This is a genomic window from Stenotrophomonas sp. SKA14 (assembly GCF_000158575.1).
GTDB classification, from domain to species: Bacteria; Pseudomonadota; Gammaproteobacteria; order Xanthomonadales; family Xanthomonadaceae; genus Stenotrophomonas; species Stenotrophomonas forensis.
In genome coordinates, this window is sequence record NZ_DS999412.1 from 3,834,499 (window position 1) to 3,891,615 (window position 57,117).

The 57,117-nt window shown below is 67.5% G+C and carries 49 protein-coding genes and 2 pseudogenes (2 of these 51 cut by a window edge); 30 read left to right on the forward strand and 21 right to left on the reverse strand.

The window, feature by feature from the left end; genetic code table 11:
* The 15 genes and pseudogenes from pyrH to SSKA14_RS17410 form a co-directional block, all read left to right on the forward strand.
* Positions 1-126 carry the final stretch of a UMP kinase gene (gene pyrH, locus SSKA14_RS17340; RefSeq protein WP_005408745.1) on the forward strand. 603 nt of this gene lie to the left of the window's left edge, so only the last 126 of its 729 coding nucleotides appear in the window; its start codon lies beyond the left edge, outside the window; its stop codon occupies positions 124-126.
* A gap of 96 nt (positions 127-222) precedes the next feature.
* Positions 223-777 carry a ribosome recycling factor gene (gene frr, locus SSKA14_RS17345; RefSeq protein WP_008265041.1) on the forward strand — a complete coding sequence of 185 codons (555 nt, stop codon included), beginning with the start codon at positions 223-225 and terminating at the stop codon, positions 775-777.
* 5 nt (positions 778-782) lie between these two features.
* On the forward strand, positions 783-1,550 hold the full coding sequence (gene uppS / locus SSKA14_RS17350) for a polyprenyl diphosphate synthase (RefSeq protein ID WP_040008295.1): 768 nt from the start codon (positions 783-785) through the stop codon (positions 1,548-1,550).
* The gene (locus tag SSKA14_RS17355; protein WP_008268577.1) at positions 1,547-2,383 is read left to right on the forward strand and encodes a phosphatidate cytidylyltransferase; all 837 of its coding nucleotides are present in this window, start codon (positions 1,547-1,549) and stop codon (positions 2,381-2,383) included. The genes uppS and SSKA14_RS17355 overlap by 4 nt, the downstream gene beginning before the upstream one ends.
* A 2-nt stretch (positions 2,384-2,385) precedes the next feature.
* Positions 2,386-3,576, forward strand: coding sequence for a 1-deoxy-D-xylulose-5-phosphate reductoisomerase (locus SSKA14_RS17360; RefSeq protein ID WP_008267210.1), 1,191 nt, complete (start codon positions 2,386-2,388; stop codon positions 3,574-3,576).
* A 55-nt stretch (positions 3,577-3,631) separates the two neighbouring features.
* Positions 3,632-4,990: an RIP metalloprotease RseP gene (rseP, locus tag SSKA14_RS17365; protein WP_008264625.1), complete on the forward strand. Its 1,359-nt coding sequence runs from the start codon at positions 3,632-3,634 to the stop codon at positions 4,988-4,990.
* A gap of 74 nt (positions 4,991-5,064) precedes the next feature.
* Positions 5,065-7,428, forward strand: a complete 2,364-nt coding sequence (gene bamA / locus SSKA14_RS17370; RefSeq protein WP_040008298.1) for an outer membrane protein assembly factor BamA — start codon at positions 5,065-5,067, stop codon at positions 7,426-7,428.
* 385 nt (positions 7,429-7,813) lie between these two features.
* The gene (gene lpxD / locus SSKA14_RS17375) at positions 7,814-8,836 is read left to right on the forward strand and encodes a UDP-3-O-(3-hydroxymyristoyl)glucosamine N-acyltransferase (RefSeq protein WP_008268628.1); all 1,023 of its coding nucleotides are present in this window, start codon (positions 7,814-7,816) and stop codon (positions 8,834-8,836) included.
* The gene (gene fabZ / locus SSKA14_RS17380; RefSeq protein ID WP_008265823.1) at positions 8,833-9,291 is read left to right on the forward strand and encodes a 3-hydroxyacyl-ACP dehydratase FabZ; all 459 of its coding nucleotides are present in this window, start codon (positions 8,833-8,835) and stop codon (positions 9,289-9,291) included. Before lpxD ends, fabZ begins: the two co-directional genes overlap by 4 nt.
* Positions 9,292-9,306: 15 nt before the next feature.
* Positions 9,307-10,098, forward strand: a complete 792-nt coding sequence (gene lpxA, locus SSKA14_RS17385) for an acyl-ACP--UDP-N-acetylglucosamine O-acyltransferase (protein ID WP_008267838.1) — start codon at positions 9,307-9,309, stop codon at positions 10,096-10,098.
* Between the two features lie 92 nt (positions 10,099-10,190).
* Positions 10,191-11,354: pseudogene (gene lpxB, locus SSKA14_RS17390) on the forward strand (lipid-A-disaccharide synthase); the annotation flags it as partial.
* On the forward strand, positions 11,351-12,016 hold the full coding sequence (locus tag SSKA14_RS17395) for a ribonuclease HII (RefSeq protein ID WP_008266745.1): 666 nt from the start codon (positions 11,351-11,353) through the stop codon (positions 12,014-12,016). The pseudogene lpxB and the gene SSKA14_RS17395, both read left to right, overlap by 4 nt.
* 270 nt (positions 12,017-12,286) lie before the next feature.
* On the forward strand, positions 12,287-15,877 hold the full coding sequence (gene dnaE / locus SSKA14_RS17400; RefSeq protein ID WP_008267563.1) for a DNA polymerase III subunit alpha: 3,591 nt from the start codon (positions 12,287-12,289) through the stop codon (positions 15,875-15,877).
* A gap of 64 nt (positions 15,878-15,941) precedes the next feature.
* Entirely contained in the window at positions 15,942-16,811 is an 870-nt protein-coding gene (locus SSKA14_RS17405) for a hypothetical protein (protein ID WP_008264758.1), read from the forward strand.
* Between the two features lie 113 nt (positions 16,812-16,924).
* Positions 16,925-17,884: an acetyl-CoA carboxylase carboxyltransferase subunit alpha gene (locus SSKA14_RS17410; protein ID WP_006426759.1), complete on the forward strand. Its 960-nt coding sequence runs from the start codon at positions 16,925-16,927 to the stop codon at positions 17,882-17,884.
* 174 nt (positions 17,885-18,058) lie between these two features.
* On the opposite strand, the gene SSKA14_RS17415 is transcribed toward SSKA14_RS17410, so the two are convergent.
* Complete coding sequence (locus SSKA14_RS17415; RefSeq protein WP_008267516.1) at positions 18,059-18,514, reverse strand: CopD family protein; 456 nt, start codon at positions 18,512-18,514, stop codon at positions 18,059-18,061.
* A 149-nt stretch (positions 18,515-18,663) separates the two neighbouring features.
* Here SSKA14_RS17415 and SSKA14_RS17420 point away from each other — a divergent pair, with 149 nt between their 5' ends.
* On the forward strand, positions 18,664-19,254 hold the full coding sequence (locus SSKA14_RS17420) for a class I SAM-dependent methyltransferase (protein WP_008268407.1): 591 nt from the start codon (positions 18,664-18,666) through the stop codon (positions 19,252-19,254).
* Between the two features lie 93 nt (positions 19,255-19,347).
* Entirely contained in the window at positions 19,348-20,655 is a 1,308-nt protein-coding gene (gene phaZ / locus SSKA14_RS17425; protein ID WP_008264614.1) for a polyhydroxyalkanoate depolymerase, read from the forward strand.
* Positions 20,656-20,791: 136 nt separating this feature from the next.
* On the opposite strand, the gene SSKA14_RS17430 is transcribed toward phaZ, so the two are convergent.
* Together SSKA14_RS17430 and SSKA14_RS17435 are read right to left on the reverse strand one after the other, a co-directional pair.
* Positions 20,792-21,781, reverse strand: a complete 990-nt coding sequence (locus SSKA14_RS17430; RefSeq protein ID WP_008264608.1) for a sensor domain-containing protein — start codon at positions 21,779-21,781, stop codon at positions 20,792-20,794.
* Entirely contained in the window at positions 21,778-22,143 is a 366-nt protein-coding gene (locus SSKA14_RS17435) for a PadR family transcriptional regulator (protein ID WP_008264579.1), read from the reverse strand. The genes SSKA14_RS17430 and SSKA14_RS17435 overlap by 4 nt, the downstream gene beginning before the upstream one ends.
* Positions 22,144-22,279: 136 nt before the next feature.
* On the opposite strand from SSKA14_RS17435, the gene SSKA14_RS17440 reads away from it, so the two are divergent.
* Entirely contained in the window at positions 22,280-23,182 is a 903-nt protein-coding gene (locus SSKA14_RS17440) for a peptidylprolyl isomerase (protein ID WP_008267870.1), read from the forward strand.
* 581 nt (positions 23,183-23,763) lie between these two features.
* Here SSKA14_RS17440 and SSKA14_RS17445 read toward each other — a convergent pair.
* Positions 23,764-24,636 carry a DMT family transporter gene (locus tag SSKA14_RS17445; protein WP_008266584.1) on the reverse strand — a complete coding sequence of 291 codons (873 nt, stop codon included), beginning with the start codon at positions 24,634-24,636 and terminating at the stop codon, positions 23,764-23,766.
* Between the two features lie 115 nt (positions 24,637-24,751).
* Here SSKA14_RS17445 and SSKA14_RS17450 point away from each other — a divergent pair, with 115 nt between their 5' ends.
* Together SSKA14_RS17450 and SSKA14_RS17455 are read left to right on the forward strand one after the other, a co-directional pair.
* Complete coding sequence (locus SSKA14_RS17450) at positions 24,752-25,696, forward strand: LysR substrate-binding domain-containing protein (protein WP_008268348.1); 945 nt, start codon at positions 24,752-24,754, stop codon at positions 25,694-25,696.
* Positions 25,697-25,765: 69 nt separating this feature from the next.
* Positions 25,766-26,059: a hypothetical protein gene (locus tag SSKA14_RS17455; RefSeq protein ID WP_008266360.1), complete on the forward strand. Its 294-nt coding sequence runs from the start codon at positions 25,766-25,768 to the stop codon at positions 26,057-26,059.
* A gap of 41 nt (positions 26,060-26,100) precedes the next feature.
* On the opposite strand, the gene SSKA14_RS17460 is transcribed toward SSKA14_RS17455, so the two are convergent.
* Both SSKA14_RS17460 and SSKA14_RS17465 read right to left on the reverse strand, forming a co-directional pair.
* Complete coding sequence (locus SSKA14_RS17460; protein WP_040008303.1) at positions 26,101-26,919, reverse strand: DUF4349 domain-containing protein; 819 nt, start codon at positions 26,917-26,919, stop codon at positions 26,101-26,103.
* Positions 26,916-27,272, reverse strand: coding sequence for a GFA family protein (locus SSKA14_RS17465; RefSeq protein ID WP_008265329.1), 357 nt, complete (start codon positions 27,270-27,272; stop codon positions 26,916-26,918). The genes SSKA14_RS17460 and SSKA14_RS17465 overlap by 4 nt, the downstream gene beginning before the upstream one ends.
* A 112-nt stretch (positions 27,273-27,384) precedes the next feature.
* Between SSKA14_RS17465 and SSKA14_RS17470 the strand changes: the two genes are divergently transcribed.
* Positions 27,385-29,193, forward strand: a complete 1,809-nt coding sequence (locus tag SSKA14_RS17470) for a DUF885 domain-containing protein (protein WP_008264516.1) — start codon at positions 27,385-27,387, stop codon at positions 29,191-29,193.
* Positions 29,194-29,348: 155 nt separating this feature from the next.
* A pseudogene (locus tag SSKA14_RS17475) lies at positions 29,349-30,346 on the forward strand (polysaccharide lyase).
* Positions 30,347-30,355: 9 nt separating this feature from the next.
* Here SSKA14_RS17475 and agp read toward each other — a convergent pair.
* From agp to SSKA14_RS17490, 3 genes are all read right to left on the reverse strand, one after another.
* A complete protein-coding gene (gene agp, locus SSKA14_RS17480; RefSeq protein WP_008268336.1) occupies positions 30,356-31,567 on the reverse strand; it encodes a bifunctional glucose-1-phosphatase/inositol phosphatase in 1,212 nt (403 codons plus the stop codon).
* Complete coding sequence (gene smrA, locus SSKA14_RS17485) at positions 31,564-33,396, reverse strand: multidrug efflux ABC transporter SmrA (protein ID WP_040008305.1); 1,833 nt, start codon at positions 33,394-33,396, stop codon at positions 31,564-31,566. Before smrA ends, agp begins: the two co-directional genes overlap by 4 nt.
* 150 nt (positions 33,397-33,546) lie before the next feature.
* Positions 33,547-35,115, reverse strand: a complete 1,569-nt coding sequence (locus SSKA14_RS17490; RefSeq protein ID WP_008267024.1) for a serine hydrolase — start codon at positions 35,113-35,115, stop codon at positions 33,547-33,549.
* 110 nt (positions 35,116-35,225) lie between these two features.
* Between SSKA14_RS17490 and SSKA14_RS17495 the strand changes: the two genes are divergently transcribed.
* The 3 genes from SSKA14_RS17495 to SSKA14_RS17505 are packed head-to-tail and all read left to right on the forward strand — an operon-like array spanning position 35,226 to position 37,478.
* Positions 35,226-35,669: a VOC family protein gene (locus SSKA14_RS17495; RefSeq protein ID WP_008267254.1), complete on the forward strand. Its 444-nt coding sequence runs from the start codon at positions 35,226-35,228 to the stop codon at positions 35,667-35,669.
* Complete coding sequence (locus SSKA14_RS17500; RefSeq protein WP_008265315.1) at positions 35,666-36,496, forward strand: DUF72 domain-containing protein; 831 nt, start codon at positions 35,666-35,668, stop codon at positions 36,494-36,496. Before SSKA14_RS17495 ends, SSKA14_RS17500 begins: the two co-directional genes overlap by 4 nt.
* A gap of 34 nt (positions 36,497-36,530) precedes the next feature.
* On the forward strand, positions 36,531-37,478 hold the full coding sequence (locus SSKA14_RS17505; protein ID WP_008267960.1) for a DMT family transporter: 948 nt from the start codon (positions 36,531-36,533) through the stop codon (positions 37,476-37,478).
* A 60-nt stretch (positions 37,479-37,538) separates the two neighbouring features.
* On the opposite strand, the gene SSKA14_RS17510 is transcribed toward SSKA14_RS17505, so the two are convergent.
* From SSKA14_RS17510 to SSKA14_RS17535, 6 genes are all read right to left on the reverse strand, one after another.
* Positions 37,539-38,699 carry an AAA family ATPase gene (locus tag SSKA14_RS17510; RefSeq protein ID WP_008267717.1) on the reverse strand — a complete coding sequence of 387 codons (1,161 nt, stop codon included), beginning with the start codon at positions 38,697-38,699 and terminating at the stop codon, positions 37,539-37,541.
* Positions 38,700-38,862: 163 nt separating this feature from the next.
* Entirely contained in the window at positions 38,863-39,933 is a 1,071-nt protein-coding gene (locus tag SSKA14_RS17515; protein ID WP_008265052.1) for a sensor domain-containing diguanylate cyclase, read from the reverse strand.
* A gap of 134 nt (positions 39,934-40,067) precedes the next feature.
* The gene (locus SSKA14_RS17520; RefSeq protein WP_005408708.1) at positions 40,068-40,790 is read right to left on the reverse strand and encodes a pseudouridine synthase; all 723 of its coding nucleotides are present in this window, start codon (positions 40,788-40,790) and stop codon (positions 40,068-40,070) included.
* Between the two features lie 34 nt (positions 40,791-40,824).
* On the reverse strand, positions 40,825-42,489 hold the full coding sequence (locus tag SSKA14_RS17525) for a GGDEF domain-containing protein (RefSeq protein WP_040008309.1): 1,665 nt from the start codon (positions 42,487-42,489) through the stop codon (positions 40,825-40,827).
* Between the two features lie 109 nt (positions 42,490-42,598).
* A complete protein-coding gene (locus SSKA14_RS17530; RefSeq protein ID WP_040008312.1) occupies positions 42,599-45,019 on the reverse strand; it encodes an EAL domain-containing protein in 2,421 nt (806 codons plus the stop codon).
* Between the two features lie 227 nt (positions 45,020-45,246).
* Positions 45,247-47,193: a DEAD/DEAH box helicase gene (locus SSKA14_RS17535; RefSeq protein WP_008265139.1), complete on the reverse strand. Its 1,947-nt coding sequence runs from the start codon at positions 47,191-47,193 to the stop codon at positions 45,247-45,249.
* A gap of 268 nt (positions 47,194-47,461) precedes the next feature.
* Here SSKA14_RS17535 and SSKA14_RS17540 point away from each other — a divergent pair, with 268 nt between their 5' ends.
* On the forward strand, positions 47,462-47,683 hold the full coding sequence (locus SSKA14_RS17540; RefSeq protein ID WP_006426190.1) for an RNA-binding S4 domain-containing protein: 222 nt from the start codon (positions 47,462-47,464) through the stop codon (positions 47,681-47,683).
* 11 nt (positions 47,684-47,694) lie between these two features.
* Here SSKA14_RS17540 and ubiM read toward each other — a convergent pair whose 3' ends face one another.
* From ubiM to SSKA14_RS17560, 4 genes are all read right to left on the reverse strand, one after another.
* Entirely contained in the window at positions 47,695-48,873 is a 1,179-nt protein-coding gene (gene ubiM, locus SSKA14_RS17545) for a 5-demethoxyubiquinol-8 5-hydroxylase UbiM (protein WP_008266997.1), read from the reverse strand.
* Between the two features lie 80 nt (positions 48,874-48,953).
* Positions 48,954-49,343: an MAPEG family protein gene (locus SSKA14_RS17550; protein ID WP_008266126.1), complete on the reverse strand. Its 390-nt coding sequence runs from the start codon at positions 49,341-49,343 to the stop codon at positions 48,954-48,956.
* A gap of 11 nt (positions 49,344-49,354) precedes the next feature.
* A complete protein-coding gene (locus tag SSKA14_RS17555; protein ID WP_008267956.1) occupies positions 49,355-49,900 on the reverse strand; it encodes a DUF4019 domain-containing protein in 546 nt (181 codons plus the stop codon).
* 58 nt (positions 49,901-49,958) lie between these two features.
* Positions 49,959-51,122: a hypothetical protein gene (locus tag SSKA14_RS17560; protein ID WP_040009776.1), complete on the reverse strand. Its 1,164-nt coding sequence runs from the start codon at positions 51,120-51,122 to the stop codon at positions 49,959-49,961.
* 418 nt (positions 51,123-51,540) lie between these two features.
* Here SSKA14_RS17560 and SSKA14_RS17565 point away from each other — a divergent pair, with 418 nt between their 5' ends.
* From SSKA14_RS17565 to SSKA14_RS17575, 3 genes are all read left to right on the forward strand, one after another.
* Positions 51,541-53,019 carry a DNA-3-methyladenine glycosylase 2 gene (locus SSKA14_RS17565; protein ID WP_008266012.1) on the forward strand — a complete coding sequence of 493 codons (1,479 nt, stop codon included), beginning with the start codon at positions 51,541-51,543 and terminating at the stop codon, positions 53,017-53,019.
* Positions 53,016-53,507 (forward strand): methylated-DNA--[protein]-cysteine S-methyltransferase, encoded by a 492-nt coding sequence (locus SSKA14_RS17570; protein WP_008268007.1) that lies wholly within the window; start codon positions 53,016-53,018, stop codon positions 53,505-53,507. Before SSKA14_RS17565 ends, SSKA14_RS17570 begins: the two co-directional genes overlap by 4 nt.
* Positions 53,508-53,668: 161 nt before the next feature.
* Positions 53,669-54,919 carry an ectonucleotide pyrophosphatase/phosphodiesterase gene (locus SSKA14_RS17575; RefSeq protein WP_008267636.1) on the forward strand — a complete coding sequence of 417 codons (1,251 nt, stop codon included), beginning with the start codon at positions 53,669-53,671 and terminating at the stop codon, positions 54,917-54,919.
* 100 nt (positions 54,920-55,019) lie between these two features.
* Here the strand turns inward: SSKA14_RS17575 and SSKA14_RS17580 are convergent, their stop codons facing one another.
* Both SSKA14_RS17580 and SSKA14_RS17585 read right to left on the reverse strand, forming a co-directional pair.
* The gene (locus SSKA14_RS17580; protein ID WP_004150462.1) at positions 55,020-55,199 is read right to left on the reverse strand and encodes a 30S ribosomal protein THX; all 180 of its coding nucleotides are present in this window, start codon (positions 55,197-55,199) and stop codon (positions 55,020-55,022) included.
* A 110-nt stretch (positions 55,200-55,309) separates the two neighbouring features.
* The gene (locus SSKA14_RS17585) at positions 55,310-55,723 is read right to left on the reverse strand and encodes a MerC domain-containing protein (protein ID WP_008264835.1); all 414 of its coding nucleotides are present in this window, start codon (positions 55,721-55,723) and stop codon (positions 55,310-55,312) included.
* A gap of 135 nt (positions 55,724-55,858) precedes the next feature.
* Between SSKA14_RS17585 and SSKA14_RS17590 the strand changes: the two genes are divergently transcribed.
* On the forward strand, positions 55,859-57,117 hold the 5' portion of the coding sequence (locus SSKA14_RS17590) for a TonB-dependent receptor (RefSeq protein WP_008265090.1). 946 nt of this gene lie beyond the right edge of the window; the window shows 1,259 of its 2,205 coding nt (coding positions 1-1,259); it begins with the start codon at positions 55,859-55,861; its stop codon lies off the right edge, out of view.

Genomic DNA, 57,117 nt, shown 5'->3' on the forward strand with positions numbered 1-57,117 from the left:
TTCGCCCTGGCCCGTGACAGCGACCTGCCGATGCGCGTGTTCGACATGGGCCAGCCGGGCGAGCTGCTGAAGATCCTCAACGGCGAGAACATCGGCACCCTGGTCCAGGGCCGCGACCCGGCCTGAGCCTGAGCGCGAGGCGACAACCGGGCCGATCCAGGCCCGGCAGCGTCCCGTATTCGCCTATAATCGCCCGATTCCAGATACATCCAGGACCGGGCGATGCTCAACGACATCAAGAACAACGCGCAGACGCGCATGGCCAAGAGCATCGACGCTCTGAAGCACACCCTCACCTCCATCCGCACCGGGCGTGCCACTCCCGCCCTGCTGGACCGCGTGACGGTCAATGCCTACGGCAATGCCAGCACCCCGCTGAACCAGGTCGCCTCGATCTCCAACGCCGACGCCCACTCGCTGCTGGTCACGCCCTTCGACAAGAGCATGATCAAGGAAATCGAGAAGGGGCTGTACAACCACGAGTTCACCCCGAACACGCTGGGCGCCGCAATCCGCATCAACATGCCGCCGCCGACCGAAGAGCGCCGCAAGGAGCTGGTCAAGCAGGTGCAGAAGGAAGGCGAAGGCGCCAAGATCGCCGTGCGCAACATCCGTCAGGACGCAAACAAGGAAATCGCCAAGCTCGTCAAGGACAAGGCGATCAGCGAGGACGAGAAGAAGCGCGGCGAAGACGACATCCAGAAGCTCACCGACGGCAGCATCAAGGACGTCGACAAGGTTGTCGCCGAGAAGGAAAAAGAACTGCTGTCGGTCTGAAGTCGATGCCTTCAGTCCCGCCTCCGTTGCCGGCTGCCCTGCCCCGCCACGTTGCCATCATCATGGATGGCAACGGTCGTTGGGCGCAGCAGCGCCGCCGGCCGCGCGTGATCGGCCACCGTGCCGGCGCGCGCGCGGTCAACCGCACCATCGAACGCTGCCTTGAACTGGGCATTCCCGCGCTGACCCTGTTCGCGTTCTCCAGCGAGAACTGGGGCCGGCCGCAGGAAGAAGTCGATGCGTTGATGAAGCTGTTCCTCGGCGCGCTCGACCGTGAAGTGGACGAGCTGCACCGGCGTGGCGTGCGCGTGCGCTTCATCGGCGAACGCGAGCGCTTCGGTGCTGGACTGGTCAGCCGCATGCAGCTGGCCGAGCAGCGTACTGCCGACAACACCACCCTGACCCTGTCGATCGCCGCCAGCTATGGTGGCCGCCAGGATATCGCCCGTGCCGCGCGCGCCCTGGCCGTTGAAGTTGCCGCCGGCCGCCTGCTGCCCGAACAGATCGACGAATCGCTGCTGGGCAGCCAGGTGGCCCTGGCCGACCTGCCGACCCCGGACCTGTTCATCCGCACCGGCGGCGATACCCGCATCAGCAACTTCCTGCTGTGGCAGCTGGCGTACACCGAGCTGTGGTTCACCGAGGCCCTGTGGCCGGACTTCGATGCCGAGCTGCTGCAGCAGGCGCTGGACGCCTATGCCAGCCGCGAGCGTCGTTTCGGTTTGACCAGCGCCCAGATCGCCGCACTGGCCACCGAGACCTCCAGCCCATGACCAAGACCCGAGTACTCGCCGCGCTGATCATGGCGCCGGTAGCCATTGCCGCGATCCTGCTGCTGCCGACGCAATGGCTGGCCGCCGCCGCCGCCGCCGTGCTGCTGATCGGCCTGTGGGAGTGGCTGAAGCTGGCCGGCATCGAAGACACCCTGGCGCGCACCGTGCTGCTGGTGCTGAACCTGCTGCTGATGGTGCTGCTGGTGTGGGCCGATGGCAGCACGCTGGTGCTGTTCCAGATCACCACATTGGCCGGTGTCGCCTGGTGGCTGGCCGCACTGGTCTGGCTGCGCTTCTTCAACTTCGGCGCACAGCCGTCGGCGCCTTCGCGGATCGTGAAGATGCTGGCCGGCACCCTGGCCATCGTGCCGGCCTGGGCCGCACTGGTGCTGATCCATGCCGGTGGCGATCCGCCGGGCAAGCAGGGCCACCTGTGGCTGCTGGCCGCACTGGCCCTGGTCTGGGCAGCCGATTCGGGCGCCTATTTCGCCGGCCGACGCTTCGGCAAGCACAAGCTGGCCCCGCGTATCAGCCCCAACAAGACCTGGGAAGGCCTGTTCGGCGGCCTGCTGGCTGGTGTTGCCGTGGCCGCGGGCCTGGGCTGGCTGGCGGGCATCGACGTCGCGCACCTGCCGGGCCTGCTGGTCACCTCGGTGCTGGCGGTGTTCGCGTCGGTGCTGGGCGATCTGTTCGAAAGCCTGATCAAGCGCCACGCCGGTGCCAAGGACTCCGGTCACCTGATTCCGGGCCATGGCGGCGTGCTCGACCGTGTCGACGGCGTCCTCGCCGCCGTTCCGGTGTTCGCGCTGGGCAAGGAAATCTTCGGGTTCTGACCATGAATGCTGCTGCAGACCTGCGCCGGGTCGCCGTTCTCGGCGCCACCGGCTCGATCGGTGCCTCCACGCTGGACGTGATCGCCCGCCACCCGCAGCGCTACCAGGCGACCGTGCTGGCTGCCGGCCGCCAGCTGCAGGCGCTGCTGGCATTGTGCCGCCAGCACAAGCCCGAGCACGCGGTGATCGCCGACGAATCACTGTACGCCGGGCTGCGCGACGGCCTGCGCGAGGTCGGCCTGGCCACCGAGGCCCATGCGGGTGCTGCCGCGCTGGACCAGCTGGCCGCCAGTGATGCCTGCGACACCGTGGTCGCGGCCATCGTCGGCGCCGCCGGACTGTCCTCGACCCTGGCCGCCGCAGCGGCCGGAAAGCGCATCCTGCTGGCCAACAAGGAATCGCTGGTGCTGGCCGGCGAACTGCTGACCCGCACCGCCGAACGGGCCGGCGCCGAAATCATCCCGATCGACAGCGAGCACAGCGCGATCTTCCAGTGCCTGCGCTCGCGCGATGCCAGCATCGAGGGGGCCGGCGTGCGCCGGATCCTGCTGACCGCCTCCGGTGGCCCGTTCCGCGGCCGCAGCCGCGCCGAGCTGGCCCAGGTCACCCCGGCACAGGCGGTGGCCCACCCGAAGTGGTCGATGGGCCCGAAGATCTCGGTCGATTCGGCGACGTTGATGAACAAGGGCCTGGAAGTCATCGAGGCGCATCATCTGTTCGCGGTGCCCGGCGAGCGCATCGAGGTGCTGGTGCACCCGCAGAGCCTGGTGCATTCGCTGGTCGAGTTCGTGGACGGCTCGACCCTGGCGCAGATGGGCCTGCCGGACATGCGCACCACGCTTGCGGTCGGCCTCGGCTGGCCGCAGCGCATCGAGTCGGGTGTGGCCGGGCTGGATCTGCTGGCCCAGGGCCGGCTGGATTTCGAGGCCCCGGACACCGACGCGTTCCCCTGCCTGGCCCTGGCCTGGCAGGCGATGCAGGCTGGCGGAACCGCACCGGCGGTGCTGAATGCCGCCAATGAAGAGGCCGTTTCAGCGTTTCTTCAGGGCCGGATCGGTTTCCTGACCATCCCCGAGCTGGTTGCTAACGCTCTTTCAACACTGCCGACCCAAGCAGCCGATACACTGGAGGTCCTGTTGTCCGCCGACCAGCGGGCACGCCAGTTGACCCTGAACGCCATCGACGCCGCCTGAACGACCGCCTCGCCCAGCATGACGACGCCGCCTCTGCCCACCACTGTGACCCTGCATGACTGACTTCATCGGATCGGTCTGGTGGATGATTGTCAGCCTCGGGCTGCTGGTCACGTTCCACGAATTCGGGCATTACTGGGTAGGCCGCCTGTGCGGGGTCAAGATCCTGCGCTTCTCGGTCGGCTTCGGCCGCCCGCTGTGGTCGCGCCGCGACAGGCACGGCACCGAGTTCGCCATCGCCGCCATTCCGCTGGGCGGCTACGTGAAATTCCTCGACGAGCGCGAGGTCGAAGTCCATCCGCACGAGCGCGGCCAGGCCTTCAACCACAAGACCGTCTGGCAGCGCATTGCGATTGTCGCCGCCGGCCCGATCGCCAACCTGCTGCTGTGCATCCTGCTGCTGTGGGCGATGTTCGTGATCGGCAAGCAGGATTATTCGCCGACCATCGGCCGGGTCAGCGGCATCGCCGCCACGGCCGGACTGGTCAGCGGCGACCGCGTGCTGCGTGTGGATGACCGCCAGGTGGTCACGCTCGGCGACGCCAGCATGGCGCTGACCGCGGCGGCGATGGACCGCCGCGACGTGACGCTGGAAGTGCTCGACCCCGCCGACCAGGTGCGCGTGCGCACCCTGCCGCTGTCGCAGCTGCCGGCTGGCTTCGATGAACGACGGGTGCCGATCCTGGCCGGCCTGTACTGGCAATCCTGGCTGCAGCCGGCGCTGGTCGACTCGTTGACCGCCGATTCGGCGGTCGCCGGGCAGCTGCAGCCGGGCGATCTGATCGTGGCGATCGACGGCCAGCGCATCGACAGCGTCGATCAGGTCATTGGCGAAATCCAGGCCCTGGGCCGCGCCGGTGGCCCGGGCATGATCGAGGTCCTGCGCGGCGGTGAACGCCTTGCGCTGGAAGTGACACCGCGCCAGGGCAAGGATGGCAAGGGCAACCCGGTCTGGCAGATCGGCGTCGGTTTCCCCACCACCTACAGCCCCGCCTACGACACCCTGCTGCGCTATGGGCCGCTCGACGCGGTGACCGTGGCCGTTCGCGAAACCGGCCGCCTGGCCGCCGACTCGCTGGGCATGATGGGCCGCATCGTCACAGGCAAAGCCTCGCTGCAGAACGTTTCCGGGCCGGTCACCATCGCCCGCGTGGCCAATGTCTCGGCCAAGCGCGGCCTCGACTGGTTCCTGCAGTTCCTTGCCCTGCTGTCACTCAGCCTGTGCATCATCAACCTGCTGCCGATCCCGATCTTGGACGGCGGGCACCTGCTGTATTACCTTATCGAGTTGGTCAAGGGCAGCCCGCTGAGCGAGCGTGCCATCGCCGCCGGCCAATACATCGGCCTGGCGTTGCTGGCCGGGCTGATGGGGTTGGCGTTCTACAACGACATCCTCGGCCTGGTCCCGCGATGAACTTTTCCACGTTGTTGCCGTCTACAGCGTCGGCATCCCGCACCAATGAAATCGACCTTCCTACCGGACGTGACATGACGCGACTCCCCAATCGCCGCCTGCTGGCCCTCGCCCTCGCCGCCGTCACCGGCGCTCCCGCCCTGGCCCAGGCAGCCGAGCCCTTCACTGTCAGCGACATCCGCGTCGATGGCCTGCAGCGCATCAGCTCGGGCACGGTGTTCACCTACCTTCCGGTGGAACGTGGCGAGACCATCACCGACAACAAGGTCGGCGAGACCATCCGCGCCCTGTACAAGACCGGCTTCTTCGAAGACGTGCAGCTGGACCGCCAGGGCAACATCCTGGTGGTGACGGTCAAGGAACGCCCGGCGATCAACAAGCTGACCGTCACCGGCAACAAGGACATCAAGTCCGAGCAGCTGCTGAAGGGCCTGTCCGACATCGGCCTGACCGAAGGCGGCACCTTCGACCGCCTCAGCCTGGACCGCGTGACCCAGGAACTGCGTCGTCAGTACAACGACCGTGGCAAGTACACCGTCGAGATCACCCCGACCGTGAGCCCGCTGGACCGCAACCGCGTGGACATCGCGATCGCCATCAAGGAAGGCAAGGCGGCCAAGATCCGTCACGTCAACCTGGTCGGCACCGAGAAGTTCGAGAGCAAGGACATCCTGGAAACCTGGGAGTCCAAGGAGCACAACTGGGCGTCGTGGTACCGCCGTGACGACCAGTACTCCAAGGAAAAGCTGTCCGGCGACCTGGAAAAGCTCAACTCCTGGTACCTGGACCGCGGCTACGTCGACTTCAGCATCGATTCGACCCAGGTCTCGATCAGCCCCGACAAGCGCGACATGTTCCTGACTGCGGGCGTGACCGAGGGCGCGCAGTACAAGATTTCCGAGATCAAGGTCAGCGGCGACACCATCCTCCCGCAGGAGGACGTCGAGCGCATGGTGATCCAGAAGCCGGGCGACACGTTCTCGCGTGCGCTGCTGGAATTCAGCTCGGACACCATCACCAACTCGCTGTCCAACATCGGCTACGCGTTCGCCAAGGTGAACCCGATCCCGACCACCAACCGCCCCGACCAGACCGTGGCGATCAACATGCAGGTCGTGCCGGGCCCGCGCGTGTCGGTGCGCCGCATCCTGTTCCGTGGCAACACCCGCACGTCCGACGAAGTGATGCGTCGCGAAATGCGCCAGTTCGAGAACAGCTGGTACTCGCAGGCCGCGATCGACCGCTCCAAGATCCGCCTGCAGCGCCTGGGCTACTTCGAGTCGGTGGACGTCGAAACCCCGGCCGTCAGCGGCAGCAACGACCAGGTCGACGTCGTCTACAACGTCAAGGAAACCACCTCCGGCAGCTTCGTGTTCGGCCTGGGCTACTCGCAGTCCTACGGCATGACCACCTCGGTGCAGCTGTCGCAGAACAACTTCCTCGGCGGCGGCAACCGCGTGTCGGTCGAAGCCTCGCGCAGCAGCTACCTGCAACGCTATGGCTTCAGCTACACCAACCCGTACTTCACCGATGACGGCGTGTCGCTGGGCTACAACCTGTCCTGGCGCGAGCTGGACTACTCCGACTTCAACACCGCGCAGTACAACAGCACCAATGGTTCTGCGCAGGTGGTATTCGGCGTGCCGATCACCGAGACCGATACCGTCTCGCTGATGTTCGGCATCGACAGCAACCAGATCACCACCTACCCTGGCTCGACCCCGCAGTCGATCATCGATTACATCAACGTGCTGGGCAGCAAGACCTTCCACGCGTGGCGCACCGAGCTGGGTTGGGCGCGCGACTCGCGCAACGACTACTTCATGCCGACCCGCGGTACCTATCAGCGTGTTGGCCTGGAAACCACCCTGCCGGGCTCGACCATCGAGTACTACAAGCTGAATTACCAGATCAGCAAGTACTGGCCGATCATGCCTTCGCTGGTGATCAACACCCGTGCCGAAGTCGGTTACGGCGACAGCTACGGCAAGGACAAGACCGCGATGGTGCCGGACAAGGATGGCAACCTGCGCTCGGTCACGGCCACCGGACTGCCGTTCTATGAGAACTTCTACGCCGGCGGTACCAACTCGGTGCGTGGCTTCGAAGACAACACCCTGGGCCCGCGCGAAGTCACCAATGGCTATCCGGAAGGCCAGCCGCTGGGTGGTTCGCTGAAGACCGTTGGTTCGGTCGAAGCCTACTTCCCGCGCCTGTTCGACAGCCCGTCGGCGCGCGTGTCGGCCTTCGTCGACTTCGGTAACGTCTACAACGGCACCAAGAACTTCAAGGCCAACGAACTGCGCGTCTCCACCGGTGTCGCCCTGCTGTGGCGCGCTCCGGTCGGCCCGATCTCGATCAGCTACGCCTTCCCGCTGAAGAAGGAAGACGATGACAAGATCGAACGTCTGCAATTCACGTTCGGTGGCCAGTTCTGAGGAACGTCGTTCCTCAGAACTGATCCACCTGCGGTGAATTGCCCCCGCATTTCACCTATCCCCCGCGCCGTTGGCACGCCCCCCTTAACAGAAGGGGGGCTCTCCACCAGACGGGGTGCGAAGCGCCGGGCTCTGCCCGGCGTTTTCGTTGATGCAGATGACACTGCACGGGACAGGCTTTTGGCCGCGCTCGCAGGAAACTGTCCAGAGGCGGCGGGTGGCCCTGGACAGGACCGTTGGCGCCATGGATGGCGCCATCGAGCACCATGGAGGGGCTTTTGCGTGTCCTGGCCAGGGCCACCCGCCGCCTCCCGCTCGTACCAGGCAGGCGCCAAGCCCTCGCCCCCCGCATGACCGCAATGGCGTCACACGTTAAACTCCCGCCGTGAATACTCCCACCTACACCGCCCAGCAACTCGCCGAGCAGTTCGGCCTGCAGGTCCATGGCGACCCAGCCACCGCCATCCATGGCGTGGCCACCCTCGCCCATGCCGGTCCTGGCCAGCTGACGTTCCTCTCCAATCCGCGCTACCGCGCCCAGCTGGCCGACAGCCAGGCGTCGCTGGTGGTGCTGCGTGCCGACGACGCCGAGGCTGCCCCCGGCGCCGCGCTCGTCGCCAAGGACCCGTACACGGCCTTCGCCAAGATCGCCGCGCTGTTCGACATCGCGCCGACACGGCCGCCGGGCATCCACCCCAGCGCCGTCATCGATCCCAGCGCCCAGGTTGCAGCCAGCGCGCATATCGGCCCGTTCGTCTCCATCGGCGCGCGCAGCGTGGTCGGCGAGAACTGCATCATCGGCACCGGCAGCGTGATCGGCGAAGACTGCAGCCTCGATACTGGCTGCGAGCTGATCGCCCGGGTCACCCTGGTCACCCGGGTCAGGCTCGGCAAGCGCGTGCGCGTGCATCCCGGTGCCGTGCTCGGCGCCGATGGCTTCGGCCTGGCGATGGACGCCGGCAAGTGGATCAAGGTGCCGCAGCTGGGCGGCGTGCGCATCGGCGACGATTGCGAGATTGGCGCCAATACCTGCGTCGACCGCGGTGCGCTGGAAGACACGGTGCTGGACGACGACGTCCGCCTGGACAACCTGGTGCAGATCGCCCACAACGTGCAGATCGGCGCACACTCGGCCATCGCCGGCTGCACCGGCATCGCCGGCAGCGCCAAGATCGGCCGTTACTGCCTGCTCGGCGGCCATGTCGGCGTGGTCGGCCACCTCGAGATCTGCGACAAGGTCGTGATCACCGGCAAGTCCGTGGTCCGCAATTCCATCCATGAGCCAGGCGAGTACTCGTCCGGCACCCCGTTGACCGACAACCGCACGTGGCGCAAGAACGCCGCGCGCTTCAAGCAGCTGGACGCATTGGCTCGCCGCGTCCTGGCCGCTGGCAAGGAGAAAGAATGAACGACACGCTGCAGCTTCCTATCGACGTCTGCCAGATCCAGGAACTGCTCCCGCACCGTTACCCGTTCCTGCTGGTCGACCGGGTGCTTGAGCTCGACATCGAGGCCAAGCGCATCCTGGCGCAGAAGAACGTGAGCATCAACGAGCCCTTCTTCCAGGGCCACTTCCCGGGCCGCCCGATCATGCCCGGCGTGCTGATCATCGAAGCGCTGGCCCAGGCCGGTGGCGTGATGACCCAGCTCACGCTCGGCCGTGACTCGCAGTCCAAGCTGTTCTACATGGTCAAGGTGGAAAACGCCCGCTTCAACAAGCAGGTCGTCCCCGGCGACGTGCTGATGCTGGATGTGCAGATGAAGCGCCTGATCCGCAACATGGGCTGGTACTACGGCGAAGCCAAGGTCAACGGCGAAGTCGTTGCCTCGGCCGAAGTCATGTGCGCCGGCGCCAAGGGCTGATCACTGGAGGCAGGAATGACTGACAACGTACCCCGGATCCACCCGACCGCCGTCATCGATCCGGCCGCGCGCCTGGCCGATGACGTACAGGTGGGCGCGTTCACCCTGATCGGTGCCGATGTGGACATCGGTGCCGGCACGGTGATCGGCCCCCATTGCAGCATCCATGGCCCGACCCGGATCGGCCGCGACAACCGCTTCATCGGCCACGCCGCCATCGGTGGCGAGCCGCAGGACAAGAAGTTTGCCGGCGAGCGCACCGAGCTGGTGATCGGCGACCGCAACGTGTTCCGTGAGTTCGTCACCGTCAACCGCGGCACCGGCGGCGGCGGCGGCGTCACCACCATCGGCAACGACAACTGGATGCTGGCCTACACGCACGTGGCGCACGACTGCCATGTCGGCAACTTCTGCGTGTTCTCCAACAACACCACCCTGGCCGGCCACGTCACCGTGGGCGACTACGTGATCATCAGCGGCTTCGCCGGTGCCCACCAGTTCTGCCGCATCGGCGCGCATGCCTTCCTCGGCATGGGCGCGCTGACCAATGGCGACGTTCCGCCGTTCACCATGGTCGGCACCGATTCGCTGGGCCGCCCGCGCGGCATCAACAGCGAGGGCCTCAAGCGGCGCGGTTTCGATGCCGAGCGCATCTCGGCCATCAAGCGCGCCTACCGCACCCTGTACGTGGCCGGCCTGCCGCTGGCCGAGGCCAAGGTGCAGCTGACCGAACAGGCGCGCGACAGCGGTGATGTGAAGGCGATGCTGGACTTCATCGAGCATGCCGAGAGGCCTTTGCTGCGATGAGCAGCACGACCGGCCAGGCGCCGGCCGGCGCCGCCGTGATTCCGCTGGCTTCGATGGCTGGCAGCGTTCCTGCGCAGCGGGTGCTCAGCGAGCGACCGTTGCGGATTGCACTGGTGGCCGGCGAAGCCTCCGGCGATCTGCTGGGTGCGGGCCTGGTGCGTGAACTGAAGGCACGGTTCCCGAACGCCGAATTCGCCGGCATTGGTGGCGACGCCATGCGCAGCGCGGGCTGCCAGACCTGGCACGATGCCAGTGAGCTGGCGGTGATGGGCCTGACCGAAGTACTGCGCCACCTGCCACGCCTGCTGAAACTGCGCTCCACGTTCCGTCAGCGTGCACTGGAATGGCAGCCGGACGTTTTCATCGGCATCGACGCACCCGACTTCAACCTTGGCATCGAGCGCTGGCTCAAGCAGCACGGCGTGCAGACCGTGCACTACGTCAGCCCCTCGGTCTGGGCCTGGCGCGAGAAGCGCGCCGAGAAGATCGGCAACAGCGCCGACCTGGTGCTGTGCCTGTTCCCGATGGAGCCGCCGATCTATGCCAGACATGGCATCGATGCGCGTTTCGTCGGGCACCCGATGGCCGACGACATTCCTCTGCAGGTCAACCGCGAGGAAGCCCGTGCCGCGCTTGGCCTGCCGACCTCGGCCAAGGTGCTGGCGGTGCTGCCTGGCAGCCGACTGGGCGAGATCTCGCGCCTGGGCGAACCGTTCTTTGAAGCCGCCTGGCAGGTCTCCGAACGCATCCCGGGCCTGCATGTGGTGGTACCGGCCGCCAACCCGGCGTGCAGGCAGCTGATCGAAGAACAGCTGTCACGCTCGGCGCTGCCGGTGGCCTATTCGCATGTACTCGACGGACAGGCGCGCAACGCGATGATCGCCGCCGACGTCGTCGTGCTGGCCTCGGGCACCGCCACACTGGAGGCGATGCTGGTCAAGCGCCCGATGGTGGTCGGTTACCGCGTCAACGAGCTGACCTACCGCTTGGTCAAGGCGCTGGGCCTGATCAAGGTCGACCGTTTCGCGCTGCCCAACATCCTGGCCGGCCAGGACCTGGCCCCGGAGCTGATGCAGCACGACTGCACGCCGGACAAGCTGGCGGCCGCCATCCAGCAGTGGTTCGACCATCCGCAGCGCGCGGCCGACCTGCAGGGCACCTATGCCCGCCTGCATGAACGCCTGCGCCGCAACGCCTCGGCACGGGCTGCCGACGCCGTTGGCGAGCTGTTGATGCGCGACCGGGCAGCCGCATGAGCCGTCGCAACGCGGCAACGGCCAGCCTGGCCCTGTTCGATGGCGCGGCCGTGGTCGAGCCGGAGCGGTTGATCGCCGGCGTCGATGAGGCCGGCCGGGGACCGCTGGCGGGGCCGGTCGCGGTTGCGGCGGTGGTATTCGATCCCTCGCGGCCGCGCATCAATGGCCTGGACGATTCCAAGCAGCTCACCGCCGCACGCCGCGAGCAGCTGCATGACCGCATCATCGAGCGGGCCCTGGCCTGGCATGTGGTGCTGGTCGACGTGGACACCATCGACCGCCTGAACATCTACCAGGCCACCCTGCAGGGCATGCGTGAGGTGGTCGCCGCCGTGGCCCATGTGGCCGGCTTCGCCCGCATCGACGGCAACGTGGTGCCGAAGGGACTGGTACTGCCCGCACAGGCGCTGATCGGCGGCGATGGCATCGACCGCGCGATCATGGCCGCCTCGATCCTGGCCAAGGTCTCGCGCGACCGCTACATGCAGGACGTGCACGCTCGCCACCCGCAGTACGGTTTCGAGCAGCACAAGGGCTATGGCACCCCGGCCCACCTGGCCGCGCTGCGTGAACACGGCCCCTGCCTGGAACACCGCCGCAGCTTCGCCCCGGTGCGTGAATGCCTGGAATCGACAGCGCTGGCCGCCGCCGAGATCGGCTGAACCGTACCCGCGGCCCGTCTGCAGCACAGTCCCCCTGAGTCAGGGGGACGCGCCCACGGCGTGGGGGTGTGGAAGCAGGGTGAGACGGGGCCCGCGGTTCGCCTGCGAACCGTGGGGGGGCGATGGCGCGAATGCGATATCTCCCACCGTCAAGTCCTTGTCGCCTCCCCCCGCCCTCGCTACCCTGACCGGGCACTCCAGCGCTTCCCGACCCCGGCGACGATTTCCCCCGTCGGCACCCGGGGCCCGCGCGCTCCAACCTGGTCCGGCATGTCCAACTCCCGCTTCGTACATCTCCACGTCCACACCGAGTTCTCGCTGGCGGACTCGACCATCCGTGTGCCGGCCAAGCCGGACCAGGCCGACCCGAAGAAGGCCAAGCAGGCCAACCTGCTGTCGCGCTCGGTCGAGCTCGGCCTGCCCGCGCTGGCGGTGACCGACCTCAACAACCTGTTCGCCCTGGTCAAGTTCTACAAGGCCGCCGAAGGCGTGGGCATCAAGCCGATCGCCGGCGCCGACGTGCTGATCGCCGAGGAAGGCCAGGACCCCTGGCGGATGACCCTGCTGTGCCGCGACCGCGAGGGCTACCTGAGCCTGTCGCGGCTGCTGACCCGCGCCTGGATGGAAGGTCATCGCCCGGAAGGCGGCGTGGCCGTGCACCCGGACTGGCTGAAGGCCGGCAACGCCAACCTGTTCGCGCTGGCCGGGCGGCAGAGCCTGGCCGGGCGGCTGGCGCTGGACGGCAAGCATGAGCTGGCCGAGCAGCAGCTGGCCGACTGGCAGCGCGTGTTCGGCGATGGCCTGCACCTGGAACTGACCCGTACCGGCCGCGAAGGCGAGGAAACGTTCAACCAGTTCGCGCTGATGGCCGCCGGCCAGCGCGGCCTGCCGGTGGTGGCGAGCAACGATGTGCGCTTCCTGTCGCCGTCGAATTTCAGCGCGCACGAAGCGCGCGTGTGCATCTCCACCGGCCGCGTGCTGGACGACCCCAAGCGCCCGCGCGAGTACAGCGACCAGCAGTACCTGAAGTCGGCCGAGGAGATGTGTGCGCTGTTCGCCGACATCCCCGATGCGATCGACAACACGCTGGCGCTGGCCGAGCGCTGCAACATCGAGATGCGGCTGGGTACCTACTTCCTGCCCAACTACCCGGTGCCCGACGACGAGACCCTGGACACCTGGATCCAGAAGATGTCGCGCGATGGCCTGGAAGAACGCCTGGAGAAGAATCCGCTGGCGCCGGGCAAGACCCGCGAGGAGTACTTCGAACGCCTGGAGTTCGAGCTCAACACCATCATCAAGATGGGCTTCCCGGGCTACTTCCTGATCGTGGCCGACTTCATCCAGTGGGGCAAGAACCAGGGCATTCCGATCGGCCCCGGCCGTGGTTCGGGTGCCGGTTCGCTGGTGGCGTGGGCACTGAAGATCACCGATCTGGACCCGCTGCCGTACAACCTGCTGTTCGAGCGCTTCCTCAATCCGGAACGCGTGTCGATGCCCGACTTCGACATCGACTTCTGCATGGACCGCCGCGACGAAGTGATCGACTACGTCGCGCGCAAGTACGGTCGCGAACGCGTCAGCCAGATCATCACTTACGGCACCATGGCCGCCAAGGCGGTGGTGCGCGACTCCGGCCGCGTGCTCGGTTTCCCGTACGGCCTGGTCGACGGCGTTTCCAAACTGATTCCGAACATCCTCGGCATCCACCTGAAGGATGCGCTGGGCAAGGGCAAGGAAGGCCCCGGTTCGGAGATGGCCTCGCCGGAGCTGATCCAGCGCTACGAGACCGAGGACGATGTCCGCGACCTGATCGACCTGGCGCTGCAGCTGGAGGACCTGACCCGCAACGCCGGCAAGCACGCCGGTGGCGTGGTAATCGGGCCGGAGCCGCTGAGCGAGTTCTGCCCGCTGTACGCCGAACATGACGAGAACGGGCTCGGCAAGAACCCGGTCACCCAGTTCGACAAGAACGACGTGGAGGAAGTGGGCCTGGTGAAGTTCGACTTCCTCGGCCTGCGCACGCTGACCATCATCGACTGGGCGGTGAAGGCGATCAACAAGCGCCATGAGCGCGCCGGCATCCCGCCGGTGGACATCGCCGCGATTCCGCTGGACGACACGCCCACCTACAAGGACATCTTCGCCAACGGCAATACCGGCGCGGTGTTCCAGTTCGAATCCTCGGGCATGCGCCGCCTGCTGAAGGATGCGCGCCCCGACCGTTTCGAAGACCTGATCGCACTGGTGTCGTTGTACCGCCCCGGCCCGATGGACCTGATTCCCTCCTTCAACGCGCGTAAGCACGGGCAGGAAGAAATCATCTATCCCGATCCGCGCACCGAAGCGATCCTGAAGGACACCTACGGCATCATGGTGTACCAGGAGCAGGTGATGCAGATGGCGCAGATCGTCGGCGGCTACTCGCTGGGCGGCGCCGACCTGCTGCGCCGCGCGATGGGCAAGAAGGTGCCGGCGGAAATGGCCAAGCACCGCGAGATCTTCCGCGAAGGTGCGGCCAAGGACGGCGTGGACGAGGCCAAGGCCGATGCGATCTTCGACCTGATGGAGAAGTTCGCCGGCTACGGCTTCAACAAGTCGCACGCCGCTGCCTACGCGCTGGTCAGCTACCAGACCGCGTGGCTGAAGCGCCACTACCCGGCCGAGTTCATGGCCGCCACGCTGTCCTCCGACCTGGACAACACCGACAAGGTGGTCGGCTTCCTCGACGAGGTGCGCAACCTCGGCCTGACCGTGCTGCCGCCGAAGGTGAACCAGTCGGCCTTCATGTTCGAAGCGGTGACGCCGGACACCATCCAGTACGGCCTGGGCGCGATCAAGGGCGTCGGCCAGGGTGCCTGCGAAGCGGTGGTGGACGAGCGCCTGAAGGGCGGCGAGTACAAGGACCTGCTCGACTTCTGTACCCGCGTCGGTTCGGCCAAGCTCAACCGGCGCACGCTGGAAGCGATGATCAACTGCGGCGCACTGGACGAACTCGGCCATAACCGCGCCTCGCTGATGCTGCAGCTGCCGGAGGTGATCAAGGCCACCGACCAGATGGCGCGCGAACGTGCCTCGGGCCAGAACTCGCTGTTCGGCGGCCCCGACCCGAGCGCAACCACGATCCAGCTGGACCTGCCCGAAGCCGAGGAATGGCCGCTGCTTCAGCGCCTGAACGGCGAGCGCGACACGCTGGGCTTCTACCTCAGCGGCCACCCGTTCGATCCATGGCGCGACGATGTGCGCGACCTGGTCGGCAACGACCTGGGTTCGGTGGAGAAGATCTGGAGCGCCAACAGCGGCGGTGGCAGTGGCGGCGAAAAACGCTGGCGTCCGGAAGTGCAGACGGTGCTGGCCGGCCAGGTGGTCGGCGTGCGCCGCAAGGGCGAAAGCCAGATCTTCATCCAGCTCGAGGACGGCCGTGGCCGCGTCGAGTGCAGCGCGTTCTCCGACGCGATGGCCGAGTTCGGCCACCTGATGACCAAGGACCGCATCCTGGTGGTCAAGGGCGGCCTGCGCGAGGATGAGTTCAACGGCGGCTTCGCGCTGCGCATCCGCCAGGTCTGGGATTTCGACGAGGTCTGCGCCAACTACGCCACGCGGCTGTCGCTGCGCCTGGACCTGCGCCAGCAGCGCCCGGTCTGGGAACGCATCGATGCCCTGCTCGACCGCCATCGCCCGGGGCGCACCCCGCTGCGCCTGGACCTGCTGCTGAAAGGCCCACAAGGTGGCGTCGCCGGCATGCTTGATGTCTCCGGGCAGAGCGCGGTGCGCATCGATTCCAAGCTGATGGAGGCGCTGCGCGCCGACCCGGCCGTGCGCACGCTGAAGGTGCGCTACAGCCCGCCGTGGGCCAGCTGAGGCGGCCGCTCCGGTTTTCCTTTCACCCCTGTTTTCCCGTTCCAGATATCAAGGACGATTGCCGATGAAGACCCTGCTGTTCCCGTTCGCCGCCGCGCTGGCGCTGGCCGCCTGTTCGCCGTCGAAGATCGAGTTCCAGATCGACAATCCGACCGCCACGCCGCTGGCGCTGAGCATCGACGGCAAGGAGCTGCCGGTGGCCGCGCACGGTTCGCGCCCGATCTCGCTGGCCGTGGGCGAGCACCGCCTGCACAGCGAGAAACTCGGTGACGTGCGCTTCATCGTCTACGTCGACGGTCGTGGTGGCCTGATCAACCCGACCCTGAGCGAGTACGTCATCGCCCGCGAGGTCTATGTCACCGACGAGAGCAAGCTGAAGAACTTCGGCACCGGCAAGGCCGGCATCGAGCTGGGCGGGGTCAGCTTCGAAGGCCCGTTCGAGAAGAGCCACGCGCTGTTCATCGACAAGACCTGGACCTACGGCGTGCGCGAACCGTTCCCGAAGGAAAAGGTGGTGGCCCATGTCGACTCCAGCGGCGGCCAGATCGTGGCCAAGGTGTTCACCGCCCCCGACTTCATCACCTACGTGGAAGAAGGCATGGGCGAACCCGGCGCGTTCAAGCGCGAGCAGCCGGCCGGCTACGTGGCCCCGGTATTCAGCCTGGAACCGGCTCCGGCCAGCCTGCCGGCGCTGGTGCCCGCCTTCGAAGCCCATGCCGCGCCCCTGCGCGAGGTCTATGCGCGCTGGCTGAAGGCCACCACCGCCGATGAACAGAAGGCCCTGCGCAAGCAGGACTTCGCCGCGCAGATGGCCTTCACTTCGGCCACCGCCAGCCTCGGCAGCGGCCTGGGCCGGGAAGCCAACGAGGCCTACAACGACTTCGTCTCGCAGCGCAGCCAGCTGATGGGGCACAGCGCCCTGGTGGTGCCCTGAGCTGACTGGCGCCCCCTGCCCGGCTGCGCTACCGTCGCCTTCCAGACGAGGGCGTACGGGTGGTTTGCACGCATTCGGCTAGAATTCCCCTCTTCTTTACACGACGGCTTCCGATGAATCCGAACTACCTCGACTTCGAGCAACCCATCGCCGACCTGGAAGCCAAGATCCAGGAGCTGCGCAACGCCAGTGCCGGGCCGGCGGTCAATGTCGAGGCCGAAGTGCACGCGCTGCAGGACAAGCTGCGCATGCGCACCGCGCAGATCTTCCGCAACCTGACCTCGTGGCAGGTGCTGCAGCTGGCCCGCCACCCGTCGCGCCCGTACACCGCCGACTACCTGCGCATCATCTGCGATGAGTTCCAGGAGCTGGCCGGTGACCGCGCCTTCGCCGACGACAAGGCCATCATGGGCGGCCTGGCCCGCATCAACGGCCGCGCGGTGATGGTGATCGGCCACCAGAAGGGCCGTGACACCAAGGAGAAGATCAAGCGCAACTTCGGCATGCCCAAGCCGGAGGGCTACCGCAAGGCGCTGCGCCTGATGAAGATGGCCGAACGCTTCGGCCTGCCGGTGCTGACCCTGATCGACACCGCTGGCGCCTGGCCGGGCATCGACGCCGAATCGCGCGGCCAGTCCGAAGCGATCGCGCGCAACCTGATCGAGATGGCTGAACTGAAGGTGCCGATCATCTGCACCGTGATCGGTGAAGGCGGCTCCGGCGGCGCGCTGGCGCTGGGCGTGGGCGACCGCACGGTGATGCTGGAGTACTCGGTGTACTCGACCATCACCCCGGAAGGCTGCGCTTCGATCCTGTGGAAGGACGCCGGCAAGGCCAAGGACGCGGCCGAGCAGCTGGGCCTGACCGCCCCGCGCCTGAAGAGCCTGGGCCTGGTCGACAAGGTCGTGCGCGAGCCGACCGGCGGCGCACACCGCAACCCGATGCAGATGGCCAAGCGCCTGAAGGCCGTGCTGCTGAACGAACTGGACGCGCTGGAAAAGCTGTCCACCGAACAGCTGCTGGAACAGCGCTACACCCGCCTGCGCAGCTACGGCACGTACGAAGCTGCCTGAGGTAGTGCCGGCCGCTGGCCGGCAGCAGACCAACCCGGTAGTGCCGGCCGCTGGCCGGCAACAGGCAGGTAATTGCAGGAACGAAAAGAGCCGGGCAGATGCCCGGCTCTTTTAATTTACGCCCTGGCGGCATCCACGCATGGCGTGGATCTACCGGGTGCAGATGACCCCGCCTCAGAACGGCTTGGCCAGCACCAGCCACACGATCGGAATGAACGCCAGCAGCGGAATCTCGTTGATCCAGCGCAGCGCGCGCGACGACGGCAGCGCCCTGCCCTTGGCCACGCCCTTCAGCAGGCGCCCGATCCAGATGAAATACGCCAGCAGCAGCGCCACCAGCCCCAGCTTGGCATGCAGCCAGCCGGCACCGCCCGGTGCCACCATGGTCGGGAAATCGGGGATGACCTTGTAGCCCAGCCACAGCACCAGGCCCAGCAGGAAGGCCAGGCCGAACATCGAATGGCCGAAGCGGTACAGGCGCAGGCCCATCAGCTGCAGGCGCTCGGTCACGGCCGGCTGGCCTGCGGTCTCGGCCAGGTTGACCAGGATGCGCGGCAGGTAGAACACCGTGGCCATCCACGCCACCACGAACACGATGTGGAAGGTCTTCACCCAGTAGTAGCTCTGCATGCGCTTGCTCCGGCGGCTGGCGTAGATGGGCGGTCATTCTCGCATGCTGTGGCGAAGCCACTGCAGGTACGCACGCCGCGACACATCGACGCATGGCGCGCCGCAACACCGTACGATAGGCGCCGTTTTCCCCGATCGCGCACCGCCCCATGGACAAGACCTACGACGCCGCCTACTTCCAGCGCTGGTACCGCCGCGCCGACATCGGCGGCAGCGCCCGCCTGGCGCGCAAGGTGGCCTTGGCCGTGGCCAGTGCCGAGTACTACCTGGAACGACCGATCCGCAGCGTGCTGGACATCGGCTGCGGCGAAGGCGCCTGGCGCGCACCGCTGCTGAAGCTGCGTCCGAAGGTCGAATACCTCGGCTTCGACAGCAGCGAGTACGCTGTGCGCCGCTACGGCCGCACCCGTAACCTGCATCTGGCCCGCTTCGGTGATTTCGCCTGGTTGCGGCCCTGCGCCCCTGTCGACCTGCTGGTCTGCTCGGACGTGATGCACTACGTGCCCAACCGCGAACTGCGCGCCGGCCTGGCCGGCGTTGCCGAGCTGACCGGCGGCGTGGCCTTCCTGGAAACCTTTGCCGCCGAGGACGCGTTCGAAGGCGATCACGACGGCTTCCAGACCCGCCCGGCGCGCTGGTACCGGCGCGAACTGGCCCGCCACGGCCTGCAGCCGGTAGGGTCGCACTGCTGGCTCGGCCCCGCCCTGGCAGGCGATACGGCCGCGCTGGAACGGATGTGAATCCGGATTCATTATTTTCAGCCAACTTAACCTGCGGGACACCCGGATGGGATATGCTGCGCGGCAACATATGACCATACATATTCGGTCGTCATGCTCTATCAACTGCACGAACTGACCCGCAACCTGCTCGCCCCCTGGGTGCACCAGGCCCAGGCCAACGCCAAGTTCTTCGCCAACCCGGGCCACTGGTGGTCGCAGATGCCGGGTGCCGATCGCCTGGCCGCGGTCAACGAGTTGTTCCATCGCATCGGCAAGGATTACGAGAAGCCCGAGTGGGGCATCAACGAAATCGACGTCGATGGCGAGCGCGTGCCGATTGTCGTGCACGAGGAAGTGAGCAAGCCGTTCTGCAAGCTGCTGCGCTTCAAGCGCCACAGCAATGAAGCCGACCAGCTGCACACCATGCTCAACCAGCCGTTCGTGCTGGTGGTGGCGCCGCTGTCCGGCCACCACGCCACCCTGCTGCGCGATACCGTGCGCACGCTGCTGCGCGACCACCGCGTGTACGTCACCGACTGGGTGGATGCGCGCATGGTGCCGTCCAGCGAAGGCGAGTTCGGCCTGGACGACTACATCGCCTACATCCAGGAATTCATCCGCCACCTCGGCGTTGAGCGCCTGCATGTGGTGAGCGTGTGCCAGCCGACCGTGCCGGTACTGGCTGCGGTTTCGCTGATGGCCAGCCGTGGCGAACCGACGCCGCGCACGCTGGTGATGATGGGCGGCCCGATCGATGCGCGCTGCAGCCCGACCGCAGTGAACAACCTGGCCACGCAGAACCCGCTGTCGTGGTTCGAGAACAACGTCATCCACACCGTGCCGCCGAGCTATCCTGGCGCCGGCCGCCGCGTGTATCCGGGCTTCCTGCAGCATGCAGGCTTCCTGTCGATGAACCCCAGCCGCCATTTCAGCTCGCACTGGGATTTCTACACCGACCTGGTCAAGGGCGACCTGGAAGACGCCGACGCGCACCGTCGTTTCTATGACGAGTACAACGCGGTGCTGGACATGCCGGCCAAGTACTACCTGGACACCATCCGCGTGGTGTTCCAGGACTTCCTGCTGCCGCGTGGCGAGTGGGTGGTCAACGGCGAGAAGGTCGATCCGTCGGCCATCCGCGACACGGCGCTGCTGAGCATCGAGGGCGAGCTGGACGACATCGCCGGCCTCGGCCAGACCGAAGCGGCGCAGGCACTGTGCACCGGCATCAGCGCAGACCGCCGCGAGCATTTCATCGTCGAAGGTGCCGGTCACTACGGCATCTTCAGCGGCCGCCGCTGGCGCGAAGTGGTGTACCCGAAGGTGCGCGACTTCTTCGCCGCGCATGCCGAGGCGCCGGCGGCGAGGGCCACGAAGAAGAAGAGCAACGTGACCCCGCTGCGCCGCAAGGCGGGGTAATTCGCCCATGGTGGGTGCCGACCTTGGTCGGTACGACTTGGTAGTTGCCAACCTTGGTTGGCGCTCTACCGTCAATCCCGGCATCTGATGGATTGTGCCAACCAAGGTTGGCACCTACCCACGCGTGGGCTCCTGCTTACAGCCGCACCAGCAGGTTCTTGGCGATCAATCCGTGCAGCTTGCCGATGCCGCGTGCCAGGTGCATGGTCAGCACCAGCAGCAGCGCACCCACGGCGGCAACCACGATCGCTACCAGCGGCGAGGCCGCCGTCGGCAGCACATTCACGCCGTCCACATAGATTCCCGGAATGTCGCCGCTGAAGATCGCCGCCACCGGTGCCCAGATCATGCCCAGCGACAACGACAGCAGCGTCACCGCGATGGTGAAGTAGATGATGCCCAGCGGCAGCATCAGCACGAAGTACAGCAGGGTCAGCCAGGTGCGGCCGTCGGTGAACATGTCGCCGATGCGCTGCAGCGCGGTGCGGCTGCGGTCGGTGTAGCGCGGACGGCGCGGCATGCGTTCGCCCAGCAGTGCTTCCACCAGCCGCCCCTCCAGCAGTGCCAGCCCGCGCACCGAGCCGAAGAACAGCACCGTCAGCGGAATGCCGATGATCAGGATCAGCAGGCCCAGCGACAGCGACAGGCCGGTCACCACCCAGGTGAAGAAGAAGATGCCGGTGGCCAGCGACAGCAGCATGTAGAACAACGCGCCATAGGTGTGTGGATCGGCTACCACGCCGAAGAAGCGCGCCAGCAGCGAGCGCTGAACCGGCGCCGGCGGCGGTGCGGCCGGCTCGAAGCCGCTGGCCTCGGCTGCCGCACGCAGCATCGGCGCGGTATCCGCACGCGGCGTGCGCAGCGCGCGGTTCACCGTCACTTCGGTCTCGCGGTAGATCTCGGCCACTTCGTCCGGCGCGCCATAGCTGCCGGCGACGTCGGCGATCACCTCGGCCTCGCTGCGGCCGGGCTGCGCAGCCAGCTCCGAACGCAGGTATTCCTCGGCGTCGTACAGGGCGTCCTGCACCATCGCCGGATCGGCACCTTCCAGCGCCGCGCGCAGCTGCGCCAGGTACTGCGGAATGGTGGTCGGCAGGGCACGGCCTGCCATGCTCGGGTCGTTCATTGCGGTACCCCCTCCAACACGGAATCGACGGAATCGCGGGTGGCCTGCCAGGCCTGGCGCCACTGCGCCAGCACCTCGCGGCCACGTTCATTGATGCGGTAGTAGCGCCGCGGCGGCCCGCTACTGGACGGCTCCACATGGCTTTCCAGCAGGCCGGCGCCCTCCAGGTTGCGCAGCACCGGGTACAGCGCGCTCTGCTTGCCGCTCAGCACGCCCTCGCCCACCCGCTCCAGCTCCTTGGCAATCAGGTAGCCGTACAGCGGCTCCCCGGCGCGGGCCAGCACTGCCAGCAGGGCCAATGACACCGTGCCGGCGCTCAGCTCCTTCTGGAACTTCTTCAGGTGGACGTCGTCTTCGGCCATGGCCGGCCCTCCACTACGTTGAAGTCCACAATAGTGCGAAGTTCGGTATAGCGAATGTGTCGTTAGTCATCGTGCCGGTTGGCGTGGCCGGAGCGCTCGCGCAGAATCGAAGCCTCGTTCATGTTCCGGGGTTCCCATGCCGCACCGCCGTCGCCTTACCCTGACCGCCCTCGCCCTGTCCTGCCTGCTGCCCGCGCTGGCCAACGCGGCCACGCCCTACCGCAGCCCGCAGCAGATCCTCGACGCGTCGGCGGCCAGCGACTGGCGCACCCCGGACCCGGCCAACCTGCTGTACATGGACCTGCCGGCCGGCCGGGTGATCATCGAGCTGGCGCCGCAGTTCGCCCCGCGCCATGTCGCCAACATCCAGACTTTCGCGCATGAGCACTTCTGGGATGGCACCAGCATCTACCGCTCACAGGACAACTTCGTGGTGCAGTTCGGCGATGCCGACGCCGATGACGCGGCCAAGGCCAAGCCGTTCGGCAGCGCCGAACGCAAGCTGCCGGCCGAATTCGAACGCGCCAGCGCCGGCCTGAAGGTGAGCGTGTTGCCGGACAGGGATGGCTGGGCGGCGCAGACCGGCTTCGTCGACGGCTTCCCGGTCGGCCAGGACCCGCAGGCCGGCAAGGCCTGGCTGGCGCACTGCTACGGCATGCTGGGCGCCGGCCGCAGCAACGAGGAAGACAGCAGCATCGGCGCTGAACTCTATGTGGTGACCGGCCAGTCGCCGCGCCAGCTGGACCGCAACATCACCCTGGTCGGCCGCGTGCTGAAGGGGATGGAACTGCTCAGTGCAACCCCGCGCGGCCCGGCGCCGATGGGTTTCTACACCGACCCGAAGCTGCGTACGCCGATCGTGTCGATCCGCCGCGCCAGCGATGTGCCGGCGGCCGAGCGCACGCCGATCCAGGTGCTGCGTACCGATTCGAAGACCTTCGCCGAAACGGTGGAGGCGCGACGCAATCGTGTGGATGATTTCTACAAGCGCCCGGCGGGGCATATCGATCTCTGCAATATTCCGGTGCCGGTGAGGTAACACCGTTGCAGGTTCTGCGCGTGGCGCGTGCTGAAGGCGCTTCACCTTTCATGAGCGTTACTTTTCTTTTCGCGCGAAAAGAAAAGTAACCAAAAGAAGCGCGCCGCCAGATCGCGAGCCGCCGTGCTTCGCACGTCGGTTCCCTGCGCTTCTCGGTGAATCAGGGGGCGGTGCCGAACTCGCTGCGCTCAGACATCGGCACCTCTTCGCCCCTGATTCCCCTGCGATGCTCGGCTCGCTCAAGGCGGATCCAAGATCAAAGGCCGCAGCTGCACCCAGTAGATCCACGCCATGCGTGGATGCCTTTGCCGTTGATCTTGACCTTCCAGTCCGCCTTGAGCGAGCCGAGCACCGCAGGTCCGGCGAGGGCGAAGAGGCGCGGGTGTTTGAGCGCAGCGAGTTCCCGCGCCGTCCCTCGGCGGGCCGAGGAGCGCAGGGGACCGGTGCGCAGCACCGGCTCGCGACCTGGCGGCGTGTTTCTTTGGTTACTTTCTTTGCACGAGCAAAGAAAGTGACACCTCCCCGCAGGCGCGGAAAAGGGCTGCCGGGCAGCGCCCGGCACTACCAGTGCGTCGACGCCCTCAGCCCTTCTGGCTCACCGCCACGCTCCCCAGAATCAACGCACCGGCAATCAGCATCTGCACCGTCACCGCTTCCCCCAGGAACAACCACGCGAACGCCGCACCGAACAGCGGAATCAGGTAGGTCACCGTCGATGCGCGCGACGGGCCGATGCGACCGATCAGGCGGTAGAACATCAGGAACGCCAGGCCGGTACAGGCCACGCCCAGCGCAATCGCTGCACCCCACGCCTTCAGCGGAATCGCCGCCTGCGGCCAGTGACTCACCGCCATTGGCAGCATCCACAGCGAGGCGCACGACAGCGTGGCCGCTGCTGCGGCCGCCGATGGCAGGCCGGTCATGTGCCGCTTCACCAGGTTCACGCCGAGGCCATACAACAGCGACGCCGCAGCGCCGGCGATTACCGCGGTGCCGATGCTCAGGCCGGACACCTTGGCCGTGGCCAGCACCACCACGCCGGCAAATCCGACCAGCAACGCGCCGGCGCGGCGCATGCCGATCTTCTCGCCGAAGAACAGGAAGGCGATCAGCGCGGCGAACAGCACCGTCATCGCATTGCAGATCGCGCCGATCGCAGCCGGTGCCTGCTCGGCGGCATAGGCGAACAGCACGAACGGCAGCGCCGAATTGATCAGGCCGATCGGTGCCAGCCACAGCCAGCGCCGCGCCGGGAACTGCGCGCGGGCACGCCACAGGAACGGCAGCAACACCAGCGCGCCCAGTACCAGCCGCACCTCGACCAGCGCGAACGGGCCGAACGAAGGCACCGCCACCCGCATGAACAGGAACGAGCAGCCCCAGATGGCACCCAGCAGGGTCAGTTCCAGCGGCGTGCGCCAGTCGCGCTCGGCCGCCTGTGGGACCGCGTTCATGCCCTGCCTCCGTCCATCATCGGTTCCTCGCCAAGGCACACAGGGTCGGGCGAAGACGCCCGCCACACAAGCGCGTAGTATCACTGCCAGCCACAAATATGGTTTGAGGCTGGACATGCAGCTACGCCCTTCCCTGCTCCCCGCGCTGGCCGTGTTCGCGGTCGCCGCGCGCCACCAGAACTTCGCCCAGGCCGCGCAGGAACTGCACCTGACCGCCAGCGCGGTCAGCCATCATGTGCGCCGCCTGGAGGAAGTGCTGGAGACGCGCCTGTTCCTGCGCCATGCGCGCGGGGTCCGGCTGACCGCCGAGGGCCGGCAGCTGGCCGATGCCGCCAGCGCCGCCTTCACCGATGTTGCCGCCGTCGCCCACCACCTGCATCCCGCTGCGGACAGCGTGCCACTGCGGATCACCACGCTGCGCTCGTTGTCGTACTGCTGGCTGCTGCCCCGGCTGCCGCGCTTCACCCAGGCCCACCCGCACATCCGCATCGAGCTGCATACCGGCAGCGGGCTGGATCGCTACGACGACAATGGCCCGGAGGTGGGTATCCGTTACGGACTTGGGCAGTGGCCGGGCCTGCGCGCGCAGCACCTGATGGACGACTATCTGTTCCCGGTGGCGTCACCGGCGCTTGCCGGCGTTGAATCCCTGGCCGATCCGGCACGCATCGCCGGCTTGCCACTACTGACCGATCTGTCGCCGCAGGGCTGGCGCGACTGGTTCCGCCATGCCGGCGTGCGCCCGCCCTCGCCGCTGCCGCCGATGCATACCTTCGCCGACAGTACCGATGCGATGCGCGCCGCGGTGTACGGCATGGGCGCGGTGCTGGCGCGCACCCACATCGCCCAGCCCTACCTGCAGCGCTACGAGGTGGTACGCCTGCCCGGACCGGCGCTGAAGGCGCGCTACGCGTATCACGTGGTGCACGCGGAAGGGCAACCGCCAAGCCAGGCCGCGCACCTGTTCATCGACTGGCTGCTGGAGCAGGCGCAGGACGAACGCACGCCGATTCCCGCCTTGCCGGACAGCCTGCTGGGACGCCCACCCACGCACGCCTGACTGCGCCCTCACCCGCTCTTTGCTTCGCGCTGGCTAGGCTGCTGTCGAACCCTACAACGTACCTATGCCATGGCCATGCTGCGACTGCGCATCACCGGAACCGAAGACGACGCCCGCGCCATCAGCGATCTGCTGCTCGGCCTGGAGGGCATCGAACACGTCGAGGAAACCGACGACCTGATGCAGCACATGGACGACGACGACTCCAGCTCGGCCGGGCTGTCCGATGACATCGGCCCGGGCATCCATGAACTGGAAGTGGAAGTCGGCAATGAAAGCACCGCGCAGAAGGTGCGCGATGCGGTGCAGGAACTGGCACTCGAGCTGGACGTGTTCGTCGAATACGAAACCGACGAAGGCTGATAGCCGCAGTGCCGGCCAAGGGCCGGCACCCCGCGAACGGATCAGGAAGTGGGCGGCAGCTTGCGGCGACGACGGCGGCGCAACCACGCGCGCACGGCCCAGGCGGCGATCAATGCCAGCACGCCCACCGGCAGCAACGCGGCGGCGGCACGGATCAGGAACGCAACGCTGGTGCTGAGGATGCTGCCCGATTCACTCAGGGCTTCGCCGATCTCACTGCGGCTGCGCTGGCCGGAGGTGGTATCGAAATGGAGCGTCACCAGCTGGGTATCGATGCGGCGGCGCTGCTGTGCGGCCTCCTTGTTGGCCTGCTCGACGCCGGCCTCGATCTCCGACAGGCGCGTGGTGATCGCCATCAGGTCCTCGACCTTCAGATCCTTGCGGTCCTGGTAGGACAGCAGCCGCGCATGCTCCTTCTCCAGCCGCGCCCTGGTCAGCGCGGTGTCGGCCACCTGCTGCGCGAGGTCCTCGGCGCGCGTACTGCGTGACTGCAGCGTGCCGCCCTCGCCGGCCATGGCGATCAACGGCTCGGTACCCTTGGGCGCGATACGCACCTTGACCTCACCACTGGGCTGCTCGCCACTGCGCTGGTCGACCTGCAGCACCGCACAGTCGCCGAACGTCGCGCTCTGGCAGGCCTGGGCGATCTGCCGGATGCGGGGCGCGATCTGCGCCGCGTCCAGCTGTACCTGCACGTCATGCTCGTAGGCGAGGAATGCACCTTCCGGCGAAGCAACGGCGGCGTCGGCCACACTGGCGCCTGCTTCCGCCGCCCGCTGGCCACTCTGGGCGCAGGCAGCCAGCGCCAGCAGCAGGACCGGCATCGCCGCAGTGCGCGTCCACGCACGCAGCGGCCTCAAAGCGCAGCTCCGTCGTAGGACATCACCGCCAGCGTGGCCAGTTCCACCTGCGGTACGCAGCGCACGTTCACCGCCACCATCGGCGCGCCGGTACGCGGATCCACTGCTTCGCTGTAGGGCGCGATGCCGCATTCGCGGCAATGGTGGTGGTCGATGTGCGCCTTGTTGAAGTGGTAGGTGGCCACGTCAGCCGGGTCGGTGGTCAGCTGGAATGCCTCGCGCGGGGCGAACCACAACAGGCCGCCGCGGCGTCGGCACATCGAGCAGTTGCAGTCGATGACATCGCTGATCGGCGTTTCGGCCTGCACGGTGAATGCGATCCTGCCGCAATGGCAGCTTCCCTGGTATTCCATGTCCTGCGCTCCGCTGGAGAGTCCTTGTCGGCGCCCATGGTAATCCTATGGCACGGGGACAAAGCAGCCCCAGCGGCCTATGCTCGGGGTTTGACCCTGTACAGGAACGCCGATGCGCCCGCATCTTCTTGCCCTCGCCCTGGTCGCTGCCCTGGCCGGCTGCCAGCCGGCCGACGCCCCGACCACCGGTTCGACCCCGGCCGCCAGCCAGCAGGCCGGTGACGCCGCCGTCGATGCCGCCTTCGCCGATCTGTCCAAGCGCGCCCTGGACACCTGGATGCAGCTGTCGCCGGTCAGCGCCACCCAGATCGGCGACCATCGCTACGACAGCGAGCTGGACGACCTGAGCGCTGCCGGCCAGCAGAAGACCGTGGCCGCCTACAAGGTGCTGCTGGGCGAGCTGGACAAGATCGAGGTGGCCAAGCTGGGCCGCGAGAACCAGGTGGACGCGGCGATCCTGCGCAACCAGCTGCAGTCGGAAATCTGGAATGCCGAAGTACTGCAGTCCGGCAAGTGGGACCCGCAGCTGTACAACGGCATTGCCGGCAGCGCGATCTATGGCCTGATGGCACGCGAGTTCGCGCCGCTGCCGGAGCGCCTGAAGTCGGCCACCGCGCGCATGGAAAAGCTGCCGGCGATCTTCGCCCAGGCCCGCGAGAACCTGGACCCGGCCCGCGTGCCGAAGATCCACGCCGAGACGGTCGCCAAGCAGAACAAGGGCATCCTCAGCATCGTCGATACCTTCATCACCCCGCACATCGGTGAACTGCCGCAGGCCGACCAGCAGCGCCTGCAGGCCGCCATCGACGGCCTGAAGAAGGCAGTGGACGAGCAGCAGACCTGGCTGGACAAGACCCTGGTGCCGAACGCCAAGGGCGATTTCCGCATCGGTGCGGAAAAGTACGACCAGAAGCTGAAGTTCGCGCTGAGTTCGTCGCTGTCGCGCCAGGAGATCGGTGAGCGCGCGCGCGCCGAACTCAAGCGCGTGCGCGAAGACATGTATGGCATCGCGCAGACCGTGCTGAAAGACAAGCCGGGTGCGCCGGAGATGCCGGCCCAGCCGACCGACGAACAGCAGCAGAAGGCGATCGAAGCCGCGCTGGAGCTGGCCTACGCCGACAAGCCGGCACGCGACAAGGTGGTTGACGATGCCAAGGCCGCGCTGGAGCAGTCCACCGCGTTCGTGCGCGAACACGACCTGGTGACCCTGCCCGACGCGCCGGTGGACATCATCCTGATGCCGGAATTCCAGCGTGGCGTGGCCGTGGCCTACTGCGATTCGCCGGGCCCGCTGGACAAGAACCTGAAGACCTTCTACGCCGTGTCGCCGATTCCGGACGACTGGAGCGAAAAGCAGGTCGACTCGTTCCTGCGTGAGTACAACTCGCGCATGATCCACCTGCTGAGCATCCACGAAGGCACCCCGGGCCACTACCTGGAGGGCTGGCACTCGGCCAAGTTCCCCTCCACCCTGCGCGCGGTGCTGCGTTCGGGCCTGTTCGCCGAAGGCTGGGCGGTCTACACCGAGCGCATGATGCAGGAGCAGGGTTACCTCAACAACGACCCGCTGTTCCACCTGGTGCAGCTGAAGTTCTACCTGCGCACGATCTCCAACGCGATCCTCGACCAGGGCGTGCACGTGGACAACTGGGATCGCGAAAAGGCGATGCACCTGATGACCCACGACGCGTTCCAGCAGGAAAGCGAAGCGGCCGGCAAGTGGGTGCGTGCACAGCTGACCTCGGCGCAGCTGCCGACCTACTTCGTCGGTGCGCAGGAACACTTCGATACGCGCAAGGCGGTGCAGGAAAAGCTGGGCGACAAGTTCAACCTGAAGGCGTACCACGACCAGGTGCTGTCCTACGGCGCACCGCCGGTGCGCTTTGCCCGCCAGCTGATGCTGGACCAGCCGATCGAGTGATCGGAGCGGTCTGAAGTGAACCAGAACGGCCCGGGCAAACCCGGGCCGTTTCTACATGCGGTGTCTGCATGCGGTGGAGGAAGGCGTGATTGCATCACGCACCGGCAACATGCCCGGGCGCATCGTTCGTCCGGCTCCCCCTTCCACCGGTTTCCATGTCGATTCCTCTGCTCCGTCTTGCACTGCTGCCCACGCTGCTGGCCAGCGCCTGCACGTTCGCTGCCTGCCCGTCGCCGCCGGCCGGGCAACCCGACATCCGCGCCCTGGGCTACTACACCGACAAGGCCGGCTCGGTGATCGATCCGGTATTGCACCAGCAGAATCACGATGCCACCGCCCCGCTGGACCGCTATGCCGCCGACGTGGCGCGCATGAGCGACGACTACCTGCGCGACGGTGACCCGGCCGCCGCGCAGTGCACGCTCGCCTGGCTCGGCGCCTGGGCGAAGGATGGCGCGATGCTCGGGCAGATGATCCGGGTCAACAACGATCAGTCGTTCTACATGCGGCAGTGGATGCTTGATGCGGTGGCCATGGCCTACCTGAAGGTGCACGACCAGGCAGGCCCGCAGCAGCGCGCGCGCATCGATCCGTGGCTGCAGCAGCTGGCGCGCGCCAACCTGGCGTACTGGGACAATCCGAAACGGCGCCGCAACAACCACTACTATTGGGGGGCCTGGGCGTGCTGGCCACCGGTCTGGCCACCGATGACGACGCCCTGTGGCAGGCCGGCCACGCCGCCTTCCAGAAGGGCATCGATGACATCCAGGACGATGGCAGCCTGCCGCTGGAAATGGCGCGCGGGCAACGCGCCCTGCATTACCACGACTACGCGCTGGCGCCACTGGTGATGATGGCCGAACTGGCGCGGCTGCGCAGCCAGGACTGGTACGCCAGCCGGGATCACGCCATCGACCGCCTTGCCCGACGCGTCATCGAAGGCAGCAAGGACCCCGCGTGGTTCAACCAGCAGACCGGCGTTGCACAGCTGCCGCTGCAGGCCAGCGGCTGGGTCGAGTTCTACCGGTTGCGCTCACCCGATGGTGGCCTGTTCGACGCGGCGCACGCACGCGGGCCGTTCCACTCGCCGCGGCTGGGGGGCGACCTCACCCTGATGGCCACGCACGGCATCGTGCGCGCGCCGCTGCGTTAGCGGCGTGGCTCAGCGGGCTGCCGGATGCAGCAGACGGTGGAATTCGGCGACGGTGCAGCCCTGTGCCGCGCAACCCGGCACACGCAGCGCGACACGGCCCGGCGGCTGCGCCTCGGTCAGCGACTGCGCATCACGCAGCTGCGCGCTGGTCGGGTAGACGTAAGCCAGGCGGATACGCTCCACGCCGCTGTGGCGGTCACGCCAGCGCTCGAACTGCAGCAGGCCACCGATCGGTGTCTTCTCGTACTGCCCCGGCAGCGTGTAGTCGCTGATTCCCAGCGCCGGCAGCACGGAACCGATGTTGGAATCGTGGCCAACCAGCAGCATCACCTTCGGCGAGGCCGGATCTTCGAACAACGCGCCCAATCGTTCCAGCAGCGGCCCGGCCACATCCCGTGCCACCTCGGGTGTTCCGAACAGGATGTCCTGGTAGCGGTTGCGGATCTGCGCCAGTGCCTGCCATTGCGCCTCCGTATTCAACCGGCCCCAGCCTTCGCGCGGAATGCCACTTCCCTGGTAGTGCTCCATCAGCAGGGCATCGACCAGCCCGTTGGCCAACGCCACTGATCCGGAGACGCGCGGCTCCTGGCCCGGCTCAGCGCTGAAGCGGGTGTCGGCCAGTGTCAGATGGCAGTCACTGTGGCCCTCGCAGGCCGCGGACTGCGGATAGCGGGTGATCGCCTCCGCCACGGCCAGTGCCGGCGCCAGATCCGATGCGGCCAAGGCCTGCTGCATCGCCGACTGCGCGCGTTCGCGGAAGGCCGCGTCATCGCGGTGGATCACCGGATTGAACAGCGGGTCCATCGTGCCCAGCGGCATGCGCTGCTCGACCGTGACATGGCAGCCCGGGAAAGCGCCGGCAACGAAAAACTGCGCGGTGGCCTGGGTACGCTGCAGGCTGTTGGCATGGGCGTGGAAGTCGGCCGGCTGCGGGCAATCCGACACCGGCAACAGCTGCGCCTGCCGCAGCCACTGGCCCATGTAGCGGCCCATGTAGACCTCCAGAACGCCGCCCTTGGTGGTCAGCTCACCCGCAGCGACGTCCCAGCGCGGCCAGGTTTCCGGTGTCGCGTTGGCGAGAGCGCCGGAGGCCACCACCGGCGCGCGCAGGTTGTGGCGGCTGAGCAGGACGACCTGCTCGAGCTGGTCGCCTTCCACCGGCGCTGTCGCCGCCATTGCGGCGGGAGTCGCCAGGCTGAGTGCCAGCAGCAGGGCAATCACTGATCGGCCGCCACGAAGCCACCGGTCTGCCGCGCCCACAACCGCGCATACAGGCCGCCGGCCGCAATCAGTTCAGCATGGGTACCCGTCTCGACGATGCGTCCCTGGTCCATCACCACCAGCCGGTCCATGCGCGCGATGGTCGACAGCCGGTGCGCGATCGCGATCACCGTCTTGCCACCCATCAGTTCGTCCAGGCTGTCCTGGATCGCCGCTTCCACTTCCGAATCCAGCGCCGAGGTCGCCTCGTCCAGCACCAGGATCGGTGCGTCCTTCAGCAGCACGCGGGCAATGGCGATGCGCTGGCGCTGGCCACCGGACAGCTTCACGCCACGCTCGCCGACATGCGCGTCGTAGCCTCGACGGCCCTGCCCGTCCACCAGCGTATCGATGAAGGCTTCGGCACGCGCCTTGGCCACGGCGGCACGCAGCTGGTCCTCGGTGGCGTCCGGGCGACCGTACAGCAGGTTGTCGCGGATCGAACGATGCAGCAGCGAGGTGTCCTGGGTGACCACGCCGATCTGCTGGCGCAGGCTTTCCTGGGTGACATGCGCAATGTCCTGGTCATCAATCAGGATGCGGCCGCTTTCCAGGTCGTACAGGCGCAGCAGCACGTTGACCAGGGTCGATTTGCCGGCGCCGGACGGGCCGACCAGGCCGATCTTCTCGCCCGGCTTCACCACCAGGTCCAGGCCGGCGATCACGCCACCCTTCTTGCCATAGTGGAAGTGGATGTCCTGGAAATGCACGCCGCCGCGGGTCACCTGCAGCGGCACCGCATCCTCGCGGTCCTGCACGGTCAGCGGCTGGGCGATGGTGGTGATGCCATCCTGCACCGTGCCGATGTCCTCGAAGATGCCGTTGATGGTCCACATGATCCAGCCGGACATGTTGTGGATGCGGATCACCAGGCCGGTGGCCAGGGTGATCGCGCCGACCGTGATGTGGCCGCCGTTCCACAGCCACAGCGCCAGCCCGCAGGTACCGGCAATCAGGAAGCCGTTGACGATGGCGATGGTCAGGTCCATGCCGGTGGTGATGCGGGTCTGTGCGCGGTGCTTGACCGCCAGTTCCTGGATCGACTCGGCCACGTAGGCCTGCTCGCGCCCACCATGGGCGAACAGCTTCAGCGTGGGGATGTTGGTGTAGCCATCGACGATGCGGCCCATTGCCTTGGAGCGCGCTTCGGAAGCGATCCAGGCCCGTTCCTTCGCGCGCGGCACAAAGTAGGCCAGGATGACCGCGTAGGCCAGCAGCCACAGGATCAACGGCAACATCAGCCGCCAGTCGGCCTGCGCGAACAGGTACAGCGCGGTGCCGGTGTAGACCACGATGTACCAGAGCGAATCGACCATCTGCACCGCCGACTCGCGCAGCGAGGTGCCGGTCTGCATCACCCGGTTGGCGACGCTGCCGGCAAAGTCGTTCTGGAAGAAGCTCAGGCTCTGCCGCACCACGTAGTTGTGCATCAGCCAGCGCGATCGGTTGCTCAGGCCCGGCACGATGGCCTGGTTGACCAGCAGGTTGTGCAGGCCGACCAGGATCGGCCGCGCGATGACCGTGATGAACAGCATCCAGCCCAGTTCATTGGCGTGGCGCTTGAAGAAATCGGCACCGGGCTGCTCGGCGACCATGTCGACGATGCGGCCCAGGTAATCGAACATTGCCACTTCCACCAGCGCCAGCAGCAGGCCGGCAATGAGCGTGGCCAGCAGCACCGGCCACACCGGGCGCAGGTAGTGCAGGTAGAACGGCAGCACCTTGCGCGGTGGCATCCGCCCGTCCACGGGCGGGAACACTGGAATCAGGGATTCAAACCAACGGAACATTGCATTCCCTCGCCTCTTGCAAGCGGCGGAGTATCCCACGATGGATGTGTACGCCAGCCGATGATCGCCACCGCTCCGGTAGTGCCGGCCGCTGGCCGGCAAGCTCATGATCTGCGGAAACGTCGCGAGGTTGCCGGCCAGCGGCCGGCACTACCCTTGTTCCTTGACCGGGGTGAACAGCAGGTCCTGGAAATCGAAGCTGAAATCGGTCAGGTCGGAGATCGGCTGCATGCGCACGTCGCGTACCTTGCCGTCCGGGTCCAGGGTGAAGTTCACGAACGCGTCGGCGTTGAGCGAGCGATCATCCCAGCGCACGATGAAGGTGTCGTGCTGCCAGTGCTCCAGGCGACCGCTCAGCTGCGCGGTCTTCATGAAGCGCAGGCGCAGGCCCTTGCCCTCGCTGCTGACCTGCATGTCGCCATACCAGCGGTCGCGGAACGTCCCGGTGTAGCCGGCCAGCGCCAGCGACGGCGTGCTGCGCTTGTCCCGCGCGGCCTGGTGCTTGGCCCAGGCTTCATCCGCCTTGTCCTGGCCCTTGGCCACGGCCTTGGCGTAGGCATCGACCCAGTCGTGCTTCTCCCCGCCCAGATAGGCATCGAGCACGCTCAGGGTGATCGCGTTGAACGCCGCACCCACTTCCTGGTTGGTCAGCACTACCACGCCCAGCTTCTCGCCCGGCACCAGGGTCAGCCGCGAGACCATGCCCGGCCAGCCACCGGTGTGCCAGACCAGCTTCTGGCCGCGGTAATCGCTCAGGCTCCAGCCTTCGCCATAGCCGGCAAAGTTGGCCCGCGCCGGGGCCAGCTCCGGCACGCTTGGTGCCGGGATCGACTGCGGCGTGATCATCCGCCACATCTGCTGCTGGCTCTTCTCGGTGAACAATGGCGAGCCATCGGCCAGCTTGCCTTCGGCCAGCTGCACCTGCATCCAGCGCGCCATGTCGTGCACGCTGGAATAGATGCCTCCGGCGCCGGCATTGTTCGACCAGGTCAGTGGCGCAACGGTGCGCAGGTCCTTGAAATCGTACTTGGCGTGGCCGACCGCCGCCGTGTCGCCCGGCTTCAGGTGATCGGCGTTGTAGCGCGTGCCGGCCATGCCGACCTTGTCGAAGATGCGGGTCTGCAGGAACTGCTGGTAGCTCATGCCCGAGACGTGCTCGATCACCTGCTGGGCCACCGCGTACAGGATGTTGTCGTAGGCATAGCTTTCGCGGAAACCGCCCTTCAGCGGCACCTGGCCCAGCCGCTGCACCACTTCGGCGTTGCTGTAGGACGTGGTCGGCCAGAACAGCAGGTCTCCGGCGCCCAGGCTCAGGCCACTGCGGTGCGAGAGCAGGTCGCGGATCGTCATCTGTCCGGTCACGAACGGGTCGGACATGCGGAACGACGGCAGGTGGTCGATCACCTTGTCGTCCATCTTCAGCTTGCCGTCTTCGGCCAGCAGGTTCAGCGAAGTGGCAGTGAACGCCTTGGTGTTGGACGCAATGGCGAACAGCGTGTCGGCCTGCACCGGCTCCGGCTTGCCCTGCTCGCGCACGCCCCAGCCGCGTTCCAGCACCACCTGACCATCCTTGACCACGGCCACGGCAATGCCGGGCACGTCGAACTGCGCGCGCACGCGCTCGACCGTCGCATCCAGATCCTGCAGCGGCGTCGGGGTCGACGCGCTCGCCATGGTCGTGCAGGCCAGCAGCACGGCGCCTCCAATCCAGGTTTTCATCCAGCACCATCTCCGAACAGGGGTCGCGGCCATGTGCAGGCCGTCACCGGGGTTTCGCGGAATGGTAACGGTCAACGGCGCACCATGCCCTGTGCCATAGGAGGGGTGTCATGGGCGAGAACAGCCAGCCGGGCAACGGCTCCACCATCATTCCGTGCCTGCGCTACCGCGACGCGCTGGCTGCCATCGACTGGCTGCAGCGCGCCTTCGGCTTCCACGCCCAGGCCGTCTATGCCGACGGCGAGACCGTGTTCCATGCGCAGCTGACCTTCGGCCACGGCATGATCATGCTCGGCTCGGCCAGCAACCAGAGTGCGTGGACCGAGCACACCGCCATGCCTGACGAGGTCGGCGGCCGCCAGACCCAGAGCGCGTGCGTGATCGTCAGCGATGCCGATGCGCACTACGCCCGCGCCAAGGCCGCCGGAGCGCGCATCGTCATCGACATCGCCGACCAGGATTACGGTGGCCGCGGCTACGCCTGCGCCGACCCGGAAGGCTACCTGTGGTGGTTCGGCAGCTACGACCCGTGGCGCGCGGACCACGGCCAGTGACGGCCGCTTCCCGCCAGGCGGCCATCCGCTGCGGCATCGGTGGCTGGGTGTTCCCCGAATGGCGCGGCGGCACGTTCTATCCGGCAGGGCTTGCGCAGCGCGAAGAACTTGCGCATGCCAGCCGTGCATTGCGCTGCATCGAGATCAACGGCACCTTCTACCGCACGCCCACGCCGGCCCAATGTGCGCAATGGGCGGCGCAGACGCCGCCGGACTTCCGTTTCTCGATGAAGGCACCACGCTACCTGGTGCAGCGCCGCGACCTGTCCAGCACGGTGGAGGCCGCCGCCCCATTCCTGCAGGCAGCGCTCGCGCTTGGCGACCGGCTCGGTCCGTTGCTGTGGCAGTTCGATCCGCGCCATCCGGCCGATGCCGATGCACTGGACGCGCTGATGGCACAGCTGCCGAAGCAGCTGGATGGTGTGCCGCTGCAGCACGCGCTGGAAGTGCGCAACGCAGCGGTGCACGGTCCGGCGCTGGTTGCCGCCGCCCGGCGCCATGAGGTGGCCCTGGTGATCGAGGACAGCGACGAGGCGCCGTTGCACGGTGATGTCAGTGCCGGCTTCGTCTACGCGCGGATCAAGCGCAGCCAGGCCCGCTTGAAGGAGGGCCTGCCAGCGCCGGTGCAACAACGCTGGGCCGAACGCGCACGACGCTGGTCACAAGGCGAGCCCGTGGACGACCTGCCCTGCCTGGCCGAACCGCCCCCGGCCAGGCCTCGCGAGGTCTACCTGCTGTGCATCGGCGCGGGCAAGGCACGCAATCCGGCGGCGGCGATGGCGTTGCAGCGGCGGGTCGACGCCAACGGCAATCGCGTGGACGAATAGCACTACGGCCATCGCCTTGCCTCACAATAGGCGGATGAGCACACCCGACACCCGCAAAGCACTCTGGCAGATCCATTTCTGTGTCCTGCTATGGGGCGTCACCGCCATCCTCGGCAAGCTGATCACCCTGCCCGCGCTGCCTTTGGTGTGGTGGCGCATGCTGCTGGTGACGGCAATGCTGGCCCTGCTGCCGCGGGTCTGGCGCGGGTTGCGCACCCTGCCCTTGCGACTGGTGGCCGGTTATGCCGGCATCGGTGCGCTGGTCGCCCTGCATTGGCTTACCTTCTATGGCGCGGTGAAGCTGGCCAATGCGTCGGTGGCCGCCACCTGCATCGCGCTGGCACCAGTGTTCACCTCGATCATCGAACCGTGGGTGGCCAAGCGGCCGTTCCAGCTGCGCGAACTCGCCTTCGGCCTGGCCGTGCTGCCCGGTGTTGCGCTGGTGGTCGGTGGCGTACCCGACGGCATGCGCCTGGGTGTGTTGATCGGCGCAGTTTCGGCACTGCTGGTGGCGGTGTTCGGCTCGCTCAACAAACGCATGGTCAGCCACGCCGATCCGCTGACAGTCACCGCGCTGGAGCTGGGTGCAGGCACCCTCACCCTGACCCTGCTGGCACCGCTGATGCCGTACCTGCTGCCAGCACTGGCCAGCCCGCTGTGGATCGTCCCGGACCTGCACGACGGCATCCTGCTGCTGGTGCTGGCCGGCTTCTGCACGCTGCTGCCATTCGCGCTGGCGCTGGTCGCACTGCGCCACCTGAGCGCCTACACGGTGCAGCTGGTGACCAACCTGGAACCGGTCTATGCCGTGCTGCTGGCGGTAGTGCTGCTGCGCGAGCAGCACGAGGTCACCCCGTGGTTCTACCTGGGCGTGGCGATCATCGTCGGCGCGGTGTTCCTGCACCCGCTGCTGAACCGACGCAAGCCGGTGCAGCACCCGGAGATTCTCGGTACGGCGGAAGCACGCAACATCGCCGATTGAGTGCATCCACGCATGGCGTGGATCTACCGGGCGTGGATCTACCGGGCGTGGATGGCCGTATCAACGCTGCGGCCAGTGCCAGGGCGGGACGTCCAGCAGGCCCTGCCCGCTCAGCAGCGTGCGCCCGTGTTCCTTGTGCAGGTGCAGCGAATGGCACCCCGGCGCCTGTTCCAGCGCCGCGATCAGTCGGCTGGCGTGTGACACCACCCATACCTGGCTGCGCGCACTGGCGGCAATGATCAGCCGTGCCAGTGCCGGCAGCAGGTCCGGATGCAGGCTGGTCTCCGGCTCGTTCAGCACCAGCAGCGGCGGCGGCCGTGGCGTGTGCAGGGCGGCGGCCAGCAGCAGGAAGCGCAGGGTGCCATCGGACAGTTCCGCCATCGACAACGGCCGCAGCAGGCCGGGCTGGTGGAAGCGCAGGGCCAGCCGACCGTCCAGCTCCTCGAAGCCCACCGAGGCACCCGGGAAGGCATCCTCAACGCTGCGTGCCAACCCGACCGGATCTCCGATCTCGAGGATGGTGACCCAGGCCGCGGCCAGATCGCGGCCGTCGTGATGCAGCACCGGCGTGCGCGTGGCCATCGCCGGTTGTCGCGCCGGCGCATCGGCATCGCTGCGGAAGTGATCATAGAAGCGCCAGCGACGGATGTACTCACGCAGGGCGATGGCTTCCGGCATGCGCTGCGGATCACCGACCTGGGTGAACAGGCTGTCGAACAGCGACAAGCGGTCATCGATCAGATCCCAACCGCGCGCATGGCGTTGCCGCACCCTCGCCCCGCGGCGATCGACCAGCAGGTTGGCGCTGCGCAGGAACGGCCCGGCCCAGATCGCCTCGGCCTTGATCTGCGGGTCCAGTGCGAACGCCGAACGACTGGGCGGCGGGTAACCCAGATCGATGGCGTAGCCGAATTGGTCGGTGGCAAATCCCAGTTTCAGGCCCACAGAGGCCTGCCGGGGGCCGCCCTGCAGCGGAATCTCGCCGGCCATGACCCGCCGATCAAGGAATTCCGGGCCGGCCCACAGCGCCGAGCCGAGTCCACCTTCACGGGCCAGCACCGCCGCAACGCCGCCCTGTGCGGTTTCCGCCAGCAGGCGCAGCGCGCGATACAGGCTGGATTTGCCACTACCGTTGTCGCCGGTGACCACATTCAATTGCTGCAGCGGCAGCACCAGCCCATGCAGCGAGCGATAGTGCGCAATGGCCAGGGTCTGCAGCATGCTCGATGTCCGTGGAAACAGGACCGCCATGCTGGCCGGTTCTGATCGCACGAGCTGCGACACGATGTGAATCGGGGAGAGCATCCACGCATGGCGTGGATCTACTGGAACGGGATCGAATCACCACGCATCGCATGCGTTCAGCGCGCGAGTTGCCGGTGTTTCAGCCCGCCAGTTCCACCCGGTTGCGGCCGTTGCCCTTGGCGCGGTACAGCGCCTTGTCGGCGCGTGCCAGCATCTGGTCCACGCTTTCGCCGGACTGGTGCTGGGCAACGCCGATGCTGATGGTCACCGGGAAACCGAGCGGCAGCTCGGCTACCGCCAGGCGCAGGAACTCGCATTGCCGTTCGGCCGCGCGCAGGTCGGTGGCCGGCATCACCGCGACAAACTCCTCGCCACCGTAGCGCGCGGCCATGCCGCGACCGGCGAAGTGCGTGCGCAGCAGCGTGCCCAGCTCGGCCAGCACCCGGTCGCCGGTGGCATGGCCCTGGAAGTCGTTGATGTGCTTGAAATGGTCGATGTCCAGCAGAGCGACACAGGCTGCACCAGGCTGCGCGCCGTTCATCGCCACGGCCTCTTCCAGCGCCGCCGCCATCGCGCGCCGGTTGGGCAGGCCGGTCAGCGCATCGGTGCGGCTCTGTTCGGCCAGATCGGCATTCTGGGCCAGCAGCACGTCCTGGTACTCCGACAGCAGTCGCTCGTAATCGTCGCGTTCCAGCATGTGCTTCTGGATGTCGAGCGCGAAACGGCGCAGTTCCATCACCAGCATCACCTGCCGCGACAGCGCGGCCAAGGCCTCGGCCTTGTCACTGGCCAGGCGCTGCGGATGCGCGTCGAACACGCACAGCGTACCCAGCGGCAGGCCGTCGGAACTGATCAGGGGCGCACCCGCGTAGAAGCGGACATGCGGATCGCCGGTCACCACCGGATTGTCATGGAAGCGGATGTCCTGCTGCGCGTCCTCGACCACCATGATCTGTTGCGGCTGCAGGATGGCGTGACCGCACATCGATTCGCTGCGCAGGTTCTCCGCGGCATCAATGCCCTGGATCGATTTGAACCACTGCCGTTCAACGTCGATCAGGGTGACGGCGGCCATCGAGGTACCGCAGACCGCCTTGGCGATCACCACCAGGTCATCGAAGGATTTCTCGCGCTCCGAATCCAGGATGCGGTAGCGGTACAGCGCCTCAAGCCGAAGGGCTTCGTTGGCAGGCTTGTCGGGCTTGATCATGCAGCGTCACGTTCCGGCAGGTCACTGCGAAGTCTAGCCGATGCGGGCGCGCAATCCGCGCACCGGGTAGTGCCGGCCACGGGCCGGCATCCCGGGTACATTGCAGGCACCTTGCAGCCGGCGAGCGGCCGGCCCTACCAGTCCAGCTGCTTCGGCAGCAGGCCCTGCAGCTCCTGCTCGGTCAGGTTGCGCCACTGGCCCGGCTTCAGCGCACCGATCTTGATGTTGTCGATGCGCACGCGGCGCAGCTGGGTCACGCGGTAGCCGAACTCGGCCGCCATCAGGCGGATCTGCCGGTTCAGGCCCTGCTGCAGGGTGATGCGGAAGCCGAACTTGGCGATCCGCGAGGTCTTGCATGGCAGCGTCATCTGGTCGTGGATGCGCACGCCGCGCGCCATGCCCCGCAGGAACTCGTCGGTGACCGGCTTGTTCACCGCCACCAGGTATTCCTTCTGGTGCCCGTTCTCGGCACGCAGGATCTGGTTGACGATGTCGCCGTTGCTGGTCATCAGGATCAGTCCTTCCGACTCCTTGTCCAGGCGGCCGATCGGGAAGATGCGCTGCTCGTGGCCCACGAAGTCGACGATGTTGCCCTTGACCGATGTTTCGGTGGTGCAGGTGACGCCCACCGGCTTGTTCAGCGCGATGTAGACGTGGCGGCGGGCGCCGGGCTTGCGGGCGACGCGCGCGCGCAGCGGCTGGCCGTCGACCAGCACCTGGTCTTCCTCGCCCACCACCGCGCCGGTGCCGGCCGGATGGCCGTTGACGGTGACGCGGCGGGCGGCGATCAGGCGATCGGCCTCGCGGCGGGAGCAGAAGCCGGTGTCGGCGATATGTTTGTTGAGTCGGGTGGTCATCGCCCTATTATCCGGCATCGCCGCCCGCCGCGCTTCATGCCGGTGCAGCCGGATCAAGCGCTTCGCCGTCGAAGACCCGGTTGCGGCCGGCGCGCTTGGCCACGTACATGGCATGGTCGGCCCGCCGCAGCAGCCCGGCCATATCGTCCTCGCCCGGTCGCCATTGCGCCAGTCCAATGCTGGCGGTCACTTCCAGCCCCGGTACCTGCAGTGCCTGACCGGCCTCGGTGATGCGCTGGCGCAGGCGGTCCAGCCGCGCCGACGCGGCTTCGCGCGGCATGCCCGGCATCAGCAGCAGGAACTCCTCGCCGCCCATCCGCACCACTTCGTCCTGGCTGCGCACCGCCGCGCGCAGGGCGCGCGCGACCGCGACCAGCACCTGGTCACCCACCGCGTGGCCGTGGCGATCGTTGATGTCCTTGAACAGGTCGATGTCGAGGAAGCCGATCACCAGCGGGCCGCGCTCGCGGTCAACCTGTGCCAGGTGACGGGCCAGCTGCTGCAGCCCCGCACGCCGGTTGGGCAGCCCGGTCAGGCCATCGGTCTCGGCCAGCTGGCGCAGTTCATCACGCTGCTGGCGCAGCCGCCCGAGCCGTTGGTTCATGGCGTAGGCGGCCATCATCAGCAGCCAAGTCACCGCCAGCTGCAGCGCCTCCACCCGGTACTCCAGCAACCATTCGGCTGCACTGGCGTCGGCGATGATCAGTACCAGCATCGGCGCCAGCGCGGCCAGCCCGGCCTGCGCCCAGCGGTCGCCGCGCCAGCGCGCCCAGACACCGGCCAGCAACGCCAGGCCACACCCCAGCAGATAGGTCACCTGCAGGCCCTGTGCGACCCAGTCCAGCTGGCCCCAGCGCAGCCACGGCACCAGCACGGCCAGTGCCAGCAGCCCCCACAGCACGATCGCCTGCAGGGGCCGCGAACGGGGCAGCGCGCGGTCGCCGCCGTTCAGCCGCCACAGCGCCGGCAGCACCAGTGCCTGGGTGGCCGCGGTCAGCGAAAGCAGCCACCAGGCGCCGCGCTCGCCCACCGGCAGCCAGGGCTCCGGATAGCCGCTGAGGCCACCGAGGATCGCCTGCCACAGCACCAGCACGGTGGTGCCGGCGATGTAGACCAGGAAACTGCGGTCGCGCGTGGTCAGGAACGCCATCAACGCCGACAGCGCCAAGGCGATGGCCACGGCGATGCAGGCGGCACGCACCAGCAGGCGGGCGGTGTCGTTCTGCTGCACCGGGCTGGGCGCGCCCAGCCGCAGGGTCGGAACCCAGCGCGCCTTCAGCGGCGTCTGCCAGGAGACCAGGAATGGCGCGTGGCTGCCGGCCGGCGGTACCGCGACCAGGCCGATGCCTGCGCGGAAGCGCGAATCGCGGGTGCGGGCGTCGTGCATGTTGCCGCAGATTTCGCGGTCACCGTGCTGGACCCGGACCTCGCCGGCGAAGACGTTGAACACATCCAGCGCCTGTGGCTCGCCCGACCACCCCGCGGGCGGCGCGGGCACTTCCACCTGCTGGCGGGCACCGGACAGCATCTGCGGCGTGCACGCGCGATGTGGGGTCGGCGCGTCGGTGGCGCCCCCGACCAGCAGGTAATCGCGGCCCGATGCGGCCTCGGCAGCCTGAAGCGGCCACGGTATCGCCCACCACATCAGCAGGACGGCCAGCACCACTCCTGTTCCATACCGCCACTGCCTGCTGCCCACGCCACGTCCTGTTCCTGCTTACGTCCGCGCCCACTGCACGTCGCCCCTGGCGCGCATTATCGCAGCCGGGCGCGCCGCGCATGTGTAGACCAAAGTCGCCGCCGGCCGTTCAGCCCGCGCCCTGCGGCCCGTTCACCGCCACCAGCCGGAAGGGCTTCAGGTCGGTCAGGGTCATCCGTTCCAGCGGCTGCGGCCGTTCGATCGCATAGCCCTGCAGGCCCTGTACCCCCAGCCTGGTCAGCGCGCCGGCCACCTCGGCGGTCTCCACCCATTCGGCCACCACTTCCATCTGCAGCTCGCGCCCCAGCTCGCTGATCGCCCGCACGGTGGCGTGGCTGACCGGATCGGTGTCCATGTCGCGCACGAATGCACCATCGATCTTCAGGATGTCGGCCGGCAGCTGGCGCAGGTAGCCGAACGAGGACAGGCCGGATCCGAAGTCGTCCAGCGCCATCCGGCAGCCGCGTGCCTTCACCGCATCGATGAAGGCGCGCGCCTGGCTGAGGTTGCTGATCGCAGCGGTCTCGGTGATCTCGAAGCACAGCTTGGACGCCAGTGCGCGGTTGCGCTCGAGCAGGTCGCAGACGAAGGCCAGGAATCCTGGCTCTGCGATCGACTGCGCCGATACGTTGACGTTGCACAGGCCCAGCTGGCGCACATGCGCCGGGCAGACCTGCAGGTGCCGGAACAGCAGCCCGAGCACGTGGCGATCGAGCGCCACGGCCATGCCGTAGCGCTCCACCGCCGGCATGAACTGGCCGGGCAGATGCAGGCTGCCGTCGGTGCCGCGCATGCGCACCAGCACCTCGTAGTGCAGGTAGGACGGATCTCCCACCCGGGCGATGCGTTGCGCATACAGCAGCATGCGGTTCTCGGCCATCGCCAGGCTGACGCCCTGCAGGCGTTCGGCCTCCAGGCGCCGTTCTTCCAGCGCCATGCGGTTCTCGTTGAAGCAGTGCACGCGGTTGCGGCCCGCCTGCTTGGCCGCATAGCAGGCGCTGTCGGCGGCACTCATCAGCCAGTTCACGTCGGGGGCATCGGCACCGACCTCGACCACGCCGATGCTGCAGCTCAGCTGCGGGCTGCCCTCGCTGATCGGGAAGGTGGCCTGGCCCAGGTTTCGGATCACCCGCTGCAGCACCCGCTTGGCTTCGTCCTGGCCGGCATGGGCGAGGAACACGGCGAACTCATCGGCGCCGAGCCGGCCGACCCAGTCGCCATCGCGCACGGCCGCCACCAGATAATCGGCGAAACTGCGCAGCATCTGGTCGCCGGCCGCATGGCCGAAGCTGTCGTTGACCAGCTTGAAATGATCCAGGTTGATGTAGCACAGCGAATGCGTGCCACCGTCGCTGCGCACCTGCAGCAGCGCGCGTTCCAGCAGCCGTTCGATCTCGCGGCGGTTGATCAGGCCGGTCAGCGGATCGTGGCTGGCGTGATGCTCGATCTCCCGCGCCAGCGCATGGTTCTGGCTGACGTCCTCGATGATCGCAAACACCGACAGGCCGCCACTGCTGTGCACGCCGGTACCACTCCAACGCCCCCAGACGAGGCTGCCGTCGCGCCGCCGGAAGCGCAGTTCGCTTGGCCGCAGCTGCCGGTCCCAGTCGATGCGGCCGACACCATCGATGACCAGTTCACCGTCCATCAGCAGATCGTGCAGTGACATCTGCAGCAGCACATCGCGACGATAATCGAGAATATCCGCCATGGCCTGGTTGGCCTCGATCACCTTGCCATCGGTGTCGAGCTTGAGCATGCCCACGTTGGCCTGGTAGAACGCCGCGCGGAAACGGCTCTCGTGTTCGGTCAGGTCCTTGCCGACGCGACGCGCCAGCGCCACGGCCATCAGGCTGATCGCCAGCACCGACAGGCCCGCAACCATCAACGTGGCCAGCCTCACCAGCGTCGCCATCCGCAACAACGCCTGCGAGAACGCCTGGCTCTGCACCTGCATCCGCCGATCAAGGTCACCCAGTTGCTGCAGGTAGCGATCACGCGCGGCGATCGGCAGCGGGCCACTGTCGTGCCGCAGCTGCAATTCATCGACCAGGCGCTGCACCGCCATCAGGTCGCCGTCGGTCTTCCGCCACAGCGCGGTTGCTTCGCGGAAGGCACCGATATCGCGTGCATAGCGGAACGAGAACACCAGGCGCGGAATATCGGCGCGCGCATTGCCACCCTGCAGGAACCCCTGCCTGGCCTTGGCTTCATCCGGCTCAGCCTGTTCCAGCGCCAGCCGCGCCTGCAGATCGCCCAACGGCACCTGCAGGGCCTGGCGTGCGTCGTCCAGGTCCTGGGCATCGCCCCGCGCCAGGTAACGACTGAGCGCGGCGGTTGCATCCTGCTGACCGCGCGACCAGTAGCCCTGGCCGGCAATCCAGGCGGTGGAGGCCGCCTGCAGTTCCTGGATCAGCGCGGACAGTGCGACCAATCCAATCGCCATGCCCGTCAGCAACGCAAATCGCAGTCCCAGGCCACGGGTCATGGGAACCCGTCGGCTCTGCTGGTCCGTGCCACTCCTACCCATCCCGGATCCCCCCGAATGTGCTGCGGTGACAACCTCCCTTGGAACCGGCTCAGCCTAGGACCGGCAATGTGTTGACCATGCGAAAAAGGGGACGGAGGGGATTAAGTCGTTTATGGCATAAGCACCTGGCCTGCCATTTATGACTTAATCCCCTCCGTCCCCTTTCTGCAGGCCCGGAACGGGCAACGCCAGCCCGAAGGCTGGCGTTGTCAAGGCTGCGGTGCGGCTCAGTAGCTGCGCGGGCCGCGCGGCTTGAAGCCGTCACGACGCGGCGGGCGGCTGTCGCGGTCACCGCCGCGGTCGCCACCGTGGCCACCCGGACCACCCGGGCCGCCACGACGCGGGCCACCCGGGCCGCCCGGACCACGCTTGTCGAAGCGCGGCTTGAACGGACGCGGGGCCGGGTTGGTGTCTTCACCCGGCGCCAGCGCGCGCATCTGCAGCTGCTGGCCCGACACCCACACCTTCTGCAGGTGCGACAGAACGTCCGGCGGCATCTGCGCCGGCAGGTCCAGCAGCGAGAAATCGTCGTGGATGTCGATGCGGCCGATGAAGCGGCTTTCCAGGCCGGCTTCGTTGGCGATGGCGCCGACGATGTTGGCCGGCTTCACGCCGTGCTGGTGGCCGACCGAAATACGGTAGGTCTCCATGCCCTGCTCCGGCGCACCACGCGGCGGAACCTCGCGGCGCGGGCGCTGCTCGAAACCACCTTCGGCATCGTCACGACGCGGGCCACGCTCGAAACGCGGGCCGCGCTCGTTGCGGTCGAAGCGATCGCCACGCTCCGGGCGGTCGCCACGGTCGAAGCGCTCGCGCGGCGCACGCTCTTCGCGCGGGGCACGCACCGGCGGCTGCAGCAGGAACGGGGTGTCACCCTGCAGCATCTTGGCCAGCGCGGCGGCCACTTCGATGGCCGGCACGTTCTGCTCGTTCTCGAAGCGCTCCAGCAGCTGGCGGTAGAAATCCAGGCCGCCGGCGCCGAGGGTTTCGGTGATGCGCGTGGTGAACTTGTTGATGCGGGTATCGTTGACCGCTTCCACGCTCGGCAGCTGCATCTCCTCGATCGGCTGGCGGGTAGCGCGCTCGATCTGGCGCAGCATGCCCTTCTCGCGCGGGGTGGCGAACAGGATCGCTTCACCGCTGCGGCCGGCGCGGCCGGTACGGCCGATGCGGTGCACGTAGCTTTCGGTGTCGTACGGGATGTCGTAGTTCAGCACGTGGCTGATGCGCTCCACGTCCAGGCCGCGGGCGGCCACGTCGGTGGCAACCAGGATGTCCAGCTTGCCTTCCTTCAGCATGGCGATGGTGCGCTCACGCTGCGCCTGCTGCATGTCACCGTTGATCGCGGCCGCGGCCAGGCCACGGGCCTGCAGCTTGCTGGCCAGTTCTTCGGTGCCGGCCTTGGTGCGGGCGAAGATGATCATCGCATCGAACGGCTCGACTTCCAGGATGCGGGTCAGCGCGTCCAGCTTGTGCATGCCGCTCACCCACCAGTAGCGCTGGCGGATGTTGGCCGAGGTGGTGGTCTTGGCCGCGATGGTCACTTCCACCGGGTCCTGCAGGTAGGTCTGCGCGATGCGGCGGATCTGCGGCGGCATGGTGGCCGAGAACAGGGCCACCTGGCGCTGCTCCGGCAGCTTCTTCAGCACGGCTTCGACGTCGTCGATGAAGCCCATGCGCAGCATTTCATCGGCTTCGTCCAGCACCAGGGTCTTCAGCTCGGACAGGTCCAGGGTGCTGCGGTCCAGGTGATCGATCACGCGGCCGGGGGTACCGACCACGATGTGCACGCCGCGGCGCAGCGCCGACAGCTGCTGGCCGTACGGCTGGCCGCCGTACACCGGCAGCACGCGGAAGCCGGGGATCTTCGACGAATAGGACTGGAACGCCTCGGCCACCTGGATGGCCAGCTCGCGGGTCGGCGCCAGGATCAGGGCCTGGGGCTTGATCTGCTGCAGGTCGATGTTGGACAGTACCGGCAATGCGAACGCAGCGGTCTTGCCGGTACCGGTCTGGGCCTGGCCCAGCACGTCGCGGCCTTCCAGCATCGCCGGGATGGTGGCGGCCTGGATCGGCGACGGGGTTTCGTAGCCGATGGCGGTGACCGCCTGCATCACGGGCTCGGACAGGCCGAGCTGCGCAAACTGCAGCGGCGCTTGGGAATCTTGGGACATGGGGAACTCCGAAGGCACTGCCGTCGTTCTGGCAGTGCGATAAAAAAGGGATGGTCCGCGCTTTGGGCGCCCTTCTTATCGCGTGCCCTGGCGCTGCTCGGTCGGAGGAGATTTCACTCGCTCAGAGCGGAATGATACCGCATTGATCCTGAACGAGGCGTACAGTTTTCCATGCGCGTGCCGTCATGCCCGGTGCTGGCGCACAATACGCGCCCTCTTCCCCCGGCCCGGCCGCTGGCCTGCGCCCTCTTCCCAGGAACCCCGCTCCATGCAGATTCTCGAATTCGACCTCGACGGTGACTACGTCGAACTCAAGCAGCTGCTCAAGCTGGCCGACCTGGTCACCAGCGGCGGCGAGGCCAAGATGGTCATCAGCGAAGGCCAGGTGCTGGTCGACGGTGAGGTTGAACTGCGCAAGGCCTGCAAGATCCGCGCTGGCCAGGTGGTCGAGTTCGCCGACAGCCAGATCCGCGTGCTGGCTGCCGGCTGATCTGAACCCGTTCAGGCCACGCGCTGGGTCAGGTGCGAGGCGATCAATTGCCTGAACGGCGCCACGCCCTGCGCCACGCGCAGGCCGGCCGCCCGCAGCAGCCGCGCCGGGCGTCGATCGTCGGTGTACAGGCTGGCGATCGCGTTGGTGGCCTCGTACAACGGCCGCGACGCCAGTCGATGGCCACGCTGATAACGGGCCAGCATGCCCTCGGCCGCGATGTCGGCGCCCCGCCGCTGCTGCGCGACGATGCCCTGCGCCAGCCGCTGTGCGCTGGCCAGGCCCAGGTTGAAGCCATGCGCGGTGACCGGGTGCATGCCCACTGCCGCATCGCCGACCAGCGCAGAGCGCTCGCCCACGAACCGGTGCGCGTACACCCCCACCAGCGGATACGCCTGCGGCGTGGCCACCGGCTGCATCCGTCCAAGGCGGCGTTCGAAGCAGGCACTGATGGCTTCACCGAACGCCACCTCGTCCATCGCCAGCAGTTCCTCGATCTGCCGCGGCGGCAGCGTGATCACCGCCGATGCCTGGCCCTCGTTGAGCGGCAGCAACGCCATGGTGCGGCCATAGCCGAACCACTCCCACGCGGTGTGGTGATGATCGCGCTCGACCTGCATGCGGCAGACCAGCATCGACTTGCCGAAGTCGCGCATCTGCGCGCCGATGCCGAGCATGCGACGGGTTGCCGAAAAGCGGCTGTCAGCGGCCACCAGCAGCCGCGCGTGCAGCGTGCTGCCATCGTCCAGCGTGACCACGTGGCCCTGTGCATCGGCCTGCACGCCGAGCACCTTGCGGCCATCGAACAGCTCCAGTCCGTCCTGGCCCTGCACGGCATCCCATGCGGCGCGGCGGATCAGATGATTGGGCACCAGCCAGCCCAGCGGCTGGCCGTCGACCTGGCTGCTGGCGAAGGTCAGCGCGAACGGCGAGCCACCGTTCATCACCCTTGCATCGCGCAGCTCGGCCACTTCGGCCTGCGCCAGGCGCTGCCACAGCCCCAGCTGCTCCAGGCTCTGCCGCGAGGCATGGGTCAGCGCGATCTCGCGGCCATCGAAGGCCGCCTCGGCCAGTACCTGGCGCGGCTGCACGTCCACCAGCCCGACCTGCAGGCCGCTACCGGCCAGCGCGCGTGCGAAGCACAGACCCGCCGGGCCCGCGCCGACCACCACCACGTCCATCCTGCGCATGCGCGCCTCCTGCCGTTGATCCAGTCCGCGCCAGCATAGCGCCGCGCAGCTGACCGGCCTTGATCTGGATCAGGCCCGGCTCACAACAACGCGAACACCAGCGCCAGGATGGCCAGCAGCGATACCGCCCAGACCAGGCTGCGCACATAGGGCACGCCGGCGGCATACAGCGGCAGATAGACCACCCTTGCCCAGAAGTAGGCCTGCGCGGCCAATGCGGTGGTGTCGTTGCCACGCCCGGCCAGCACCACCGCGATCGCGGCGGCGGCGAAGAACGGGAAGGTCTCCAGGAAGTTGGCCTGGGCCCGCTGCAGGCGGCCGGCCAGCGCACTGAGCGGCCGGGCCTGGCCATCACGCGCCGAGGCATTCCACTTCAGGCCACGCTCGCGGGTGACCACGGTGGAGGCAGCGAAGATGTAGACAAAGCCCAGCAGCACCGACCAGGCCAGCATCGTCAGTTCAGTTGCCATCGTTGTGCTCCTCAGGGTGCTGATGCACGCAGGCTGTAACCGGCCAGGCGCCACACCTGGTCCTCGTCGAAACGGAACGACACCAGCTCGCGTACCGGCTGCGCGCTGTTGGCGAAGCGGGTCGGGAAGCTGACGTTGATGTACAGGCCTTCGGGCACGGCGGCACCGGCGCCGTACTTGACCCGGGTGATGGTCGGTTGGCCGCGGCCGGCCATCGCGCCCAACCGCGTGCGCTCGGTGGTCAGCTGGCTGACGAAGGCCGCCTTGGGCACCGCACGTCGCGCGACGGCGGAGGCGCCTTCCCACAATTCGCCGGCACGATTGGCATCGACCAGCTGCGCCGCCTTCACTGCGGCCGCGCCCATTTCCGCGTCCTGCTTCTGCACCTGCGCCTGCTGCGCGGCAGTCAACGCCGGGGCACCGGCCGTGGCCGGCTTCGCGGCGGCCGGCGATGTCGGCGCCGGGCGCGCGGGTGCAGGTGCGGGCGTAGCCGGCGCAGGCACCTGCGCCAGCGCAACGAATGGCGACAAGGACAGCAGCAGGAGCACGCGCTTCATGGACACCGCCGGTTCTCGGAAAAGAACCGCAGTCTACGCCAGCGCGGTGACCGCCTCGTCAGCGCGCGTGGGCGCTACCCTCGACCACGGCAGCGTCGGCCTGCGCGGCAGGCTTTCCGGCGTCCGCCGGCGCCTGCTCGGCCACCGGTGGCGGCTCGGACGGTGCCGGTGGCAGCGTCGCCACATCGATCTCCGACAGCGGGCTTTCTTCCGGGCATACCGCATCCGGGAAACCGAAGCGCTGCTTCAGTGCCTGGCCACAGCTGTTGATCGATTCCATGTCAGCGCCTTCGCGCTTGCACTGCTGGTCGAACGCGATCAGGAACGCATCCTTGCGCTGTACGAAATCATCACCGCAGGCCCGCATCTGCTTGATCCGCTCCAGGTCGTCCTGCACCGCGTTGGTGCCGTCCAGGCCGTACTGGCGCAGCTCGTCCGGGGTCAGCAGGCGCAGGCTGCGGTTGGGCACGGTCATCATCAGATCGGCCACGCCTACCGCCACGCCGTTGCGCTGCAGGTAGTCCTTCACGTTGTCGTAGACCTCGTGCAGCTCGCGGTTGAGTTCGGCGCGCGAGGTGGCCTTGGAACTGATGCGCATCATGCGGTGGATACCAACCCTGCCCGACAGCAGGCGGTTGTCACCGGCAGCCAGCACGAACACGCAGGCACTGTGGCAGATCGAGCCCTCGCGCACCCAGATCGTCCAGCCCGATTCACCGATGCTGTCGCCGGCCACGATGGCCGATTCCACCTGGCCACCGCTGGAATCCAGATCGAGGATGCGCTTGTGGATCTTCTGCTCATCGGCAACCACGGCCAGCCGCCACATCATCTCAGCGAAGCCCGGATTGATCTTTCCCGAATAGCGCACACGCACCAGCCCACGCTCGGTACACGGCGCCAGCGCCTGGCTGATCTGATCGCGCTGCAGGCCCTCCAGCTCGACGCCATCGCCCGCCTCGCCGGCGTACTCGGTGCTGCAACTGACCCAGGCGCGGCCGTTCTCCAGCTGCGCCTGCGGCCACGGCCGATCCGCCCGGCTGCGCGGCGGCGCGGGCGGCGGCGGTGCGTCAGCCGCATTGATCGACACCATGTTCTCGCCATCACTGGTCGGCGCCCGCGCCGCCTTGTCGGCGGCGGTCACATTGCCCGGATTCTCCAGCTGACTGCAGCCCGCCAGGGCAAGGCACAACAGGGGCAACCAGCGGAGTTTGGCGAACATCGGGCGACCGGCCTTCAGGAAAGCAAGGGCCACAGTCTACCTGTCCAGCGCGCGCATTCAGCGCGCGGCACTGAACCCCTTCTGACCCTTGGGAAGGCGTGTCGACCAAGGTCGACACCCACCAACAGCAGCGCAGAACACCGTTCCGGCAGATCGCAGGAACCTGTCGAAGGCGGGGTGGGTCCGGTTGAGGGGGGGTGAGCGGCATGGATGCCGCGACCAAGCCCCCATGGATGGGTTTACGGCGTCCCCCTTAACCGGATCCACCCCGCCATCCCGCAGGAAACCAGCTTTTGCCGTTGCTTCAGCCGTTGCCGTTGATTCTGCGGGTGCAGGGCGCGGCCCTGCCAGTACCCTATCCAGCATCCATGTCCGAATCCGGCGAGTATCCCCGCCCGCACCCGCCTAGACTGGCGTCATGGACACCGCCCTCGCCCTCGACACCGCCGCCTGCGACCGCGCCCGCCTGGCCCGCGACGCACGCTTCGACGGCGTGTTCTTCACCGCCGTGCGCAGCACCGGCATCTATTGCCGCCCGGTGTGCCCGGCACCTCCGCCGAAGCCGCGCAACATCACCTACTACCCGACTGCGGCCGCTGCCGCAGCAGCGGGTTACCGCCCGTGCCTGCGGTGCCGCCCCGAGCTGGCACCGCAGGCGCAGCAGGCATTGGCCGGACAGACCGTGCAGCGCGCACTGGCCCTGATCCATGGCGGCTTCCTGCAGGAACAGCCAGTGGCCCACCTCGCAGAGAAGATCGGGCTCAGTGCACGCCAGCTGCAACGCCTGTTCGTCGAACACCTGGGCGCGACACCCGGACAGATCCACGCCACCCACCGCCTGCTGCTGGCCAAGCAGCTGCTGACCGAAACCACGCTGCCGGTGACCGACGTCGCGCTGGCCGCCGGCTACAACAGCCTGCGCCGCTTCAATACCGCATTCCTGCAGGGTTGTGGCATGGCCCCCACCGCGCTGCGTCGCCAGCACCAACCCCTCGCCGCCGATGAGGGGGGCCTGGTGCTGCGCCTGGCCTACCGGCCACCGCTGGACTTCCCACGCATGCTGGCCTTCCTGCGCAAGCGCAGCCTGCCCGGCATCGAACTGATCGGCGAAGACAGCTACCAGCGCGTGTTGGGTACGCCTGAGCGGCCCACCCTGCTGCGCGTCACCGCCGATCCGAAACGGCCGGAACTGCACCTGCAGCTCGGCGCCGTCGATCCGCGCCTGATTCCAGACATCGTGCGTCGCGTGCGCCGCGTGTTCGATCTGGATGCCGACCTGCAGCAGGTGCACGCCGCACTGGGCGAAGAACCGCTGCTGGCGCGGGGCATCGCCGAACGCCCCGGGCTGCGTGTTCCAGGCGGCTGGGATGGATTCGAAGTGGGCGTGCGCGCGGTGCTCGGCCAGCAGGTCAGCGTCGCCGCAGCCACCACCTTCGCGCGGCGCCTGGTGGATGCCTTCGGCGCACATCTGCCGGGCATGCCGTCGGACTTTGATCGCCAGTTCCCTGCGCCAGAGGTGCTGGCCGAGGCACCGCTGGAATCGATCGGCCTGCCGCGCAGCCGTGCTGCCACGGTGCGCGCGCTGGCAGCCGCCTGCGCCAGCGGCCAGCTCGATTTCGGGCCGGGCCAGGCGCTGGAGGAATTCGTCACCCGCTGCGTGGCACTGCCCGGCATCGGCCCGTGGACCGCGCAGTACATCGCCCTGCGTGGTCTCGGCCAGCCTGATGCGTTCCCCGCCGGCGACCTGGTGCTGCAGCAGGTGCTCGGCCATGCGCAGGGCCAGCGCCTGAGCGAACGTGCGACCGAAGCACGCTCGCAACCCTGGCGGCCGTGGCGCGCGTATGCCGTGCTGCACCTGTGGCACCTGTCTGGCACTTTCGTTGGAGAACCGACATGACCCTGTTGTTCGACCGTTTCGACAGCCCGATCGGCGTGCTGACCATCGCCGGTGACGAGCGCGGACTTGCGCATGTGCTGTTTCCGGAAAACCGCCATCCCGCACGTGGCCGCGACGACTGGCACTACGCGCCGGATGCGCTGCCGGAAGCCCGCCAGCAGCTGCTGCAGTTCCTGCACGGCGAACGCAGCAGCTTCGATCTGGAACTGGCACCGTGCGGCACGCCGTTCCAGCTGCGCGTGTGGCAGGCGCTGGCGCTGATTCCGTTCGGGCAGACCTGGAGCTACCTGCAGCTGGCACAGCACCTGGGACAGCCCAGCGCGACGCGCGCGGTGGGCACCGCCAATGGCCGCAACCCGTTGCCGATCATCCTGCCCTGCCATCGCGTGATCGGCAGCAACGGCGCACTGACCGGGTTCGGCGGTGGACTGGAAACCAAGGCCGCACTGCTGCGCCTGGAACAACGCCAGACGCCATTGTTTGCATGAGGACTGGCCGGGCTGCGTATTGTGTTGCCGTGGGTAGGTGTCGACCTTGGTCGACACGGGCGCGCCGACAGGCGCGGGGATAAGGAAGAATGCGCGGACACGCTGCGCCCTTCGGCGCAGCGTGTCTTGGGCCGGTCATTGCGCCGGCTTATCATGCGCGGATGACTTCCGTACGCCTGACCTGCGCGCTGGCGCTGCTGCTGCCATTAGCCGCCTGCACCACCGCGCCCGCCCCTTCCGCCTCCGTTGCCACGCCCGTCGCTGCGGCCGCGCCGCCGAAGCTGCTGCTGATCTCCATCGACGGCCTGCGCGCCGACGCGCTCGATCGCGGCCTGACCCCGAACCTGCAGCGGCTGATCGACGGCGGCGTGCGTGCACGCTGGATGACCCCGTCCTATCCGTCGCTGACCTTCCCCAACCACTACACCATCGTCACCGGCCTGCGCCCGGACCACCACGGCATCGTCAACAACAGCATGGACGATGAGGCACTCGGCCGTTTCGAGCTGAGCAACCGCGAGGCGGTCACTACCAGCGCGTGGTGGGGCGGCGAGCCGATCTGGGTCGGCGCCGAGAACGCCGGCGTGCGTTCGGCCACCACCTCGTGGCCGGGCAGCGAGTCGGAAATCCGCGGGGTGCGCCCGAGCCAGTGGCGCATCTACGACGGCCAGGAACCGCTGGAGCAGCGTGCCGGCATCGTGCTTGACTGGCTGGCACAGACCGACGCCGATGCGCCGCGCCTGACCACGCTGTACATGGAGCACGTGGACAAGGCCGGCCACCATTACGGCCCCGATTCGAAGCAGTATGCCGACGCCATCGTGCGCGCCGACCAGATCGTCGGCCAGGTGCTGGACGGGCTGCAGCAGCGAGGGCTGGCGTCGACCACCAACGTGATCGTGGTGTCCGACCATGGCATGGCCAGCGTCGCCGACGGCCACGTGATCGCCACCGAATCGATGGCCGATCCGGCCATCGCGCGCAATGTCAGCCAGGGCCAGTCGGTGGGCTTCGCGCCGGTTGCGGGCCGCGAAGCCGACGCCGAACGCGCCCTGCTCGGCCGTCACGCGCACTACGAATGCTGGAAGAAGGAAAACCTGCCTCCGCGCTGGCACTACGGTACGCACCCGCGGGTGCCGCCGATCGTCTGCGCCATGGACGAAGGCTGGGATGCATTGCATCGGGACCGGATCGCCAAGCGCACCAAGCAGGATCGCGGTTCGCACGGCTACGACAATGCCCTGCCGTCCATGCGTGCGGTGTTCGTCGCCAGCGGCCCGTCATTCCGCCAGGGCCTGGTGATCGATGGCTTCGACAACGTTGATGTCTACCCGCTGCTGGCGCATCTGCTGCAGGTGCCGGCCGCGCCGAACGACGGCAACCCGGAAACGCTGAAACAGACCCTGCGCTGACGCCGCTGTAGAGCCGGGCCCACGCCCGGCTCAGCGAACAGGCATAAAAAAACGCGGCGCCAGGCGCCGCGTTTTTCCTTGAAGCGGTCGGTCGGCCGGATCAGGCCTTGGCGACAGCCTTCTTCGCCACAGCCTTCTTCGCCGGAGCCTTGGCCACGGTCTTCTTGGCAACCGGGGCGGCGGCGCCTACGGCGACCTTGCTCGCGGTGTGCGAACGGGCGTTGCCATAGCTGGCGTTGTAGCGCTTGCCCTTGGCGGTCTTGCGGTCACCCTTACCCATGTCTTCAACTCCTCAAGTGTGAAATCTGGTTACCCCGTACTGACACGGGTTCGGCGGGGCCGCCTTGCTGGGCGCCCCCGCGCACGATCGGAAATCCTATCACGGAGCGCCTAGTGCGCGCAGCTGGCGTCGTGCACGTGGCCGTGGTTGAGGCGCAGGTTGACCAGGTGTGCAACGCCCACCAACAGGCCACCGATGGTCATCACCACCGCATGCGGCACCGCGTTGTGATGCAGCGGGTCGTACAGCACGCCGGCCCACAGCGCGACCAGGCCCGGAATCAGGAAACCCAGCGCGCGCAGCGCGCCATGACGACGATAGCCCCAGACCAGGCTGAACAGCCCGAGCAGGGTCACGAACACCACCAGGGCCTGCTCCACGCCGTCGCTCAACCAGAACGACAGGCCCAGCGACGGCGCCGCCGCCAGCAGCACGGGGATAACCGCGCAATGCACCGCGCACAGCATCGAACCAGTGGCGCCGAATCGGTCGAGCAGGTGGCGCAGGCGTGAGGACAGGGACATGACTTCCAGCAGGGTCGGCGAATCGTTATGGAATAATATAACATCCGTTCCCGACCCGCACGGTTTCCCTCCCCCTGTCCCATCGACGGGATTCGTGCGCCCCGCGATTGATACATTGTAACAAAGGACCTGCCCATGCCCGCCCACACCCCTCGGCTCAAGCCGCATTCCCTGGCCCTGGCCCTCGCCGCCCTGCTGCCGTCCGTCGCCTTTGCTGCCGGCCAGGACAGCGCTCATCGTGACCGCCACCTGACCGAACTGTCGTCGGTGCAGGTCACCGCATCGCCGCTGCAGGGCGATGCCGAATCGCTGGCGCGCCCGGTCGAGGTTCTCGCCGGGGAACGCCTGGACGAGCAGAAGGCCGGCACCCTCGGCGATACCGTGGCCAAGCTGCCTGGCGTGCAGAGCACGTTCTTCGGCCCGGGCGTCGGCCGCCCGATCATCCGCGGCCAGGAAGGCCCGCGCGTTGCGGTGCTGTCCAACGGCATGGGCAACATGGACGCCTCCACGGTCAGCGCCGACCATGCCACCAGCATCGAGCCGTTCCTGGCCGACCAGATCGAAGTGCTGAAGGGCCCGGCCACCCTGCTGTTCGGCAGCGGTGCCATCGGTGGTGCGGTCAACGTGGTCGATGGCCGCATCGCGCGCGAACTGCCGGAGCGCCCGCTCAGCGGCCGTGCCGAACTGCGCGGCAATTCGGTGAACAACGAACGCAGCGGCATGTTCCGCCTCGATGGTGTCAGCGGCAACGTCGTGCTGCATGTGGACGGCCTGGTGCGCAACGGCGACGACTACCGCATTCCCGGCTATGCGGTGATCGACAGCCTGGAAGATCATCACGACCACGATCATGACCACGATGCGGCCGAGGGCGAAGAACCGCGCCGTGGCCGCCTGGACAACAGCTCGATCCGCACCCGCGCCGGTGGCGTCGGCGCAACGTGGCTGGGCGACGGTGGTTACTTCGGCGTATCGGCCAGCACCTACCGCACCAACTACGGCATTCCCAATGGCGCGCACGTGCACGCCGACGGTGATGATCATGGTCATGACCACGGCCACGACCACGGCGATGAAGAGGAAGGCGGCGACGAGCATGACGTACGCATCGACATGGTGCAGAACCGCTTCGAGACCAAGGCCGGCATCTACGACCCGGTCTCGTTCCTGAAGAACATCAACGCACGCGTGGCCTACACCGACTACGAGCACGTGGAGCTGGAGGCCGGCACGCCGTCAACCCGCTTCACCAACCGTGGCATCGAAGCGCGCCTGGAAGCGGTGCAGCAGCAGATCGGTGGCTGGGACGGCGCCTTCGGCCTGCAGTTCGGCAACAGTGATTTCGGCGCCAAGGGCGAAGAAGCCTTCGTTCCGGATACCGGCACCAGGAACAT

Bases quoted from the DNA above. Each gene is read 5' to 3' on its own strand.
- SSKA14_RS17540 (WP_006426190.1), top strand. From the start codon at position 47,462: ATGCAGATTCTCGAATTCGACCTCGACGGTGACTACGTCGAACTCAAG.
- SSKA14_RS17530 (WP_040008312.1), bottom strand. From the start codon at position 45,019: ATGGGTAGGAGTGGCACGGACCAGCAGAGCCGACGGGTTCCCATGACC.
- SSKA14_RS17470 (WP_008264516.1), top strand. From the start codon at position 27,385: ATGCGCCCGCATCTTCTTGCCCTCGCCCTGGTCGCTGCCCTGGCCGGC.
- SSKA14_RS17555 (WP_008267956.1), bottom strand. From the start codon at position 49,900: ATGAAGCGCGTGCTCCTGCTGCTGTCCTTGTCGCCATTCGTTGCGCTG.
- SSKA14_RS17450 (WP_008268348.1), top strand. From the start codon at position 24,752: ATGCAGCTACGCCCTTCCCTGCTCCCCGCGCTGGCCGTGTTCGCGGTC.
- SSKA14_RS17580 (WP_004150462.1), bottom strand. From the start codon at position 55,199: ATGGGTAAGGGTGACCGCAAGACCGCCAAGGGCAAGCGCTACAACGCC.
- SSKA14_RS17535 (WP_008265139.1), bottom strand. From the start codon at position 47,193: ATGTCCCAAGATTCCCAAGCGCCGCTGCAGTTTGCGCAGCTCGGCCTG.
- SSKA14_RS17560 (WP_040009776.1), bottom strand. From the start codon at position 51,122: ATGTTCGCCAAACTCCGCTGGTTGCCCCTGTTGTGCCTTGCCCTGGCG.
- SSKA14_RS17585 (WP_008264835.1), bottom strand. From the start codon at position 55,723: ATGTCCCTGTCCTCACGCCTGCGCCACCTGCTCGACCGATTCGGCGCC.
- SSKA14_RS17410 (WP_006426759.1), top strand. From the start codon at position 16,925: ATGAATCCGAACTACCTCGACTTCGAGCAACCCATCGCCGACCTGGAA.
- SSKA14_RS17415 (WP_008267516.1), bottom strand. From the start codon at position 18,514: ATGCAGAGCTACTACTGGGTGAAGACCTTCCACATCGTGTTCGTGGTG.
- SSKA14_RS17465 (WP_008265329.1), bottom strand. From the start codon at position 27,272: ATGGAATACCAGGGAAGCTGCCATTGCGGCAGGATCGCATTCACCGTG.
- SSKA14_RS17420 (WP_008268407.1), top strand. From the start codon at position 18,664: ATGGACAAGACCTACGACGCCGCCTACTTCCAGCGCTGGTACCGCCGC.
- SSKA14_RS17565 (WP_008266012.1), top strand. From the start codon at position 51,541: ATGGACACCGCCCTCGCCCTCGACACCGCCGCCTGCGACCGCGCCCGC.
- uppS (WP_040008295.1), top strand. From the start codon at position 783: ATGCCTTCAGTCCCGCCTCCGTTGCCGGCTGCCCTGCCCCGCCACGTT.
- bamA (WP_040008298.1), top strand. From the start codon at position 5,065: ATGACGCGACTCCCCAATCGCCGCCTGCTGGCCCTCGCCCTCGCCGCC.
- SSKA14_RS17515 (WP_008265052.1), bottom strand. From the start codon at position 39,933: ATGATCAAGCCCGACAAGCCTGCCAACGAAGCCCTTCGGCTTGAGGCG.
- SSKA14_RS17550 (WP_008266126.1), bottom strand. From the start codon at position 49,343: ATGGCAACTGAACTGACGATGCTGGCCTGGTCGGTGCTGCTGGGCTTT.
- SSKA14_RS17435 (WP_008264579.1), bottom strand. From the start codon at position 22,143: ATGGCCGAAGACGACGTCCACCTGAAGAAGTTCCAGAAGGAGCTGAGC.
- dnaE (WP_008267563.1), top strand. From the start codon at position 12,287: ATGTCCAACTCCCGCTTCGTACATCTCCACGTCCACACCGAGTTCTCG.
- SSKA14_RS17520 (WP_005408708.1), bottom strand. From the start codon at position 40,790: ATGACCACCCGACTCAACAAACATATCGCCGACACCGGCTTCTGCTCC.
- SSKA14_RS17455 (WP_008266360.1), top strand. From the start codon at position 25,766: ATGGCCATGCTGCGACTGCGCATCACCGGAACCGAAGACGACGCCCGC.
- smrA (WP_040008305.1), bottom strand. From the start codon at position 33,396: ATGTTCCGTTGGTTTGAATCCCTGATTCCAGTGTTCCCGCCCGTGGAC.
- rseP (WP_008264625.1), top strand. From the start codon at position 3,632: ATGACTGACTTCATCGGATCGGTCTGGTGGATGATTGTCAGCCTCGGG.
- frr (WP_008265041.1), top strand. From the start codon at position 223: ATGCTCAACGACATCAAGAACAACGCGCAGACGCGCATGGCCAAGAGC.
- SSKA14_RS17440 (WP_008267870.1), top strand. From the start codon at position 22,280: ATGCCGCACCGCCGTCGCCTTACCCTGACCGCCCTCGCCCTGTCCTGC.
- fabZ (WP_008265823.1), top strand. From the start codon at position 8,833: ATGAACGACACGCTGCAGCTTCCTATCGACGTCTGCCAGATCCAGGAA.
- SSKA14_RS17395 (WP_008266745.1), top strand. From the start codon at position 11,351: ATGAGCCGTCGCAACGCGGCAACGGCCAGCCTGGCCCTGTTCGATGGC.
- SSKA14_RS17575 (WP_008267636.1), top strand. From the start codon at position 53,669: ATGACTTCCGTACGCCTGACCTGCGCGCTGGCGCTGCTGCTGCCATTA.
- SSKA14_RS17405 (WP_008264758.1), top strand. From the start codon at position 15,942: ATGAAGACCCTGCTGTTCCCGTTCGCCGCCGCGCTGGCGCTGGCCGCC.
- SSKA14_RS17355 (WP_008268577.1), top strand. From the start codon at position 1,547: ATGACCAAGACCCGAGTACTCGCCGCGCTGATCATGGCGCCGGTAGCC.
- lpxA (WP_008267838.1), top strand. From the start codon at position 9,307: ATGACTGACAACGTACCCCGGATCCACCCGACCGCCGTCATCGATCCG.
- SSKA14_RS17430 (WP_008264608.1), bottom strand. From the start codon at position 21,781: ATGAACGACCCGAGCATGGCAGGCCGTGCCCTGCCGACCACCATTCCG.
- SSKA14_RS17570 (WP_008268007.1), top strand. From the start codon at position 53,016: ATGACCCTGTTGTTCGACCGTTTCGACAGCCCGATCGGCGTGCTGACC.
- phaZ (WP_008264614.1), top strand. From the start codon at position 19,348: ATGCTCTATCAACTGCACGAACTGACCCGCAACCTGCTCGCCCCCTGG.
- SSKA14_RS17360 (WP_008267210.1), top strand. From the start codon at position 2,386: ATGAATGCTGCTGCAGACCTGCGCCGGGTCGCCGTTCTCGGCGCCACC.
- ubiM (WP_008266997.1), bottom strand. From the start codon at position 48,873: ATGCGCAGGATGGACGTGGTGGTGGTCGGCGCGGGCCCGGCGGGTCTG.
- SSKA14_RS17495 (WP_008267254.1), top strand. From the start codon at position 35,226: ATGGGCGAGAACAGCCAGCCGGGCAACGGCTCCACCATCATTCCGTGC.
- SSKA14_RS17490 (WP_008267024.1), bottom strand. From the start codon at position 35,115: ATGAAAACCTGGATTGGAGGCGCCGTGCTGCTGGCCTGCACGACCATG.
- SSKA14_RS17445 (WP_008266584.1), bottom strand. From the start codon at position 24,636: ATGAACGCGGTCCCACAGGCGGCCGAGCGCGACTGGCGCACGCCGCTG.
- SSKA14_RS17510 (WP_008267717.1), bottom strand. From the start codon at position 38,699: ATGCTGCAGACCCTGGCCATTGCGCACTATCGCTCGCTGCATGGGCTG.
- SSKA14_RS17505 (WP_008267960.1), top strand. From the start codon at position 36,531: ATGAGCACACCCGACACCCGCAAAGCACTCTGGCAGATCCATTTCTGT.